61 protein-coding genes and 2 pseudogenes (2 of these 63 running past the window's edge) are annotated in these 57,671 nt (G+C 30.3%); 29 read left to right on the top strand and 34 right to left on the bottom strand.

Going from position 1 to position 57,671, the window contains the following annotated elements:
- The 6 genes from tsf to mnmG form a co-directional block, all read right to left on the bottom strand.
- On the bottom strand, nt 1-1,066 hold the 5' portion of the coding sequence (gene tsf / locus L8V82_RS02960) for a translation elongation factor Ts (RefSeq protein ID WP_039626638.1). Its footprint begins 11 nt before the window's first position; 1,066 of the gene's 1,077 nt are visible here — the first part of the coding sequence; it begins with the start codon at nt 1,064-1,066; its stop codon lies beyond the left edge, outside the window.
- Nucleotides 1,066-1,851: a 30S ribosomal protein S2 gene (rpsB, locus tag L8V82_RS02955; RefSeq protein ID WP_012661799.1), complete on the bottom strand. Its 786-nt coding sequence runs from the start codon at nt 1,849-1,851 to the stop codon at nt 1,066-1,068. The genes tsf and rpsB overlap by 1 nt, the downstream gene beginning before the upstream one ends.
- 173 nt (nt 1,852-2,024) lie before the next feature.
- Nucleotides 2,025-3,152, bottom strand: coding sequence for a c-type cytochrome (locus L8V82_RS02950; RefSeq protein WP_263723949.1), 1,128 nt, complete (start codon nt 3,150-3,152; stop codon nt 2,025-2,027).
- Nucleotides 3,153-3,154: 2 nt separating this feature from the next.
- Entirely contained in the window at nt 3,155-4,399 is a 1,245-nt protein-coding gene (locus L8V82_RS02945) for a ubiquinol cytochrome c oxidoreductase, cytochrome b subunit (protein WP_039618771.1), read from the bottom strand.
- 1 nt (nt 4,400) lies between these two features.
- Nucleotides 4,401-4,904, bottom strand: coding sequence for a ubiquinol cytochrome c oxidoreductase, 2Fe-2S subunit (locus L8V82_RS02940; RefSeq protein WP_039618773.1), 504 nt, complete (start codon nt 4,902-4,904; stop codon nt 4,401-4,403).
- A gap of 162 nt (nt 4,905-5,066) precedes the next feature.
- Nucleotides 5,067-6,917, bottom strand: a complete 1,851-nt coding sequence (gene mnmG, locus L8V82_RS02935; protein WP_263723948.1) for a tRNA uridine-5-carboxymethylaminomethyl(34) synthesis enzyme MnmG — start codon at nt 6,915-6,917, stop codon at nt 5,067-5,069.
- 122 nt (nt 6,918-7,039) lie between these two features.
- Here mnmG and ribE point away from each other — a divergent pair, with 122 nt between their 5' ends.
- Genes ribE through L8V82_RS02920 form a run of 3 tightly spaced genes read left to right on the top strand, consistent with a single transcriptional unit; the run spans nt 7,040 to nt 8,488 of the window.
- Nucleotides 7,040-7,648, top strand: a complete 609-nt coding sequence (gene ribE / locus L8V82_RS02930) for a riboflavin synthase (protein ID WP_039618779.1) — start codon at nt 7,040-7,042, stop codon at nt 7,646-7,648.
- Nucleotides 7,612-8,280, top strand: a complete 669-nt coding sequence (gene pgeF / locus L8V82_RS02925) for a peptidoglycan editing factor PgeF (protein WP_263723947.1) — start codon at nt 7,612-7,614, stop codon at nt 8,278-8,280. Before ribE ends, pgeF begins: the two co-directional genes overlap by 37 nt.
- A gap of 1 nt (nt 8,281) precedes the next feature.
- Nucleotides 8,282-8,488, top strand: a complete 207-nt coding sequence (locus tag L8V82_RS02920; RefSeq protein ID WP_149062476.1) for a hypothetical protein — start codon at nt 8,282-8,284, stop codon at nt 8,486-8,488.
- 2 nt (nt 8,489-8,490) lie between these two features.
- Here the strand turns inward: L8V82_RS02920 and L8V82_RS02915 are convergent, their stop codons facing one another.
- Nucleotides 8,491-9,744 (bottom strand): sensor histidine kinase, encoded by a 1,254-nt coding sequence (locus L8V82_RS02915; RefSeq protein ID WP_263723946.1) that lies wholly within the window; start codon nt 9,742-9,744, stop codon nt 8,491-8,493.
- Nucleotides 9,707-10,372 (bottom strand): response regulator transcription factor, encoded by a 666-nt coding sequence (locus L8V82_RS02910; RefSeq protein ID WP_047208461.1) that lies wholly within the window; start codon nt 10,370-10,372, stop codon nt 9,707-9,709. Before L8V82_RS02910 ends, L8V82_RS02915 begins: the two co-directional genes overlap by 38 nt.
- 132 nt (nt 10,373-10,504) lie before the next feature.
- On the opposite strand from L8V82_RS02910, the gene L8V82_RS02905 reads away from it, so the two are divergent.
- The 14 genes from L8V82_RS02905 (at nt 10,505) to lepA (ending at nt 25,361) form a co-directional block, all read left to right on the top strand.
- Entirely contained in the window at nt 10,505-11,092 is a 588-nt protein-coding gene (locus tag L8V82_RS02905) for a bacteriohemerythrin (RefSeq protein ID WP_263723945.1), read from the top strand.
- Between the two features lie 77 nt (nt 11,093-11,169).
- A complete protein-coding gene (locus tag L8V82_RS02900; protein WP_263723944.1) occupies nt 11,170-11,733 on the top strand; it encodes a bacteriohemerythrin in 564 nt (187 codons plus the stop codon).
- Between the two features lie 11 nt (nt 11,734-11,744).
- Nucleotides 11,745-11,966, top strand: coding sequence for a ribbon-helix-helix protein, CopG family (locus L8V82_RS02895; protein ID WP_087684945.1), 222 nt, complete (start codon nt 11,745-11,747; stop codon nt 11,964-11,966).
- Between the two features lie 249 nt (nt 11,967-12,215).
- The gene (locus L8V82_RS02890) at nt 12,216-13,508 is read left to right on the top strand and encodes a major outer membrane protein (RefSeq protein WP_263723943.1); all 1,293 of its coding nucleotides are present in this window, start codon (nt 12,216-12,218) and stop codon (nt 13,506-13,508) included.
- Nucleotides 13,509-13,795: 287 nt separating this feature from the next.
- Nucleotides 13,796-14,233, top strand: a complete 438-nt coding sequence (locus L8V82_RS02885) for a c-type cytochrome (RefSeq protein WP_263723942.1) — start codon at nt 13,796-13,798, stop codon at nt 14,231-14,233.
- A 16-nt stretch (nt 14,234-14,249) separates the two neighbouring features.
- Nucleotides 14,250-15,362 carry an ABC transporter substrate-binding protein gene (locus tag L8V82_RS02880; protein WP_263723941.1) on the top strand — a complete coding sequence of 371 codons (1,113 nt, stop codon included), beginning with the start codon at nt 14,250-14,252 and terminating at the stop codon, nt 15,360-15,362.
- Between the two features lie 11 nt (nt 15,363-15,373).
- The gene (locus tag L8V82_RS02875) at nt 15,374-16,489 is read left to right on the top strand and encodes an ABC transporter substrate-binding protein (RefSeq protein WP_263723940.1); all 1,116 of its coding nucleotides are present in this window, start codon (nt 15,374-15,376) and stop codon (nt 16,487-16,489) included.
- A gap of 21 nt (nt 16,490-16,510) precedes the next feature.
- Nucleotides 16,511-17,407: a branched-chain amino acid ABC transporter permease gene (locus L8V82_RS02870; protein ID WP_039628648.1), complete on the top strand. Its 897-nt coding sequence runs from the start codon at nt 16,511-16,513 to the stop codon at nt 17,405-17,407.
- Nucleotide 17,408: 1 nt separating this feature from the next.
- The gene (locus tag L8V82_RS02865; RefSeq protein ID WP_039619660.1) at nt 17,409-18,440 is read left to right on the top strand and encodes a branched-chain amino acid ABC transporter permease; all 1,032 of its coding nucleotides are present in this window, start codon (nt 17,409-17,411) and stop codon (nt 18,438-18,440) included.
- Nucleotides 18,437-19,207, top strand: a complete 771-nt coding sequence (locus tag L8V82_RS02860; protein WP_263683264.1) for an ABC transporter ATP-binding protein — start codon at nt 18,437-18,439, stop codon at nt 19,205-19,207. Before L8V82_RS02865 ends, L8V82_RS02860 begins: the two co-directional genes overlap by 4 nt.
- Nucleotides 19,194-19,889 carry a high-affinity branched-chain amino acid transporter, ATP-binding protein gene (locus L8V82_RS02855; RefSeq protein WP_039618807.1) on the top strand — a complete coding sequence of 232 codons (696 nt, stop codon included), beginning with the start codon at nt 19,194-19,196 and terminating at the stop codon, nt 19,887-19,889. Before L8V82_RS02860 ends, L8V82_RS02855 begins: the two co-directional genes overlap by 14 nt.
- Before the next feature lie 3 nt (nt 19,890-19,892).
- Nucleotides 19,893-23,123 (top strand): c-type cytochrome biogenesis protein CcsB, encoded by a 3,231-nt coding sequence (ccsB, locus tag L8V82_RS02850; protein ID WP_263723939.1) that lies wholly within the window; start codon nt 19,893-19,895, stop codon nt 23,121-23,123.
- 12 nt (nt 23,124-23,135) lie between these two features.
- A complete protein-coding gene (locus L8V82_RS02845; protein ID WP_263723938.1) occupies nt 23,136-23,561 on the top strand; it encodes a hypothetical protein in 426 nt (141 codons plus the stop codon).
- Between the two features lie 9 nt (nt 23,562-23,570).
- Nucleotides 23,571-25,361 (top strand): translation elongation factor 4, encoded by a 1,791-nt coding sequence (lepA, locus tag L8V82_RS02840; protein WP_039628652.1) that lies wholly within the window; start codon nt 23,571-23,573, stop codon nt 25,359-25,361.
- 29 nt (nt 25,362-25,390) lie between these two features.
- On the opposite strand, the gene L8V82_RS02835 is transcribed toward lepA, so the two are convergent.
- Nucleotides 25,391-26,011, bottom strand: a complete 621-nt coding sequence (locus L8V82_RS02835) for a hypothetical protein (protein ID WP_263723937.1) — start codon at nt 26,009-26,011, stop codon at nt 25,391-25,393.
- Nucleotides 26,012-26,286: 275 nt separating this feature from the next.
- On the opposite strand from L8V82_RS02835, the gene L8V82_RS02830 reads away from it, so the two are divergent.
- A complete protein-coding gene (locus L8V82_RS02830; protein ID WP_318529668.1) occupies nt 26,287-27,615 on the top strand; it encodes an MATE family efflux transporter in 1,329 nt (442 codons plus the stop codon).
- Here L8V82_RS02830 and L8V82_RS02825 read toward each other — a convergent pair.
- Genes L8V82_RS02825 through thiD form a run of 4 tightly spaced genes read right to left on the bottom strand, consistent with a single transcriptional unit; the run spans nt 27,596 to nt 30,444 of the window.
- A complete protein-coding gene (locus tag L8V82_RS02825; RefSeq protein ID WP_318529667.1) occupies nt 27,596-28,237 on the bottom strand; it encodes a uroporphyrinogen-III synthase in 642 nt (213 codons plus the stop codon). The genes L8V82_RS02830 and L8V82_RS02825 overlap by 20 nt on opposite strands.
- A complete protein-coding gene (gene thiE, locus L8V82_RS02820) occupies nt 28,234-28,860 on the bottom strand; it encodes a thiamine phosphate synthase (RefSeq protein WP_263723934.1) in 627 nt (208 codons plus the stop codon). The genes L8V82_RS02825 and thiE overlap by 4 nt, the downstream gene beginning before the upstream one ends.
- Complete coding sequence (gene thiM / locus L8V82_RS02815; RefSeq protein ID WP_263723933.1) at nt 28,847-29,629, bottom strand: hydroxyethylthiazole kinase; 783 nt, start codon at nt 29,627-29,629, stop codon at nt 28,847-28,849. The genes thiE and thiM overlap by 14 nt, the downstream gene beginning before the upstream one ends.
- 2 nt (nt 29,630-29,631) lie before the next feature.
- Complete coding sequence (gene thiD / locus L8V82_RS02810; protein ID WP_412175308.1) at nt 29,632-30,444, bottom strand: bifunctional hydroxymethylpyrimidine kinase/phosphomethylpyrimidine kinase; 813 nt, start codon at nt 30,442-30,444, stop codon at nt 29,632-29,634.
- A 203-nt stretch (nt 30,445-30,647) separates the two neighbouring features.
- Between thiD and L8V82_RS02805 the strand changes: the two genes are divergently transcribed.
- The 3 genes and pseudogenes from L8V82_RS02805 to L8V82_RS07775 all read left to right on the top strand — a co-directional run.
- Nucleotides 30,648-31,118 carry a low molecular weight protein-tyrosine-phosphatase gene (locus L8V82_RS02805; RefSeq protein WP_263723932.1) on the top strand — a complete coding sequence of 157 codons (471 nt, stop codon included), beginning with the start codon at nt 30,648-30,650 and terminating at the stop codon, nt 31,116-31,118.
- 76 nt (nt 31,119-31,194) lie between these two features.
- Nucleotides 31,195-31,920: pseudogene (locus tag L8V82_RS07780) on the top strand (PDC sensor domain-containing protein); the annotation flags it as partial.
- Between the two features lie 861 nt (nt 31,921-32,781).
- Nucleotides 32,782-33,174, top strand: a pseudogene (locus L8V82_RS07775) (methyl-accepting chemotaxis protein); the annotation flags it as partial.
- 29 nt (nt 33,175-33,203) lie between these two features.
- On the opposite strand, the gene L8V82_RS02795 reads toward L8V82_RS07775, so the two are convergent.
- From L8V82_RS02795 to ribA, 3 genes are read right to left on the bottom strand one after another with little or no spacing between them, the layout of a single operon-like run.
- On the bottom strand, nt 33,204-33,566 hold the full coding sequence (locus L8V82_RS02795; protein ID WP_263723930.1) for a hypothetical protein: 363 nt from the start codon (nt 33,564-33,566) through the stop codon (nt 33,204-33,206).
- Entirely contained in the window at nt 33,560-34,153 is a 594-nt protein-coding gene (rsmG, locus tag L8V82_RS02790; RefSeq protein WP_263723929.1) for a 16S rRNA (guanine(527)-N(7))-methyltransferase RsmG, read from the bottom strand. Before rsmG ends, L8V82_RS02795 begins: the two co-directional genes overlap by 7 nt.
- Nucleotides 34,150-34,710 carry a GTP cyclohydrolase II gene (gene ribA, locus L8V82_RS02785; RefSeq protein WP_263677104.1) on the bottom strand — a complete coding sequence of 187 codons (561 nt, stop codon included), beginning with the start codon at nt 34,708-34,710 and terminating at the stop codon, nt 34,150-34,152. The genes rsmG and ribA overlap by 4 nt, the downstream gene beginning before the upstream one ends.
- A 70-nt stretch (nt 34,711-34,780) precedes the next feature.
- Here ribA and hemB point away from each other — a divergent pair, with 70 nt between their 5' ends.
- Genes hemB through L8V82_RS02765 form a run of 4 tightly spaced genes read left to right on the top strand, consistent with a single transcriptional unit; the run spans nt 34,781 to nt 38,861 of the window.
- Complete coding sequence (gene hemB / locus L8V82_RS02780; RefSeq protein WP_263723928.1) at nt 34,781-35,761, top strand: porphobilinogen synthase; 981 nt, start codon at nt 34,781-34,783, stop codon at nt 35,759-35,761.
- A gap of 2 nt (nt 35,762-35,763) precedes the next feature.
- Nucleotides 35,764-36,249, top strand: coding sequence for a DUF2603 domain-containing protein (locus tag L8V82_RS02775; protein WP_263675511.1), 486 nt, complete (start codon nt 35,764-35,766; stop codon nt 36,247-36,249).
- Nucleotides 36,236-37,591, top strand: a complete 1,356-nt coding sequence (gene hemN, locus L8V82_RS02770) for an oxygen-independent coproporphyrinogen III oxidase (RefSeq protein WP_263723927.1) — start codon at nt 36,236-36,238, stop codon at nt 37,589-37,591. The genes L8V82_RS02775 and hemN overlap by 14 nt, the downstream gene beginning before the upstream one ends.
- A gap of 1 nt (nt 37,592) precedes the next feature.
- Nucleotides 37,593-38,861 (top strand): (Fe-S)-binding protein, encoded by a 1,269-nt coding sequence (locus L8V82_RS02765; protein ID WP_263723926.1) that lies wholly within the window; start codon nt 37,593-37,595, stop codon nt 38,859-38,861.
- A gap of 5 nt (nt 38,862-38,866) precedes the next feature.
- Here L8V82_RS02765 and L8V82_RS02760 read toward each other — a convergent pair whose 3' ends face one another.
- Genes L8V82_RS02760 through L8V82_RS02750 form a run of 3 tightly spaced genes read right to left on the bottom strand, consistent with a single transcriptional unit; the run spans nt 38,867 to nt 41,113 of the window.
- Nucleotides 38,867-39,076: a hypothetical protein gene (locus tag L8V82_RS02760; protein WP_263675514.1), complete on the bottom strand. Its 210-nt coding sequence runs from the start codon at nt 39,074-39,076 to the stop codon at nt 38,867-38,869.
- A 37-nt stretch (nt 39,077-39,113) separates the two neighbouring features.
- Entirely contained in the window at nt 39,114-40,121 is a 1,008-nt protein-coding gene (locus tag L8V82_RS02755) for an alanine racemase (RefSeq protein ID WP_263723925.1), read from the bottom strand.
- Complete coding sequence (locus tag L8V82_RS02750; protein WP_263723956.1) at nt 40,121-41,113, bottom strand: L,D-transpeptidase family protein; 993 nt, start codon at nt 41,111-41,113, stop codon at nt 40,121-40,123. The genes L8V82_RS02755 and L8V82_RS02750 overlap by 1 nt, the downstream gene beginning before the upstream one ends.
- 102 nt (nt 41,114-41,215) lie before the next feature.
- Here L8V82_RS02750 and L8V82_RS02745 point away from each other — a divergent pair, with 102 nt between their 5' ends.
- Genes L8V82_RS02745 through L8V82_RS02735 form a run of 3 tightly spaced genes read left to right on the top strand, consistent with a single transcriptional unit; the run spans nt 41,216 to nt 42,642 of the window.
- A complete protein-coding gene (locus tag L8V82_RS02745; RefSeq protein ID WP_263677113.1) occupies nt 41,216-41,635 on the top strand; it encodes a copper chaperone PCu(A)C in 420 nt (139 codons plus the stop codon).
- Complete coding sequence (locus L8V82_RS02740; protein ID WP_263723924.1) at nt 41,635-42,081, top strand: hypothetical protein; 447 nt, start codon at nt 41,635-41,637, stop codon at nt 42,079-42,081. The genes L8V82_RS02745 and L8V82_RS02740 overlap by 1 nt, the downstream gene beginning before the upstream one ends.
- Nucleotides 42,082-42,084: 3 nt before the next feature.
- Nucleotides 42,085-42,642 (top strand): SCO family protein, encoded by a 558-nt coding sequence (locus L8V82_RS02735; protein WP_263723923.1) that lies wholly within the window; start codon nt 42,085-42,087, stop codon nt 42,640-42,642.
- A gap of 11 nt (nt 42,643-42,653) precedes the next feature.
- Here the strand turns inward: L8V82_RS02735 and L8V82_RS02730 are convergent, their stop codons facing one another.
- The 6 genes from L8V82_RS02730 to mapA form a co-directional block, all read right to left on the bottom strand.
- Complete coding sequence (locus tag L8V82_RS02730) at nt 42,654-43,856, bottom strand: ABC transporter permease (RefSeq protein ID WP_263723922.1); 1,203 nt, start codon at nt 43,854-43,856, stop codon at nt 42,654-42,656.
- 62 nt (nt 43,857-43,918) lie between these two features.
- Nucleotides 43,919-44,365, bottom strand: coding sequence for a hypothetical protein (locus L8V82_RS02725; RefSeq protein ID WP_263723921.1), 447 nt, complete (start codon nt 44,363-44,365; stop codon nt 43,919-43,921).
- Complete coding sequence (locus tag L8V82_RS02720; protein ID WP_263675521.1) at nt 44,341-44,859, bottom strand: LPP20 family lipoprotein; 519 nt, start codon at nt 44,857-44,859, stop codon at nt 44,341-44,343. The genes L8V82_RS02725 and L8V82_RS02720 overlap by 25 nt, the downstream gene beginning before the upstream one ends.
- 61 nt (nt 44,860-44,920) lie before the next feature.
- Nucleotides 44,921-47,488, bottom strand: a complete 2,568-nt coding sequence (gene gyrA, locus L8V82_RS02715; protein ID WP_263723920.1) for a DNA gyrase subunit A — start codon at nt 47,486-47,488, stop codon at nt 44,921-44,923.
- A gap of 21 nt (nt 47,489-47,509) precedes the next feature.
- Entirely contained in the window at nt 47,510-48,091 is a 582-nt protein-coding gene (locus L8V82_RS02710) for a ComF family protein (RefSeq protein WP_263723919.1), read from the bottom strand.
- Nucleotides 48,088-48,735: an outer membrane lipoprotein MapA gene (mapA, locus tag L8V82_RS02705; protein ID WP_263675524.1), complete on the bottom strand. Its 648-nt coding sequence runs from the start codon at nt 48,733-48,735 to the stop codon at nt 48,088-48,090. Before mapA ends, L8V82_RS02710 begins: the two co-directional genes overlap by 4 nt.
- 204 nt (nt 48,736-48,939) lie before the next feature.
- On the opposite strand from mapA, the gene L8V82_RS02700 reads away from it, so the two are divergent.
- The gene (locus L8V82_RS02700; RefSeq protein WP_263723918.1) at nt 48,940-50,301 is read left to right on the top strand and encodes a DASS family sodium-coupled anion symporter; all 1,362 of its coding nucleotides are present in this window, start codon (nt 48,940-48,942) and stop codon (nt 50,299-50,301) included.
- Here the strand turns inward: L8V82_RS02700 and L8V82_RS02695 are convergent.
- The 9 genes in view from L8V82_RS02695 to L8V82_RS02655 are tightly spaced (at most 43 nt apart) and all read right to left on the bottom strand, a layout consistent with a single transcriptional unit that may run on beyond the window.
- Nucleotides 50,283-50,921, bottom strand: coding sequence for a thiamine phosphate synthase (locus L8V82_RS02695; RefSeq protein WP_263723917.1), 639 nt, complete (start codon nt 50,919-50,921; stop codon nt 50,283-50,285). The two genes, L8V82_RS02700 and L8V82_RS02695, sit on opposite strands and share 19 nt — an antisense overlap.
- On the bottom strand, nt 50,911-52,044 hold the full coding sequence (gene thiH, locus L8V82_RS02690; RefSeq protein WP_263723916.1) for a 2-iminoacetate synthase ThiH: 1,134 nt from the start codon (nt 52,042-52,044) through the stop codon (nt 50,911-50,913). Before thiH ends, L8V82_RS02695 begins: the two co-directional genes overlap by 11 nt.
- A gap of 1 nt (nt 52,045) precedes the next feature.
- Nucleotides 52,046-52,804, bottom strand: a complete 759-nt coding sequence (locus L8V82_RS02685) for a thiazole synthase (protein WP_263723915.1) — start codon at nt 52,802-52,804, stop codon at nt 52,046-52,048.
- On the bottom strand, nt 52,804-53,604 hold the full coding sequence (gene thiF / locus L8V82_RS02680; protein WP_263723914.1) for a thiamine biosynthesis protein ThiF: 801 nt from the start codon (nt 53,602-53,604) through the stop codon (nt 52,804-52,806). Before thiF ends, L8V82_RS02685 begins: the two co-directional genes overlap by 1 nt.
- The gene (gene thiS / locus L8V82_RS02675) at nt 53,601-53,792 is read right to left on the bottom strand and encodes a sulfur carrier protein ThiS (protein WP_263723913.1); all 192 of its coding nucleotides are present in this window, start codon (nt 53,790-53,792) and stop codon (nt 53,601-53,603) included. The genes thiF and thiS overlap by 4 nt, the downstream gene beginning before the upstream one ends.
- Before the next feature lie 8 nt (nt 53,793-53,800).
- A complete protein-coding gene (gene dapE, locus L8V82_RS02670; protein ID WP_263723912.1) occupies nt 53,801-54,901 on the bottom strand; it encodes a succinyl-diaminopimelate desuccinylase in 1,101 nt (366 codons plus the stop codon).
- A gap of 3 nt (nt 54,902-54,904) precedes the next feature.
- A complete protein-coding gene (locus tag L8V82_RS02665) occupies nt 54,905-55,498 on the bottom strand; it encodes a LysE family transporter (protein ID WP_039628698.1) in 594 nt (197 codons plus the stop codon).
- Nucleotides 55,492-56,190, bottom strand: coding sequence for an SIR2 family NAD-dependent protein deacylase (locus tag L8V82_RS02660; protein ID WP_263723911.1), 699 nt, complete (start codon nt 56,188-56,190; stop codon nt 55,492-55,494). The genes L8V82_RS02665 and L8V82_RS02660 overlap by 7 nt, the downstream gene beginning before the upstream one ends.
- A 43-nt stretch (nt 56,191-56,233) precedes the next feature.
- A protein-coding gene (locus L8V82_RS02655) for a restriction endonuclease subunit S (RefSeq protein WP_263723910.1) crosses the window boundary here: on the bottom strand, nt 56,234-57,671 show its end. Its footprint extends 2,429 nt past the window's final position; 1,438 of the gene's 3,867 nt are visible here — the last part of the coding sequence; the start codon falls outside the window, past its right edge; the stop codon is at nt 56,234-56,236.

Genomic DNA, 57,671 nt, shown 5'->3' with positions numbered 1-57,671 from the left:
GCGCAGCAACTTCAGCAGCAAAATCTTCGGTTTTCTTTTCTAGGCCTTCACCTACTTCAAAGCGAATAAATTCAACTATTTTAATAGTTCCACCTAGCTCTTTTTCTTTATCAGCAATTACTTGCTCGATAGTTTTTTTATCATCCATTACATAAAACTGACCCATTAAAGTAAGTCTGCTGTCAAGTTGAGAATTATCCGCAATAAAGCTATTTAACTTACCTGGGATAATATTAGGCCAAATTTTTTCTGGCTTACCTTGTGCTTGAAGCTCAGCTTTAATAGCTTCTTCAGCTGCTTGAATTACCTCTTGAGTTAATTGTTTTCTACTTGCATATTTTGGAATTTTATGCTCTGGTTTATTAGGATCTTTTAATCTTCTTCTTTCTTCGTTCTCTTTTTCTAACTCAGCAACTAAAGCTTTGTATTCATTTTCTACAAAATCCATATCAAGTTCTTCATAAGATAAATAACTTGGTTTCATTGCAGCAATATGCATACAAATATGCTTTAAAAATTCTCCACACTTGCTAGCTGTAGCTTCGCTATCGCAAGCTGCAGCAATAACCACACCCACACGACCATTAGTATGAATATAACCATTTACAATGCCATTAGCACCCGCTTTTAAAGTAGCAAATCTTCTAACAACTAAATTTTCACCAATAGTTGCAATTTGACTTTTTAAATACTCTTCAAATTTAACACCATTAATCTCGCTTGAATGTAATTCTTCAACATTTTGAAGACTTTTAGCTTGAATATGTGCTGTTGTATCTTTTGTTAAAGCGATAAATTGTTCATTTTTAGCAACAAAATCTGTTTCAGAATTTATCTCACTAACCGTTGCACATTTAAAATCATCACTTACTTTTACACTTACTAAACCTTCAGCAGCTAAACGATCAGCTTTTTTATCAGCTTTTCCAAGTCCTTTTTCTCTTAAAAGTTGCACTGCTTTTTCAAAATCACCATCTGTGTCTTTTAGAGCATTTTTACAATCCATCATACCTGCGCCAGTACTTTCGCGCAGTTCTTTTACCATTTGTGCAGTGATTTCAGCCATTATTCTTTATCTCCTTCAAAATCTTCTTCACTCATAGCTTCTTCTAAAACTTCTTTTTTTTCTTCTTCAGAGATTGGTTGTTCTTCATTTGCTTCACCATCTTGCTCTCTTAATGCTTTACCTTCATTGATTGCTTCAGCCATTTCTTGGCAGAAAAGTTGAACTGAACGAATTGCATCATCATTTCCTGGAATTGGGAAATCAACTAAGTCAGGATCGCAGTTTGTATCTAGCGGAGCAACTACAGGGATTTTTAATCTATTAGCTTCTTGTACTGCAATTTTTTCTTTAACAGTATCAATAACAAAAATCATATCAGGTTGAGTTTTCATATATCTAATACCACCAAGATATGCTAACAACTTTTCTTTTTTTCTAGTAAGCATTAATGCTTCTTTTTTAGTTAAAAGCTTAATGCTTCCATCTTCTTCCATTTTTTCTATAACTTCTAATTTTCTAATAGATTGGCGGATAGTTCCAAAGTTAGTCATCATACCACCAAGCCATCTGTGATTTACATAAGGCATACCGCATTTTTCAGCATATTCTTTAATCGCTCCACCTGCTTGTTTTTTAGTACCAACAAATAAAATTGTTTTACCTTCTGCAGCAGCATCACGAACGATATTATATGTATATCTAAAGTATCTAAGTGTTTTTTGTAAATCAATTACATAAATACCTTTTCTTTCACCAAAAATAAATTTTTTCATTTTTGGATTCCATCTTCTTGTTTGGTGTCCAAAGTGCACACCGCACTCTAATAAATCTCTCATGCTTACCATGAAATTCTCCTTGAAATAAAATAATTAGGTTTATTCCTCCGCATTCTTTAACCCATAAGCAACCTAATAAGGAAATTAATGCGTGTGAAATGAAAAAATATTATATCAAATTTTATTTTATATTTAGCTTATTATTGAAGAAAAAGAACGCCAAAAGGCGTTCTTTGAGTAAATTAGTGTAGTTTAGACCAAACTGATCTTTTCCAACCTATAGCAAAAATACTTAAGATAGCAAAGAATATCATAATATAAATTCCTGTTTGCTCTCTTTCTTCTTTTTTACTATCACCAACTTTTTCAAGATAATTAATAACTTGAGTTTGTGCTTTTTCATTTAAGCCAACTCTTGGCATAGCAGTACCGTGAATTTTCTTTTGAGGTTCGTTAATGAAAATTTCAAGATAATGCGCGCCTTTAGAACGAATCATCATAGATAGATCTGGAGGTGTCATACCAAGATAATTTTTTAAATCACTCATATTTGAGCTTGAAACAAAGCCATCATATTTTACATCATGGCATCTTCCACAAGCATTTTCAAACGTATGTTTGTTTTTAGCAAAATCAAACTCTTTTGCAATTAAAGCTGTTTTTGCCTGCTCTGAAAGCTCTTGATTTTTAGCATATTTTTCTTCTAAATCAGCTTTTAATTTTACATCAAATTCTTTTTCATATTCACTAGCTGTATTTTTAAAGAATGCAATTAAGTCTGCTAAATCTTGATTATCTTGTGCTTCATCGCCACTTAAAGGATAAGCAGGCATTAAGAATGGATTTTCATCATTAAATTTATGTGAAATTTGCAAAGCTTTAACCGGATCAATAATAAGTGCGGTTAAAAATTTCTCATCATAAATAGCACCAGCATCACTTAAATCAGGAGGTGTTACACCTAAAGAAGAATCTGTGATAGTAGCAGGAATTCCAGCAGCTTTTACACCATGACATGCAATACAATTGCCTTCAAAAAGCTCTTTTCCTTTTTGTGCATTACCTTTGCTAAAATCGATTTTTGCGATTTTTTCCCATAATTGCTTAGTAGCTTCTTCTTGGCTTTTAGCAAGCTCTAATGCTTTTTGAGCATTAGCTATAGCTTTTTCACTTCCTGAAGCATTAGCATCCATTGCTGCTTTTTCTTTTAAAGCAACTTCACCTTTGGTAAATTCTGCATCAGCTTTTGCAAAGTCAAAATTAACCGGAGTTGAAGGAGGATTCATCACTGAATGTGCATAAGGCTCAACCCCCCAATAAACTAAACCTGTGAAAAAGACAACTACAAAAAATATTTTTAATTCTCTCATTATTAGCCCCTTTTTCTTTCCATGATAGTAATAATTGGTAAGACCACTAACAATAATAGTAAAAATACCATAGAAGCATAAAATCCTATCCAAGCGTTAATTCCTGTTGGAGGGAGCTTTCCATAAACTGTTAGTACAATTAAATCTATCAATAATACCCAAAACCATACAAAAAACATTGGTCTTTCGTGTGCTGGTTTTACAACATCACTTCTATCAAGCCAAGGTAACAAGAAGAAAATAATTTGTGCTATACCAAATGCTGCAAGTCCTATATCAAAAGCCTTAATGCTTCCAACATCAAAGAAAAATCCTCTTAAAACTTCATAACTCCACAAGAAATACCATTCAGGATAAATATGAGGAGGTGTTTTTAAAGAATTTGCTGGGTCAAAGTTGATTGGGTCCATTGCAAAATTGAATTTAAAACATACCAAGTAAAAGAAGAAAATCATAAATAGCGCAATATACATAAAATCTTTAGCTAAAAATCCTGGCCAAAAAGGAATAACTTTAGAACCTTTTGTATCGCCTGCTAAATATTTTTCAGCTTCTAAATCAAAATCAATTTCTTCTGAGATTTCATTATTTACATGAGGAATTCTTAAAGAATAAAAGTGGAATGCAATAATTGCCAAAATTACAATAGGCAATAAACATACATGCAACATAAAAAATCTAGTTAAAGTTGGATCTGAAACCGCAAAATCTCCTCTTATCCAAATAACCAATGCATCACCTATAAAAGGAATTCCACCAAAAAGCTGAGTAATAACTTGAGCAGCCCAAAAGCTCATTTGTCCCCAAGGTAGCATATATCCACTAAATGCTTCTGCTGAAAATACAACAAATAAAAGCATACCACTAATCCAAATCATCTCACGACCCTTTTTATAAGAGCCATAATAAATTCCTGTTAGCATGTGAATATATATGATTAAAAATACAACCGAAGCAGCCACACCGTGCATATGACGCCAAAGCCAACCATACTCTACTTCTTGCATGATAGTTTTATTTACACTATCAAAAGCCAAAGCCACATCTGGCTTATAATACATTACTAAAAATAAACCTGAAATAAATAAAATAGCAAAAAGAGTGGTTAAAATAACACCCATTGCCCATAAGAAGTTAATTTGTTTTGGTATCCAATATTGAGCCATTAAAACATTAAAAAGCTTATTTACAGCTAGTCTTTGATCAAGCCAATCTACAATACCGTTTGCTTTTTTTATCTGTGCCATATTAAGCCTCCGCGATCATTTTTTTATATTCTGGACCTTCTTCGCCTAATACTAATTTTGTTCCATCAATTCTAAAAGGAGGAATGTCCAAAGGTCTTGGAGGAGGACCAAATACATTTTTACCACTAGTGTCAAATTCGCCACCATGGCATGCACACTTAAATAATTTTTCGCTTGGAGCGTAAGCTGGAATACAGCCTAAATGCGTACAAAGACCAATAACTACAGTATAAGCAACATCACCTACAACAACATCTCTATTGCTATCTTTTGCCATATCTGCATCTTTTTTTAAGATAAATATAGGCTTTTTACGCCATTCAATTGTTCTTAGCTCGCCCTCTTTCATACCAGAAAGATCTACAGTAGTAATACCTGCTGCTTTTACACTTGGGAGCGGATCCCATGTTTTTTTCATTGCAACTAATGAAAAAGCACCACCCACAGCAGCTACTGTTCCAAAGGCAAAGCCCATAAAGCTTCGTCTACTTTCAGATGTAGCCATTTTACTTCCTTTGTTTTGATTTGTATGTAAAGCATAGCAGTTTATCTAAAAAATGATAAATTTTTTCTTTGATATAAAAAGCCTTGTTTAAGATATAAAAGTATTTGTTTAAAAAAGATAGTATCTATTTTATTTAAGGTAATAGATACTATATAAATTAGTTTATTTTTTCATTTTGATATAAATATGCAAAATATCCAAAGCAGCAGGAGTAATACCGCTAATTTGTGAAGCAGCAAAAATAGTTGGTGGATTAAATTTTTGCAGTTTTTCTACCACTTCATTACTCAATCCACTCACACTTTTAAAGTCAAAATTTTCAGGGATTTTCAAATCATTTAAATTTTTCATTTTTTCAATTTGTGCTTTTTGCATTGCTATATAATGATAATACTTTGCTTCATTTAAAATTTCATTTAAAGAATACTCATCCATATTTTTAAACATTTCATCTAAAGCTTTTAATTTTTCTATATTAAAACTAGCTCTTGCAACAATTTTTTGCAAGCTCACTATTGAAGTGATCTTTTCTTCTTCAATACTTTGTAAAAATTCATTATTTTGCTTACTTGGTGTCCATGTAGTTTGAAGTAAAAACTCAAGTCCTTTGCTAACATTTTGTTTTATATTATCAATATATGCATAATCTTCTTGACTTAAAAGTTTAAAATTATATCCATATTCTCCAAGTCTTAAAATAGCATTTTCTTCTCTTAAGAGCAGTCTATACTCAGCTCTTGAAGTAAACATTCTATAAGGCTCTTTGGTGCCTTTCATCACTAAATCATCGATTAATACCCCTATATAAGCCTCATCACGCCTTAGCACAAAAGGTTCTTTTTCATCAATTGCTAAAACCGCATTCACTCCTGCCATAAAACCTTGTGCAGCTGCTTCTTCATAACCAGTAGTTCCATTAATTTGCCCAGCACAATATAAATTTTTAATCTTTTTAGTTTCTAAAGTATGTTTTAATTCTGTTGGATCAATGTAATCATACTCTATAGCATAACCAAAACGCGTGATTTTAGCATTTTCAAAACCTTTTATACTTCTTAGCATTGCAATTTGCACTTCATAAGGAAGCGAGGTAGAAAAGCCATTGATATAATATTCAGTCGCATCTTTAGTTTGTGGTTCTATAAATAAATGATGACTTTCTTTATCACCAAAACGATTAATCTTATCTTCTATAGAAGGACAATATCTTGGTCCTATACCTTCAATTTGTCCTGTAAAAAGCGGAGCACGGTAAAAATTACTTTTTATAATCTCATGTGTTTTTAAATTTGTTCTTGCTATATAACATGGAAGTTGATTAGGCTTGAAATTTTTCGTTTTAAAGCTAAAAGCTTTAGGATTTTCATCTCCAGGTTGAATTTCTAAAACACTAAAATCAATACTTTTAGCATCAACCCTTGGGCAAGTTCCTGTTTTTAATCTTCCTACTTTTAAACCACTTTGTTTTAAGTAATCTCCCAAATTTACAGACGCAAGCTCACCTACCCTACCTGCTTGAAGCTTGGTTTCACCTATATGGATAAGTCCATTTAAAAAAGTTCCTGTTGTAAGTATGATTTTTTTGGCAAAATATGTATTTTCTAAATTAGTTTTAACGCCCTTAACTTCATCATTTTCTATAAGCAAAGACAAAGCTTGCTCTTGAGAAATTTCTAAATTTTCAAGTTTTAAAAGCTTATTTCTAGCACAAATTCTATAAGCATCCATATCAATTTGCGCTCTACTTCCGCGCACTGCAACACCTTTACTTTCATTTAAAATTCTAAATTGAATTCCAGCCTCATCGGTAATTTGCCCCATAAGTCCACCCATAGCATCAAGCTCTTTTACCAAATGTCCTTTTGCTAAACCACCTATAGCGGGATTACAACTTGCAGCACCAATTTGCTCGATTAAAGTAGTTAAAAGTAAAGTTTTTTTACCCATTCTAGCGGCAGCAGCACTAGCCTCAACTCCAGCATGCCCGCCACCTATTACGATTATATCATACATATTTTGACCTCATTTTTATAAAAAGGCAAAAATTATATAATATTTTTTAAAATAAAATACTAAAAATACTTTTTGAAATTTAAAAGTTTTAGATAAAATCTCATAAAAATTAAAGGTATTGAATGTTTAATGGATTAATCCGCGAATTAGCCTTTGTCAAATCATATCAAAACAACACTTTAAGATTAAAAGCAAACTACAAACCAAAACTAGGCGATAGCATAGCAGTTAATGGTGCGTGTTTGAGCGTAACAAAACTTTTTGATGATGGTTTTAACCTTGAACTTTCTTATGAAACAAGAACTCACATAGCTATTGAAAATTTAAAAGACTATGTGCATATTGAACCTGCGCTAGCTTATGGCGATAGAATAGATGGGCATTTAATGCAAGGACATATTGATGGTATAGGTGAAATTACTAATATTTCTAAAAAGGAAAACGGGGTTGATTTTTATATTAAATGTCCTGATGATATACAAATTTATATGGCAAATAAAGCAAGTGTAGCCATAGATGGGGTGAGCTTAACTATCAATGAAGTTTTAAAAGATGGTATTCGTTTAACTATCATTCCTATAACCTTTAATGAAACCTTGTTTAAAAACTATACCATAGGAAGACGCGTGAATATAGAAAGTGATCTTTTAGCAAGATATATACACAGACAATTAAATTATAAAAAAGAAATTTCATGGCAACAAATAGACAAAATTACATCACTTTATTAGAAAATGATTTTGCAAAAGCTTTTGTAGCCTTTGATCAAGATTATAATATTTTTAGAGCAAAAATTTATGATAATATTTTTCCTTGGGAAAATTCTATAAAAAAGTGTGTATTTTTAAATCAAATTCATTCTAATATCATCACTCATTATAATAAAGATTTTCATTTTAACGCTGATGGGATAATTAGCAATGAAAAAAATATAGCTTTGTGTATTTTAAGTGCTGATTGCTTGCCTTTGCTTTTATATGATGATGAAAATAAAGCCGTAGCAGCTTTACATTCGGGTAGAAAAGGTTGTTTTGAAAACATCTTAAAAGAAGCTGTTTTAAAAATGCAAAAAAGCTTTAACACTCAAACCAAGAATTTGCAACTCATCATATCAGTAGGAATTTGTGCTAAAAATTATGAAATTAATGGCGAGGTTTTAAATTATAGCAAAGAAAAATTTGCACCTTTTTTACATGAAAATAAGCTTGATTTAAAAGCATTAGTTAAATTTCAAGCAAAAGAATTAGGTATTAATGATATTTTTGATATCAATCTTTGCACTTTTGATGATGAGAGATTTTTTTCTTATAGAAAAAACCAAACTCCAAAGCGCATTGCTAGCGTGATTTATTTAAAGGATTAAAATGTATGAAGTAAAAAATTTACTTGCTTTGAAAATTTTACAAAAGGCTAGAGAATTTGGTGATAATGATTTAAGCAACGAAGTTTTAATCACTCAAATGCTAAATCACACCTCACAAACTCTAAATCAAAACGATACAAAAAATTTAAATGAATTTATCACAACGCTTATAAATGCCAAAGAAAAGGCCAAAATGAGCAATAAATAATTTTAATTTTTCCAAGTTAAAATAAATTTTGTTCCTTTATTTAGCTCACTTTCTACTTTTATTTTTATATTATGCTCTTTACAAATTTTATCTACCAAAGAAAGCCCTATACCAAAACCACCTTGATTTTCATTAAATCTTGAATAACGCTCAAAAATATTAGCCAAATTTTCTTTTGCTATACCACAACCACTATCTGTTATTATAAGTTTTTGCTCTAAAAGTGTTATTTTAATATAACCATTTTTTATATTATATTTTATAGCGTTATTAACAAGATTATCAAACATTTTAAAAAACTGCTCTTTGTTAGCATAAATTTTTCCATCATTTTCCAAGCTAAGCTCTAAGTCGATATTTTTTTGCTCCAAAAATATCTTGAAATACTCCATTCTTTCTTTAATCAAATCTTTTAAAAATATCCAATCTTTTTTAGCTTCATAAGCTTGAGAAAAATTTAAAAAAGTTAAATCTGAATACAAATGACTCAAAGTCAAAGCTGCTATTTTTACACGCTTTAAAGCCTTAATTTCTTCAAAATTCTTTTTTCTTTCCAAACTCTCTACACTCATTAATATCGCACTAATTGGCGTATTAATCTCATGAGTAGTATCTTTTATAAAATTATTTAAAAATCTTATCCTCATTTCTAAAGGCTTGAGCGCAAATTTAAGGATTAAATACCCCATTATACTTACAAAAATCAAAGAAAAAACCATAGCCAAAGCTACTTTAAACCTTATAAATCCAAGCTCTTTAGAAATATCATCACCTTGCACTAAAACCCTCAAACGATTAACATCACCTAAAACTTCTAAAGCATTTTGACTTTGCGCGTTTGCAAGCAATAAATTATTTAAATTCACATCAGCTACATAAATTAGAGTGTTATTATTATAAATATTTGCATTATTGAGTTTAAAAAAAGTTGTTTGAGCAGGCAAATCTAGGTTAGAAAAATAAACTTTTGTTCTATCAAATATTGCAAATTTTATATTAGAAATTTGAGCAATTTTTCTAGCACCTTTTTCTATAGGCTCAAAACGTAATTTTTCCATTTGTAAAATTACAAAACGGTGCTCTTGTCTTAATTTTATGCTATACTCAGTTACTAATTCTTCTATTAACTTTGCATACCATACACCAAAAAGCACTATAAGAACACTTCCTATACTTACTAAATACAAAGAAAGAATCTGCCATGCAACACGCTTGGCTTCATACATAGCAATACCCTCTTCCTCTTTGATTGACAATACTATCTTTACCTAAAATTTTTCGCAAATTTTTTACATAAGCTCTTAAACTAAGCTCACTTGGCTCTTGATCATACTCCCAAATTTCTTCAAAAATACAAGCAGTATCTATAAATTTACCTTTGTTTTTTAAAAGTAAAGATAAAAGCTTTAATTCTTTTAAAGGCAGGGTTAAAGGCTTGTCATCTTGGTATAAAGTTTGCGAAACAAAAGCAAATTTAAAACCATTTCCTAAGTCCTCATAATCTTCATTTTTATGAGCAAAAGAACGCTTTAAAATAGCATTAATTCTTATTTTTAACTCCTGCAATTCAAAAGGCTTTTTAATATAATCATCACAACCGCTTTCAAATCCCTTTTGTAAATCCATAGTAGTATTTAATGAAGTCATAAAAATAGCCGGTGTGTATTTACCAGCTTCTCTTAAATTTTTAAGCACACTAAAACCATCACCTTGTGGAACTTTTACATCTAAAATCCATAAATCAAAATTTTTCTCATAAGCTTTATCTTGTGCATCTTGAGCATTATCCACTAAAGTAACTACAAAACCTTCTTCTTCTAAAAATTCACTAACAATTTCCCCTAAATTAATATCATCTTCTAACAAAAGAATTTGTGTGGCCATTTTTAACCTTTTTATTACATTTTACTTAAAACATTATATTTTTTTTGTGTAAATTAAATGTGAATTTAGCAGAGTTAAAGCCAAATATTTATAAAATATTAACCGTTTTATAATTTGCACTTAGGATTTGTTATGCTACCTGAATGGGATCAAAAATACAGTATTAATAATGCAAAAATCGATGCCCAGCACCAAAAACTCTTCGAGCTTGCTGCTAGAGTTGAAGAAATTTCTGATAGACCAATCTACCAAGTAGAACTTAAAAAACTTATCGCTGAATTTTTCAACTATATTAAAATTCATTTTCAAGATGAAGAAAACTATATGGCTGAGATTAATTATCCTTATTTAAACCAACACAAACTTATGCATAAACAAATTACAAAATCTATGATAAAACTCATACAAAGCATAAAAAGCACTAATGATTTAAAAGAAAAATTATATATAGTGGTTAATTCATGGCTTATAGAACACATCATTCAGCATGATATGATGATAGAACACTGGAGACAAAGCACACAAGCAAAGAATTCTTCAGACACCTTCGAAGAAGAAAAACCAAAACCAAAAAAATTTTTATATCAATGTCAATGCGAAGGAAAAACCCACAAAGTCCCTTATGATATTCATTTAAAAATGCAATATTCTAAAGTACAATTTAAATGCAAAGAATGCTCTGCTAATTTAATTTTATGCAAAGAAAAAACTGAAATTTAACAAAAATTAATCATAGTTTAAAATATTGTAAATTATAATGCCTGCAAAACTCTGCCAAATATAAACAAGGAGTTAATATGCTACCAAAATGGTGTGATAAATACAGTATTCACAATGATGAAATCGATAAACAGCACAAAAAACTTTTCGAACTTGCTGCTAATGTTGAGATGATTTCAGATAAACCCGTTCATAAAGGACAAATCAAATTTTTACTTGCAGATTTTTTTAACTATATGAAAGAACATTTTGCTGAAGAAGAAAAATATATGGCAAAAATAGGTTATCCTGAACTTGCTAATCATCAAAAAATTCACAAAAGCATTATTCAATCTATGATAGATTTAATTCAAAATATAAAAAGCACCAATGATTTAAAAGAAAAACTTAATATAATTGCGTCAAAATGGCTACTAGAGCATATCTTAAGAGAAGATATGAAAATAGAAAAATGGCACCAAGCGCAATTAAATAAAAAAGACAATGAAACAACTTCAGAAGATTTACAAGAATTTTATGAGTATGTTTGCTCATGTGCTGATAAAATCCATAAAGTACCTTGTGAAATTCATCAAAAAATACAAACAACCAATGCAAGCTATAAATGCAAAACTTGCCAAGAAGCAATAAGACTAAAATAAAAGGCTAAAAAATGAATAAAAGATACACCTTAACCCTTTCAGAAGAACTTTACGAACGCTTAAGTCAAACTGCAAAATTTTCTAAAAAGAAAAAAGCTGAAATTTTACGTAATGCTTTAGAAAATTATCTTGATGAAATGGAAGATTTTGCTCCAGCTATAGAAGCTTTAGAAGATCTAAAAGATGGAGATAGTAAAAAGCTAGATAGTATTATCAAAAAATTAAAATGCTAACTCTCTCAGTTTCCATACATTAACTATCAAAGAGCATAATTACATTTGTAAAAGCAAACATTCATAGATAACTCCTTAGTTTTTAAAGATCTAGTTTCAAACTAGATCTTTAAAGATATGTATCTCTACTTTATACTAATACCATATAATCTAGTATATTTTATATTGTTTTTATTTACTTTAAGAATTCTTATATAAAACTATGCTATAATTCAAGCCATAGTTTTAATTTTAATAAGGAGAATTCTCATGAAACTAGTTAAACTTAGTTTAGTAGCAGCTTTAGCTGCAGGTGCTTTTTCAGCAGCTAACGCTGTTTCACTTGAAGAAGCTATAAAAGATGTTGATGTATCAGGAATGATGAGATACAGATTCCAATCTGATAGATTAACTCAAGGCGATAGCATTGCAGATAAAGGTTACAACAGCTCAAAAAACAATGAGCATAAATTTAAAGCTCAATTAAACTTCAAAGCAGCTTTAGATGACAACTTCAAAGCTTTCGTTCAATTCCAATACAATGCAACTGATAGAGGTTTTGGTAAAACAAATTATAATGATGCTGGCGAAATTACTGGTGGTAACACAGGAACAGATACTCATACTTCATTTGCTGTAAATCAAGCTTACTTAGAATACACTAACGAAGCTTATGCTACAAGCGTAACTTTCGGTAAAATGGAAGTTGGTTCTATTTGGACTGATGACTTAGTAGGAACAGGAGCTAAAGTAGTAAATACTTCTATCGAAGGTTTAACTTTTGCTGGTTACTGGTTTGATGCTTTCAACTGGAAAGATGATGGTGATACTTCTATGAGTAACCCAACATCAACAAAAGATGCTGATGGTAATATTAAGAATGGTGCTAACGTAACTCTAGCTAAATCATCACTATACGGTGCTGCTGTATTAGGTGACTTTGATCCATTTGCATTCCAAGTATGGGCTGCTTACTCAAATAACTGGGCATTCTTATATGCAGTAGATGCTAGCTATAAATTTGCATTTAACGATATGAACTTCAAAATCCAAGCTCAATACTTAGGAAATAGCCTAGATAGCGACAAAGAAAGAGATTTTAATGCAGACAACGGTAACTTCTATGCTGCTAAATTCAGCGGACAAATCTCTGCTTTTGATTTCCAAGCAGGTGTTATCGGCTATGGTGAAAAAGACAAAAACACTGTAGTTACTTTAGAAGATACAGGTAAAGTTATCGCTCCAGGCCAACAAATTTTCTACTCTGCGGGTAGTGATTTAAGAGGTGATATGGGTGAAAACTTCTTCTATTTTGCAGGTTTAGGTTATACTTTTGCTGAAACACTAAGAGTAGGATTTGACTATATCGGCGGTAAAACTGAATATGCAGCAGGTATCTCTGATACAGATAAAAACGAATACATCGCAAGAGTATCTTACAAATATAGTCCAAAACTTACATTTAGCGGCTTCTATTCTTACTTAACCGAAGATATGAACAAAGCTAATGTAGATGATAGAGATGATCAATTCATCAGACTTGAAGCTCTATATAAATTCTAATTATAAAAGCTAAGCCTTTTGGCTTAGCTTGCTATATCTAAAATTATCTCTTCTTTTTTAATCCTTGTATTTTAATTTCTTTTATTTTAATTCATTAGGTAGGTTTTCAAACAAAGCTTCTTTACTATGTATATTTTTACTTGCTAGTATTCTTAAAATTTTACCCTATAAGTCTTTGTAAAATAACTTAAGGTTTTGGATTTTTTAAAAAAAGTGAAAGTGGAGTAAAATTGTTTATTTTTTTTAGATATAATCGAGCTTTATTTATATTTAAAAAAGGCATATTTATGTTACGCTTGTTTATTGTAAGTATTTTATTTGTCAATTCACTATTAGCTTTTAATGTAAAATCTTTATTTACTTATACTTTTAATGATAACATTAGCTATGACTTAGAAAAAGCTAAAGAAATTTATTTTAAAAACAAATGCAATACTTGCCATGGAGAAAATGGAGAAAAAAATTCTTATGGCAAAAGAGCTATTAAAGACTTAAGCCCAGAAGAGATCAAAGGTGCTTTAAAAGACTACGCTAATGGATATTTCAAAAATCAATCAAGCGATAACATCCAAATGAGCATATATGCTAAAAAATTAAGCGGGAGTGATATGGATCACATTATTGCTTATTTGAAAGGACAAAATTTTTCTATAGAGCTTAATCAAAAAGATCTTTTAGAAGAAGAGCCTGCACCAAAAACCAAGCACAATACATTTTTAAAATAACAAAAAAGGAGTTTTCATGAAAAAAAATCTACTGCTAGCTAGCTTACTTTGTGCTAGTTCAATTTACGCCGCAGAAGTAAAAATAGGTATTGTTTTACCACTTACTGGTACTTTGGCAGCTTATGGCAATGATGTATATGAGGGCATTAAACTAGCTAATGCTTTAAATCCAAATTTAAAAAATGGAGATAGTGTTAAAATCATAGCTATTGACACAAAAGGTGATAAAATAGAAGCAGCAAATGCCACTACTAGACTTATCTCTCAAGATAAAGTTTTAGGCCTTATAGGTGAGGCTGTTACACCAAATACTATGCAAGTTTTATCTATAGCTGAAGAAAGAAAAATTCCTGCTATAGCTCCGGTTGCTTCAGGTGATAAGCTTTTAGATAAAAAAAACTATGCTAGCAGAGTTTGCTTTATGGATAGTTTTCAAGGAGATAAATTTGCTAACTATGCCTATAAAGATTTAAATTTAAAAAGCGTGGTTGTAATAGTTGATCAAAGCAATGTATATTCATTAGGTTTAGCAAGAGCTTTTGAAAAAGAATTTAAACAAAATGGTGGAAAAGTACTTAAAAAATTAACCATTTCTTCAGGCGATAAGGACTTTAAAGCTATTGTTTCACAACTTAAAAGCATCAACCCTGATTTTGTTTATATGCCAATTTACCACCCAGAAGCTGCTTTAATAGCAAGACAAGCAAAAGCAGTTGGCTTTAACAAGCTTTTAAGTGCAGGCGATGGAGTAAATAATAAAACCTTTATCGAACTTGGTGGTGATGCTGTAAATGGAGTAATCTTTACCGATAGCTTTGATTATAACAATCCTCCAACAACCCTTTCTAAAAAATTTATTGAAGCTTATGAAAAAGATCATGGCACAAAAGAACTTCCAGCATTTTCTGCTATGGGAGCTGATGCGTATTATGTAATGGTAAATGCCATGAATGAATGTACGAATAGTCTTAACGCACAATGCATTAATGAAAAAATTCATTCAACAAATAATTTTGAAGGCGTAGGTGGCGTTATAAGCATAGACGCTAGTGGTAATGCAAGTCGTTCTGTAGTTATAAAAGAAATACAAGAACAAAAACAAGTTTATAAAACTATTATCAATCCTTGAAAGGTTAAACTATGAAAAAAATTAGCATAGCTATATTGTCTATCATAGCTAGTAATATCATACAAGCAAAAGAAATTAACATTGGCGTAGTTTTACCTCTAACAGGCTCTACTGCAGCTTATGGACAAAGTGCTTTAGATGGAGTGAAAATTGCAAATTCTATGAAAAACACTTTAAGCAATGGAGATAAAGTAAATTTAGTAGTAGTTGATACAAAAGGCGATAAAATAGAAAGTGCAAATGCTAGTACAAGATTAGTTTCACAAAACAAAGCTTATGCACTAATTGGAGAAATGCTAACAGCTAATACTTTGCAAGTGATAAGAATTGGCGAGGAAAAAAAGATCCCAGTGGTTGCTCCTGCAGCTACTGCTGATAAAATTTTAAATAAAAAATTATACGCTAGCAGAGTTTGTTTTATGGATAGTTTTCAAGGCTCATCTTTAGCTAATTATGTAAAAAATAAGCTAAATTATACCAAAGCTGTGATAATTAGCGATCAAAGCGCTGATTATTCTTTAGGTTTAACTAGAGCCTTTGAAAAAGAATTTAGCAAACAAGGTGGAAAAATTTTAGATAAATTTAGAATTACAGCAGGTGATAAAGACTTCAAGGCTATTCTTTCACAAATTAAAAATTTAAAACCTGATTTTGTTTATCTTCCAGTATATTATACTGAGGCTTCTTTGTTTGCACGTCAAGCAAAAGCAATGGGTATAAATATCCCTATGGGTTCAGCAGATGGAGTAGCTGATGAAACTTTTATTAATCTAGCTCAAGAAGCAGCTGAAGGATATTTATTTACCGATAGCTTTGATTATCACAATCCCCCAACGCAACTTTCGAAAGACTTTATATTAGCTTATGAAAAAGAAAAACAAAGTAAAGAAGTTCCAAATTTCACAGCTATGGGTGCAGATGCGTATTTTGTGATTTTTGAAGCTATGCAAAAATGTATTAATGATTTTAACAGTGAATGTATCAATAACAATATCCACACTACTTCAAAATTTGAAGGTGTTAGTGGAGTAATTAGCATTGATAAAACAGGCAATGCTACGCGTTCAATTGTTATAAAATCAATAGAAAATCAAAAGCAAATTTATAAAGATACGATTCTTCCGTAAATAAAAATTTTAAGAGGTTCAATGGATAGTTCTTTAATTTTACAGCAAATTATAAACGGTTTTAGCTTAGGTAGCATGTATGCACTTATTGCTATAGGCTATACAATGGTCTATGGTGTTTTAAGATTGATTAATTTTGCACATGGTGATATCATGATGGTAGGTGCATACTCGGCTTTATTTTGTGTTACAAGTATGAATGTGCCTTTTTTAGGCGCTCTTTCTTTGGCTATGTTATTTGCAGCAGCTTTAGGTATAGCTATTGATAGAGTAGCTTATAAACCTTTAAGAAAAGCACCTAGAATTTCTTTACTTATCACAGCCATAGGTATAAGCTTTTTAATACAAAATGTATTTAATGTCTTATTTGGTTCAACGCCAAAATATTTTCCTGTGCCAAGCTATCTTGAAACAGTGATTAATTTTAATAATATTAGCATTAGCATTAATAGTATCTTAGTGCCTATTTTGACATTTTTTATATTATTAGTGGTTTTATTCATACTTTATAAAAGCAAATACGGCATTGCTATTAGAGCTTTGGCTTTTGATATTCATACTGTAAATTTAATGGGAATTGACGCAAATCGTATTATTGCTATTGTGTTTGCACTAGGCTCAGCTTTAGCCGCTATTGGTGGTATTTTTTGGGCTGTTAGTTATCCTTCTGTTGAACCTAGTATGGGAACTCTTATAGGACTTAAGGCATTTGGCGCTGCTGTTTTAGGTGGTATTGGTTCGGTTGCTGGAGCGGTTTTAGGTGGCTTGATTATAGGATTTACAGAAGTTGTTGTAGTTGCTATTTTCCCTGATCTTTCTGGTTTTAAAGATGCTTTTGCGTTTATCTTTTTAGTATTGATTTTGCTTTTTAAACCAACCGGAATTTTAGGTATTAATTTTGAAAAAAGTAGGTTTTAAGATGGTTGCAAGAAAAATTACACATTTAAGTTTTTTTATCATAGCACTTGCTTTTCTTTTTATATCTCCTTATTTTTTCAATGATTATAAAATAGGAATTTTAAGCAATATTGCTATTTTTGTTATCTTAGCAGTAAGCTATAATCTTATCAACGGGGTTACAGGGCAATTTTCACTAGAACCAAATGGCTTTGTAGCTATAGGAGCCTATGTTGCAGCTTTAGTTTTACTTACAAGTGAAAGCAAAATCGACCAGTTTTCTTTAGAAGATCCAAGTAGTTTTATTTTGATGATTCATTCACCAAGTTTTATTGTAGCTTTACTTGCTGCTGGACTTTGTGCTATGCTTTTATCTTTAGTTTTAGCTTTTGCGGTATTTAGAGTTAGAGGGGATTATTTAGCTATTGTAACACTAGGTTTTGGTATTATCATCAAACTTATGGCGATTAACTTTGCTTCTGTTACAAATGGTTCTTTAGGTTTAAATGACATTCCTAAACACACTACTTTATACTGGAGTGGTGGGATAGCTATATTTTCTGTTATTATCATCTTAAATATTGTCAGTTCAAAATTTGGTAGAGCCATGAAAGCTGTAAGAGATGATGAGGATGCAGCATTAGCAATGGGTATAAATACCTTTAATATCAAAACCTTAGCCTTTAGCACTTCAGCGTTTTTAGAAGGTGTCGGTGGAGGCTTGCTTGCTTGTGCACTAGCTTCAGTTTCACCTGAACAATTTGACTTTTTATTCACTTTCCAACTTTTAATCATCATTGTTTTAGGTGGTTTAGGTTCAACTACTGGTGCTATCATCGGAGCTATTTTGGTAATAGGTGGAAGCGAATATTTAAGATTTTTAGATGAAAGTATGAATATTTTTGGCTATGAAACTCCTGCTATGCCTGGTCTTAGAATGGTTGTATTTTCTGTTATATTGATTTTAGTAATGCTTTTTGCAAGAAGAGGGATAATGGGTGATAAAGAACTAACGGATATTTTATTTAAGTTTTCTAAAAGGAAGAAAAAATGATTTTAGAACTTAAAGAAATTCATAAAAATTTTGGTGGAGTTAGCGCTATAGCAAACACTTCTTTTGCTATTAAAGAAAGTGAAATTTTTGGACTTATAGGCCCAAATGGCGCAGGAAAAACCACGCTATTTAATATTATTACAGGAAATTATAAACCAAGTAGCGGGGAAGTCTTTTTTCTAGGAAAAAAAATTGATCATTTAAAACCACACAAAATAGTTCATCTAGGTATAGCAAGAACATTTCAAAACATCAGACTTTTTTCAAGCATGAGTGTTTTAGAAAATGTATTGATTGGCTTTGATAAGAGTATTAAATATAATATTTTTGAAGCTTTTTTGCACCTTGGAAGATTTTCCAAAGCAGAAAAAAATGCAAAAAAAGCAGCTTATGAAATTTTAGAACAACTCAATATTGCTCATTTGGCTGATGAAAAAGCTACTAGTTTAAGCTATGGTCAGCAAAGAAAAGTTGAAATAGCAAGAGCTTTAGCAACAAATCCTAAGCTTTTATTGCTAGATGAGCCTGCAGCAGGTATGAATTCTACAGAAAGTGATGATTTAGCTGAGTTAATTTTTAACATAAGAGATAACAAAAAAATTAGTGTTTTACTTATCGAGCATGATATGAAATTTGTAAATAAACTTTGCGATAGGGTTATGGTGCTTGATTATGGTAAGACTATTTTTGAGGGAAAACCAAACGATGCGGTACAAAACCCTGAAGTAATTAGTGCGTATTTGGGAGATTTTAATGCTAGTAGTTAAAGATTTACATGTTTATTATGGCTTAATAGAGGCTGTTAAAGGTATTGATTTTACTATAAAAACAGGAAGTATAGTTAGCTTAATAGGCTCAAATGGCGCAGGAAAAACCTCAACACTTAATGCTATGCTAAATTGTGTTAAAAAAACCGGCGAGGTAACCTTTTTAGGCTATGATACTCAAAGACACTTACCGCACACTCTAGTTCAAAAAGGTATCGCCTTAGTACCTGAGGGAAGAAGGGTTTTTATCAATCTCACTATAGAAGAAAATTTAAAAATTGGTGCTTTTAATAATGCAGAAAATTACGAGCATTTAAAAAATCAAATGTATAGACTTTTCCCAAGATTAAAAGATAAAAAAAATGCCCTTGCAGGAACTCTAAGCGGTGGGGAAGCTCAAATGCTAGCTATCTCAAGGGCACTCATGAGTGAGCCAAAACTTTTAATGCTCGATGAGCCCTCATTAGGTCTTGCTCCAAAAATAGTTGGAGAAGTTTTTGATATTATAGTTAAATTAAAAGAAGAAGGAATTACTATTTTATTAGTAGAACAAAATGCATTTTCAGCTTTAAAAATCAGCGACTATGCTTACGTTTTAGAAAATGGCAAAATCGCTATGCATGCACCTGCAAAAGATCTTATCGGTAATGATGAGATTAGAAAAAAATACCTTGGAGCTTAATTCATGAAAAAACAACTTTTAGCTTTTGGGGATATAAAAATTTCTATTTTTTTGTTTTTAATTTTTGCCCTATTTTGCGCCCTAGCCACTTTCATAGAAAGCGCTTATAATACGCCAACGGCATGGGCGATGATCTATGGCTCTTCTTGGTTTGGTTTTATACAACTCATACTAGGAATCAATCTTTTAGCGGCTCTTTTTAAATACAAAATGTTTAATAAGAAAAAAATACCACTTTTAATCTTTCATATCTCATTTTTATTTATATTACTAGGCTCAGCTATGACTAGATATATGGGATTTGAAGGAAATTTACACATTAGAGAAAATGAAAAAAACAACATCATTGAAACTTCAAAAAGTTATATTTACATAGCAACCTTAAAAGATGATAAAGTATATAGTGCTTCAAAATCTGAATACATAGCAACCCTACCTTTTGTAAATGATTTTTCATTTGATTTAATCTTGCCTGATGAAAAAGCCCAAATTGCATATGAAAATTTAATCTTAGATGCAAAAGAAATTTATATTGATGATAACAATTCTGCTCCACTTTTATCTTTAATGCTTTCACAAAATAACGAGTCTAAAGAATTGCTTTTTCAAGCAGGAGATATTGAAAATATCAACGGTGTTAATATAGCGTTTTTAAATGACTCTGTTCCAAGTCCTTATATAAAAATCGATAAAGACTTAAAACTTAGTGCTGATTTTGATTTAAAATACATGTCAATGAGTGATGGAAAAGAAAATATTTTAAAAGCAAATCAAAAAGCACAAGCTAAAGATTTAAGATTGTATTCTTTTAATGATATTAATTTAGTGGTTAAATTTGCTTCCTTGCATGGTAAAAAAACTTTAGAAGGTATCAATCAAGCTCAAGATGAAAGCTTTTTTACTTGGTTTAAAAATAGTTGGATAGAGCTAGGACGCAATGCTTTGATTTCTTTATTTGGCGAGGCAAAATACTGGAATAATTCTTTATTAAACAATTTCAAAGATTTTGCACAAAGCACTAAATATATGCCAACTCAACTTTCAGAAAATGCTATTAATGCTTTAAAATTAAAACTAAGCTACAAAGGAGAATCCAAAGAAGTTTTCCTAGTAGAATATAACTCACCTATTCGCATTGATGTAGCAGGCCAACCTTTCTTTTTAAGATGGGGTCCTAAAGGAATAGAAATGCCATTTGAAATGTACTTAAAAGACTTTGAATTAGAGCGTTATCCTGGTTCGATGTCGCCTATGTCTTATGCAAGTTATGTAGAAATTGACAATGCTGATAAGAAACTAGAATATAAAATTTTCATGAATAATGTTTTAGATTATCAAGGTTATAGATTTTATCAAAGCTCATACGATCAAGATGAGCTTGGTACCATACTTTCAGTTAATAAAGATCCGGGTAAAATTCCTACATATATAGGATATTTTTTACTCACATTAGGAATGTTTTTAAATATTTTAAATCCTCATTCAAGATTTAGAACCTTAGCTAAATTAATCAACCAAGACACCCTAAAAAAAACAAGTGCTATTTTGGCTTTTATATTAGTTTTATTTGCAGGGCAAAATACTTACGCAAATGAACCTATCAAGGTAGATGAAGCGCATGCAAAAGAACTTGCTTCTTTAGTAGTGCAAAAACCTGATGGCAGAATGGTGCCTTTTAATACTTTAGCCATGGAAGTTTTAGAAAAAATATACAAAAACACAACCTTTCAAGGACAAAGCGCTGAAGCAACAATCATATCAATGATTTTTGATGGTAGTGCATGGTATGATAAAGATATTATATTTATGCCGACAAGTCGCTTGGTTAATGAAGAAATTTCTAAAATTTTAGGTATTAAACCTAGAGCTTATACTAGTTTTAAAGATTTTTTCACTACAGATGCTTATAAACTACAAAAATATGTAGAAAATGCTAATAGAAAAAATCCAAACCGCAGAAGTGTTTTTGATAAAGAAATCATCAAGCTTGATGAAAGGGTTAATATTGTAAATTTAATCTTCTCAGGCGATATTTTTAGATTTATTCCTTTGCAAAATAGCACCAACAATCAATGGGTAGCACCACGTGAAGCTTATATAGGTTTAAAAGGCGCAGAAGGCGCAGAAGTTAAAAGTATTTTAGAAAACTATTTTAATGCAGTTAGTAACTCTATTGCACACAATAACTGGGATGAAGCAACTAAAAACTTAAATATCATCAAAAACTATCAAGAAAAATATGGCCATGAAGTTATGCCAAGTGCTAAAAAAATTAGCACAGAAATCTTTTTCAATAAAAGTCAAATTTTTGTAAATCTTGCTCCGCTTTATTTATGTGCTGGATTTTTACTTTTGATTATAGTTTTTGTTAAGATGCTATTGCCAAAAATTCGCATTGATTTTATCTTTAAATGTGTTTATATATTTAACATTGTAGCATTTTTCATCCATACTCTAGGCTTAGCTTTGCGTTGGTATATAGCAGGTCGCGCGCCATGGAGTAATGCCTATGAGAGCATGGTTTATATAGCTTGGGCTTTATCATTATCTGGAATTTTCTTTTCTAGAAAAAGCCCTATTGCACTTTCTTTAACTTCTATTTTAGCAGGAGTTACTTTAGGTGTAGCTCATCTTAGTCAAATGGATCCACAAATTACCAACTTAGTTCCTGTGTTACAATCATACTGGCTAACTATACATGTTTCAGTTATTACTGCTAGCTATGGATTTTTAGGACTATGCGCATTATTAGGTATATTTGTACTTGTTTTATTATGTATGCTAAAAATCAATGGTAAACATAATGAAAATATTTTAAGAAATATTACAGAAGCAACAAGAATTAATGAAATGGCTATGATTTTAGGACTTTGCTTGCTTACAGTTGGAAATTTCTTAGGTGCTATATGGGCAAATGAAAGTTGGGGAAGATATTGGAGTTGGGATTCTAAGGAAACTTGGGCTTTAATTAGTATTTTAGTCTATGCAGCTATTTTACACATTAGAATGGTACCAAAATGGGCAAATCAATACACTTTTGCAGTTTGCTCTATGTTTGCATACTGGGTAATTATTATGACTTATTTTGGAGTAAATTACTTTTTAACCGGTATGCACTCTTATGCAGCAGGAGATTCAGTAAAAATTCCTGATTATGTATATTGGGGCTTTTTATTTATGGTGGTACTAAGCATAGTAAGTTATTTCAAAAGAACTTATGCAAAAAAATTATAGGAAAGTTTATAAATGAATAATTCTCTTTTTATATTTTTAATTGTAGCTTTAGTTATTGTTATCATACTTGGTATTCTTTTGGTTTTATTTTTTACCCACAAAGATAAACAACCTAACAAATCTAATGCAACCAAAGCTCCAAAAATAAGCAATATAGAAGATTTTATATCTAAAGCTAATGATGCAAAAAATTCTCAAGAAATTCAAGCTTTAATCTTGCAATTTTTAAATTCACAAAAATTTGGCTCTAATCCAAAAGATAGCGCCACTAAAAGAAAACTTGATTTCATTAGTGCTATTTCAGCTAATGCTAATGCTACTCCTAAAAATATTTCTTTTTTAAATAACGAACTAAAAAAGCGTTATAAAGCTTTAAAAAAAGAAATAGATGCTTATGAGCAAATAGGTCTAGCAAAAAGAAAAATGAGACAATCTTAAGGTTTTTTGATGAAAAATATTAGAAATTTCTCTATCATAGCTCATATTGATCATGGAAAAAGTACACTAGCTGATAGAATTATTAGTGAATGTGGTGCAATTAGTGACAGACAAATGAGCGCCCAAGTAATGGATACTATGGATATAGAAAAAGAGCGTGGTATAACTATAAAAGCTCAATCTGTGCGTTTAAATTATAAATTCAACAATGAAGAATATGTATTAAATTTGATAGACACTCCAGGCCATGTTGATTTTTCCTATGAAGTAAGTCGTTCTTTAGCAAGTTGTGAAGGAGCTTTACTTGTCGTTGATGCTTCACAAGGAGTAGAAGCTCAAACTATAGCCAATGTTTATATAGCTTTAGAAAATGATCTTGAAATCATACCAGTGATTAATAAAATCGATCTTCCTTCAGCTGATATAGAAAAGGTTAAGCACGAAATAGAACATATTATAGGAATTGATTGCTCTAATGCAATTTGTGTTAGCGCAAAAACAGGTGTAGGTATAAAAGAACTCATAGAAACCATCATCACAAAAATTCCTGCACCAAAAACCGATGATGAAGCACCTACTAAAGCTTTAATTTATGATTCTTGGTTTGATAATTATCTTGGAGCTTTAGCTTTAGTTAGAATTTATGAGGGAAATATAGCTAAAAATGATGAAGTTTTAGTTATGAGTACAGATAAAAAACATCTTGTGCAAGATCTTTTTTACCCTCACCCATTAAGCCCTATAAAAACCAAAAAATTAGAATCAGGTGAAGTAGGTGTTATCGTGCTTGGACTTAAAAATGTTGCTGATGTTCAAGTGGGCGATACTATAACGCTTACCAAAAACAAAGCAAAAGAAGCCATTGGTGGTTTTGAAAAAGCTAAAGCTTTTGTTTTTGCAGGATTATACCCTATAGAAACGGATAAATTTGAAGATTTAAGAGATGCTTTAGACAAATTAAAACTCAATGATAGTTCTATTACCTATGAACCTGAAACATCGCTAGCTTTAGGGTTTGGTTTTAGGGTTGGTTTTTTAGGTCTTTTGCATATGGAGGTTATTAAAGAAAGGCTTGAGCGTGAGTTTAACCTTGATTTGATTGCTACTGCTCCAACTGTTACTTATGAAATTTATCAAACTGATGGAGAAGTTTTAAAAATTCAAAATCCAAGCGAACTACCTCCGGTAAATAAAATCGATCACATAAAAGAGCCTTATGTAAAAGCAACCATTATAACTCCAAGTGAGTATTTAGGAAATTTAATCACTCTTTTAAATCGCAAACGCGGTATGCAAGTTAAGATGGATTATATTACCCCTGAGCGTGTTTTACTTGAGTATGATATACCTTTAAATGAAATCGTTATGGACTTTTACGATAAACTCAAATCACTCACTAAAGGCTATGCTAGTTTTGATTATGAGCCTATTGAATTTAGAGTGGGTGATCTTGTAAAACTTGATATTAAAGTAGCTGGTGAAAATGTCGATGCACTAAGCATTATAGTGCCAAATGAAAAAGCGCTAAGCAAAGGCAGGGAGCTAGTAAAAGCGATGAAAGAAATCGTCCCAAGACAGCTTTTTGAAGTCGCCATCCAAGCAAGCATTGGAAATAAAATCATTGCAAGAGAAAATGTAAAATCCATGGGTAAAAATGTAACCGCAAAATGCTATGGCGGGGATATTACTAGAAAAAGAAAGCTTCTTGAAAAACAAAAAGAAGGTAAAAAAAGAATGAAAGCTATCGGTAAAGTACATTTACCTCAAGAAGCATTTTTAAGTGTTTTAAAAATAGACTAAATCCCTAGTTTAGAACTAGGGATATAAATTTATGCATTGATATCTAAAGAATTTCCACCCATTTCATTGATTTTTTGAGTTACTGTTTCAATAGCTTTATCAATTGTTTCATAGCTGATATCAGGAAGTTTGCCACCCCACATTTTTTCCGCTTGCGCAAATCCTGCTTTTAGACCTTCTAAACCTTTTTGAAGTTTTTCCATGTCTTCACCAGCCCCATTAATAACAAAATCAGCCAATCTTTGAGATGTTTTTGCTACACCAAAATACCCATCTTCCCCAATAAGCTCTTTTGCCTCATCAGCATTTAAACTAAGTATATCTTTGCCTTCATATCCTATAGCTTTAAAATCTACATTTGATAAAATAGCTGTTAAAGAATCCTTAGACTGAGCTCCTTGAAAAATCCCAGCTTGAGTTAAACCATTAGAGGAGCTCATGCTAAATGCTTGTTGCATAAAGCTCATAGCATAAAGTTCTGTTATACCTTTTCCGCCTATGCTAGCAAGCTTACTAAGCTTATCCTCGTCAATATCTTTTGTGCTATTAGCACTTTTAGTATTGGCATCTTCAAGTTTTGTATTCAAATTAGCCTTCCTATTGCTAACTTGCGACTCCACTGCCACACGTGAATACGAATTTATTTGCATCCTTGCTCCTTTTTTTTGTGGGTTTATAAAAATCGTCTAAAAAAAATTAAAATTTACATTAAGAAATTTATAATTACACTTAGAATACAATAACAAACATTTACTATATTTTTAAAATTTAGGTGATATAAATGTTTTTTAAAGATTTTTTCATAACCATTGTTGATCCGTATTTTAAAGATATTATAGAAGGTATAGAATCTCTTTATTAAATTTATTTTATCTATATATAACCATATTAGTAAAATAATTTTTAATAAGGAAAAGCTATGTCAATACATAATTTTTACACTACATTAAATCCTACTACACTTTTTATAAAATGCGCTTTGCCAAATATGGCGAGTATGGCTTTTATTTATCTTTATGTGATTATTGATGGAATTTTTGTTGGAAGATATTTGGGTTCAGATGCGCTTGCTGCTATGAATTTAATGATGCCTTTTATCATGATAAGCTTTGCTTTAGCTGATATGATAGCCATAGGTTCATCAGTGCAAATAGCAATTAATCTAGGTAAAGGAAAAGTTGAAAAAGCAAGAGCTATTTTTTCTTTTTGTATAGTTCTTATTTTTGCAATTTCTTGTTTAATGGGAATTTTAGGATTTTTCTTAGCAAAAGCATTAAGTGCTTTTATGGGAGCTGATGAGAATATTCAAAGCTTATCTACTGAATATATGCAAATTTTTGCTATTTTTGCTCCCTTTACTATGCTAGCTTTTGCCATGGATAATTATCTTAGAATCTGTGGAAAAACTTTTTATAGTATGATGGTTAATGTAGTTACTGCTTTGAGTAATATTTTTCTTGATTGGCTTTTTATAGTGGTTTTTGATTGGGGACTTTTTTCAGCAGCTTTAGCAACTTGTATAGGGATGTTTTTAGGAAGCGTTTTAGGGATATTACCTTTTGTTTTTAAAGATTTAGTTTTAAAATTTAAAAAGCCAATAATTAAACTACAAATACTAAAAAATATACTCTATAATGGCTCATCTGAATTTTTTTCTAATATTTCTAGCTCTTTTTATACTATCTTAGCTAATGCTTTTTTACTTGAACTTTCTGGAAATACAGCTGTTGCAGCATTTTCAGTGATTTTATATCTTAGCACTTTTGTTTTTATGCTAGTTTTAGCCATGTGTGATGCTATGCAACCTGCGTTAAGTTATAATTATGGACACAAAAATATCGCAAGAATTCAAGCTATTTTTAAAAGAATGTTTTTTGCTTCTTGGGGTGTAAGCACGATGGCATTTTTATTTGTTTATTTATTTAACACTCTTATAGCAGATATTTTTAATAAAGATAATAATCAAGATTTTATCCATATAGCACAAAATGCTTTAGTATTTTTTTCTTTTTCATTTTTATTTTCTTGGTTTGGAAAACTTTGCGCTTCATTTTTCACAGCACTTGATAAGCCCTTGCTTTCTTTAGGAATTTCTATTACCCAAAGTCTTATTTTTCCATTTTTATCTTTATTTATACTAACGCAGTTTTTAGGAGTAAATGGAGTTTGGCTAGCTACTTTAGTGGGGGATATTTGTATGATTTTTATTGCTTCATTTTTATTATACAAAACTTTTAAAAATCTAAACTCTTAGCTAATTTCAAGCAAGAGTTTAGATCTTGCTCTTTACATATATGCAAATTTTTAAAATTATGAAGTTTTAAAGCCGTACTTTGACCTATAACTACAACTTTATCTTCTTTTTCTAATGTAAAAAATTTCAAAAATTGTTCTATGCTTGATGGAGCGCTAAAGATAAAAATACTTGGATGATATATTTTTAATTCATCTTTTTTAGGCTCTATGGCTATATTTTCATAAACAATTAATTGTTTTAAAAAGATATTTTCTTTTAACAAATACTCATCAAGTCCTGAGCTAATTTTCTTAGCTCTTAAATAAATACATTTTTTATTTTTAAACTCAGATAAAAATTCACTAGCTAAATTTTTACCATAAGCCTTGCTAGGATATTTTACATTTTTAAAACCAAGCTCTTTTGCAAAATCAGCACTTTTTTCTCCCACTGCATAAAGTCTAATATTAAAATCAATTTTGCTTTTACTTGACATTAATGCTTTTAATGCATTCTTAGAGCTAATGATTAAACAATCAAATTCTTTTAAATTAACTTCAAAATCAAGAAATTTAATTTCATTTAATCTTATAGTCTTAACGCCATCAAATTCTTTATCCCCTATAAAATAAATCATTATTTTCCCATAAAAGTTTTATCAAAATTTGATCTTAAATTTAAAGTTGCCATATAAGGATCATTTGCTTGCATTATCGCTCTAACCACAGCTATACCTTGTATATTGCAATCTTTAAGCAAATTTAAATTAGTTTCATCTATCCCACCTATAGCCACAATAGGTAAAGAACTCAAGCTAGTAATTTCTTTTAATCCATCTACACCAAGCACAATACAATCTTGCTTACTAGGCGTAGCAAAAACAGCCCCTACTCCAAGATAAGTAGCGCCTTGAGTATTAGCAAGCTCACTTTTATGATTGATTGTAAGTCCTATGATTTTATCTTCACCTAAAAGTTCTCTTGCTTTTTTTAAAGGCATATCCTTTTGACCTATATGCACTCCATTTGCATTAACAGCCATGGCTATATCGATTCTATCATTTATCACAAAAGGCGTATTGTATTTTTCACATAAGGCTTTAACTTTTAAAGCAAGATTATAAAATTCTAAAGCACTAAGATTTTTTTCCCTAAGTTGTAAAATATCAATCTTAGCTTTCAAAGAAGCTTCTAAAATATTTAAAAACTCGCTTTCACTTTTCTCACCCTTGCTTGCAACAAGATAAATTTTAAATGATTTCATATTTAGCTCTTTTTTTAATTTCTTCATCATTTAAATTACTTAAAGCATCGATTAAATTCACTCTAAAACTACCACTTCCACTAGAAAACTCTTGAGCGATTTCACTAGCTACACTAAAACTAAGTAAAGCATATAAACTAGCCTGAAATTTATCTTCTAATGCTCCTGCAAAAACTCCACACAAAGAAGCACACATACAACCTGCTCCAGTTATTTTAGTAGCCATGATTGAGCCATTATAAACTTTTGCAATACGCTCTTGATTTATAATATAATCAATTTTTCCAGTTATAGCTAAAACACGCTTAGTTTTATAAGAGTATTCTTTGGCTTTTTCTAAAAACTCATCACTAATCACAAAAGTACTATCAACCCCTCTTGCTTTACCATCTAAACCTATAACACTAGCCATTTCAGACGCATTTGCTTTAACAATACTAATGCCTTTTAGATTAAGCAATTCAAAATTAATCCCATCTCTTGCCTTACTCACACCCAAAGCAACAGGATCAAAAACTATAGGTTTATTTAATAAAGCATATTCTTTGGTTGCTTTTAGCATAGAATTTGCTACAAGCTGATTAATAGTGCCTGTATTTAACACTAAAGCTGAGCTTATCTTAGCAAAATCAGCTTGTTCTTCATAAAAATCAGCCATAGCAGCGCTTGCACCCATTGCTATAGTTACATTCGCACAATCATTAACTGTAACATAATTAGTAATATGATGAATCAAAGGATTTTTTTCTCTTACTGCTTTGATAATCATTTTTATTCCTTATCATATTGAAAAAAATGATTAGTCGGACCACAACCTTTTCCAAGTGCTAAAGAATTTAAAATAGCTCCATATACATAATCTTTAGCAAGCTTTATGGCTTCATGTTTTTCTTTACCTAAGGCAAGATTACTAGCTATAGCTGAACTTAATGTACAACCTGTGCCATGTGTGTTTTTTGTATTAATTTTTTCTGCTTTAAAAATACTAAATTCCTTTCCATCATAAAAAACATCATTAGTATTATCTTTACTATGCCCACCTTTAATCAAAACACTTTTTGCACCTTCTTTGAAAAGCTTTACAGCAGCTTTTTTCATATCCTCTTCATTAAGTATTTTAAAATCACACAAAAACTCAGCCTCAGGTATATTTGGCGTAAGTACATCAGCTAAAGATAAAATTTCATCTTTAAAAAACTGACAATTTTCTAAAGGCATTAATGCATAGCCATTTTTTGCAAACATCACAGGATCAATCACTACATTTTTGGCTTTAAAGCGCAATAAATTTTCTTTTACACAAGTTATAATTTCTTTTGAACCTAACATTCCAATTTTCACAGCAGCTGGCTCTATGTCTTCATAAACTGCTAACATTTGCTCATCTATTATCTTAGTGGGTATATCAAAGCAAGAAATCACTCTTGCAGTATTTTCAGCCACAACGCTTAAAACTACACTCATACCAAATAAATTATGCGCACTAAAAGTTTTTAAATCAGCTTGTATGCCAGCTCCACCACTACAATCACTCCCAGCTATAGTTAAGATAGGAATTTTAGTTTTTGTTTTTGCTTGTATCATTTTTATCCTTTTTTATAAAAAAGGAAAGTTTTTGCAAGAATTCAAAGTTCGCATTACCAAACTTCTCAAGGGTCGAAGTCTAACTTCCTCTCAGCAAAAGCTCCCCATTAATGAAAAATTATATCTTAGTTTTAATTAATCTTAAAAAATATTTTAAAATACTGCTATAATTTTGAAAAAACTACACAATTTTTGAGGAAAAAATGACTAAGATTATTTTTGTTTGCTTAGGGAATATTTGTCGTTCTCCTATGGCTGAATTTATTATGAAAGATCTTTTAATAAAAGCAAATTTAAATGATAAATTTATTGTTTCTAGTGCAGGCACTTCAGGTTATCATGATGGAGAGGATATGCATTATAAAACCAAAGCCATGCTAAATAGTAAAAATATCAATTCTAAGCCATTTTGCAGTCAAAAGTTGAGCTTAAAAATGTGCGAAGAAAATGATCTTATTATCGTTATGGATAATTCTAATTATAATGATGTAGTTAAAAATTTTCCAAATTTTAAACACAAAATTCACAAAATCACTTCTTTTGCTTTAGAATTAGGATATGATGAAGTTCCTGATCCTTGGTATAGCGGAGATTTTGATGAGACTTATACTATACTTTCAAAAGCATGCTCTAATCTTTTAAATACGCTTTATAAAAATTTATCATTTAAATAATATTTGGTTCTTTTTTAAATTTTAGTGCTATAATAAACTCACTTAAGTCTTACTATAACACAAAAGGAGTTTTTTAATGAAAAGTATCAAACTAAAAATTTCATTAATTGCAAACATTATAGCCATTGTATGTCTTATAGTACTTGGCATAATTAGCTTTATTTTCACAAAAAAAGCTTTAAATTATGAGGTGGTTAAAGCTGAAACCAATTATGTAAGAGCAGCTGAAAAATCAATGAGGGATTTTAAAAATCTTAATGTTCATTCTTTAGAAAAACTTTCTCAAGCTATCTTAAAACTTCCATATGATGCACTCAATACCCAAGATAAACTTATGCAAAATACAGGTAATTTACTTAAAGCTGTTAGAGATATGAATAGCTATTTAGCTGTTTATATAGCTCAACCAAATGGCGAATTGATAGTAAGTGATCCAGATAGCGATAGCAAAGGTTTAGATTATGGAATTTATGGAAAAGCAGATAATTACGATGCAACAACAAGAGAATTTTATATAGAAGCTAGAAAGAAAAATGGTCTATATATCACAGCTGCATATATTGACGCAACAACAGGATTGCCGTGTTTTACCTATGCTATGCCTTTAGTTAAAGATGGTAAATTTATAGGTATATTAGCCATTGATGTTTTAGTAAAAGACTTACAAACCGAATTTAGTGAATTACCAGGAAGAACTTTTGTATTTGATCATGCTTATACTGTATTTGCATCAACTGATAAAACATTAGTTAGTGGAGAGCAAAATCCAGATATTATTACAGTAGCTAAAGCTTATGAAAAAGCTGGAGATTATAATATCTTTAACTATATCACACAAAATGGTCAAGATAGATTTGGTATTTGTGTAAAAATTGATGGCTATACAACATGTGCAGGTGAAAATATAGAAGTTATTGAAGCCCCTGCTTTAAAAATTGCTTATATTCAAACCACTATAGTTATTTTTACAAGTATTGCTAGTATTATTTTACTTTACTTTATTATTTCTTATTATTTATCACCTTTACAAGCTATACAAAATGGCCTTAACTCTTTCTTTGATTTTATCAATCATAAAACCAAAGATTCAGCTATGATAAATGTTAAAACAAATGATGAGCTTGGTGCTATTGCAAAAGCCATTAATGAAAACATCACTAAAACTAAAAATGCATTAGAACAAGATGCTAAAGCAGTAGAACAATCAGTAGAAACTGTTAGAGAAGTAGAAGGTGGTAATCTAACAGCCAGAATAACAGCAATTCCTGCACACCCTCAATTACTTGAACTTAAAAATTATCTTAACGAAATGCTTAGCGTATTGGAACAAAAGGTTGGTTCTAATATGAATGAAATTAATAGAGTATTTGATAGCTATAAAGCATTAGACTTTACAACAGAAGTTAAAAATGCTAAAGGTGGAGTTGAAGTAACTACTAATGTATTAGGTCAAGAAATAGTAGCTATGTTAAGACAATCATCTGAATTTGCTTCTTTATTAGCAGATGAGAGTGGTAAATTACAAAGTGCTGTTAAGAACTTAACTGATTCTTCATCAAGCCAAGCTTCTTCTTTAGAAGAAACAGCAGCAGCATTAGAAGAGATTACTTCTTCTATGCAAAATGTATCGCATAAAACTAGTGAAGTAATTGCTCAAAGTGAAGAGATTAAAAATGTTACTTCTATAATAGGTGATATTGCAGATCAAATTAACTTGCTTGCATTAAATGCAGCTATTGAAGCAGCACGTGCAGGAGAACACGGACGTGGCTTTGCTGTTGTTGCTGATGAAGTTAGAAACTTAGCTGAAAGAACTCAAAAGTCTTTAGGTGAGATTGAAGCTAATACTAATATCTTAGTTCAATCTATTAATGAAATGGGTGAGAGTATTAAAGAACAAACTACAGGTATTACTCAAATTAATGATGCTGTAGCTCAAATTGATCATGTAACCCAAGAGAACTTAAAGATAGCAAAAGATAGTGCGGTGGTTGCAGACAATGTAAACCAAATAGCTAATGATATCTTAGAAGATGCTAGAAAGAAAAAATTCTAAAAGAAGTTAAACCCATTAAGGGTTTAACTTTATCCAATATAAGATTTTAGACAAACTCCATCAACACTTAACTCATAAGCTTTTTTTAGATTGTTTTTAAAAGTATCAAGCAAAAATAAAATTTTAGAATCAAACATATAAAACTCAGCCATTTTTGAAGCAATTTTTGCCAAATTCTCATCTTCTATTAAAATATATTTAGCACCTAATGCATTTGAAAGTAAAATTTCTTCTTCATTCTTAGCATATATAGCAAAATCTATTTTTTCCTCTTTTGCGCTTTTTATATTTTGCTCATTATAATCAAAACAATTCACATTTGCTTTAATAAAAATATTTTCATAATGACTAAATTTTTGCATATTTATCAAAGAATGTCCAAAAATTAACATATTTTTTCCTTTATCTTTAAAAGACAATAATTCCTAAAGCCTTGATTAAAAATTTTATAATCTTTCAATCCTTGTAGTTCATCATAAACCTCACTACCTTTATAAAACAAAAATGAAGTTTTTTCATCATAAAAACCATTTGAAATTTCAATCAAAGGTTTTACATCCATCAAAGCTCTTGAAGTGATTAAATCTACTTTAAAAGGTGGATAGTTTTGTAATTTTTCTTTTATAATACTTACATTTATCAAATTAAGTTCGGTTTTAACCACCCTTAAAAATGAAGCTTTTTTAGCACTAGGCTCAAAAAGAAAAAATTCACTATCTTGCAAAATACAAGCTAAAAATAATGCAGGAAAACCAGCCCCACTTCCAATATCGATAATCTTTTTTTTATCAGTCAAATCACAATAGTCTAAAATTTTTATACTATCAATAATATTATCATCTATATTTTCAAGATGAGTTAGATTATGCACGGCATTAAATTTTTCTAATAACTCTTTATAGAGCGTGATTTTTTTAAAAAAATCATCTTTATTTGCAAAATCTTTTAAAAAATTTAATTGCTCTTCATATTTTTTCAATTTAAATGTCCCATTTGCGTGTATTTGATTTCTAAGTAATCTTTGTTAAAACGATTTGCCTTTATCAAAATAGGCACTCTTAAATTAATTTTTTCTTTTAATGAATTTAGTTTTTCAGGATTATTAGTTAAAAGATTAATCTTAGAAATCTTATAATGTTTAAGTATAAAATCTACTATTTCATAACTACGCTCATCTGCTTTAAAACCTAATTGATGATTTGCCTCTATAGTATTAAAACCCTTATCTTGCAAAGCATAAGCGTTAATTTTATTAAAAAGTCCTATACCTCTTCCTTCTTGTCTTAGATAAATTACCATACCACCATGCTCTTGGATATATTTTAAAGAAAAGTCAAGTTGCTCTCCACAATCACACTTTAAACTTCCCAAAACATCACCCGTTAAACATTCTGAATGGATTCTAATATTAACTTCTTTATCTAATTTTCCTTTAAAAATGCAAAGGTGCTCTTTATCATTTTCTTTAAAACTTTGTATATTAAATTCTCCAAAACGAGTGGGAAGTTTTGCTATTTCAGAAATTTGAATAGTCATTATTTTACTTTACCTTTTTATAAAAAATATGCTAGAATTTAAGCAATTTTAACAAACAAAAAGGAAATTTATGTTTAAACGCTTTAGAAGATTAAGACTTAATGAAAATATTAGAAGCCTAGTAAAAGAAAATACCTTAAATTTAGATGATTTAATCTATCCACTTTTTGTTGTCAATGGCACTAATATTAAAAATGAAATTACATCTATGCCAGGTGTGTTTCAAATGAGCTTGGATGAAATTTTAAAAGAATGCGAAGAGTTAGTTAATCTTGGTATTAAAGCGATTATTTTATTTGGAGTGTTGGAAAGTTCTAAAAAAGATAGCTGTGGCAGCGATGCATTGAGCGATGATGGTTTGATTGCTACAAGTCTAAGAGCTATTAAGGCAAAATTTCCTAATTTAGTAGTGATTACTGATCTTTGTTTTTGTGAGTATACTGATCATGGGCATTGTGGCATTATTGATCCAAAAAGCAAAAGCGTGGATAATGATTTAACTTTAGAAATTTCAGCTAAACAAGCTCTAATTCATGCCAAAAATGGCGCTGACATGATAGCACCAAGCGGTATGATGGATGGTATTATTGAAACTTTAAGAAAAACCTTAGATGAAAATGGTTTTGAAAATTTACCTATTATGGCTTATTCTACTAAATTTGCTTCAGCTTATTATGGGCCTTTTAGAGATGTGGCTGATTCTGCACCAAGTTATGGAGATAGAAAAACTTATCAAATGGATTTTGCTAATGGTAAAGAAGCCTTATGTGAAAGCTTAGAAGATGAAAAACAAGGTGCTGATATTTTGATGGTTAAACCAGCACTTGCGTATTTAGATGTAGTTAAAGATATAGCAAATCACTCTAAGCTTCCACTTTGTGTATATAATGTAAGTGGGGAATATGCTTTATTAAAAGCAGGTCAAAAAGCAGGTGTAATTGACTATGAAAAAATAGTGCTTGAAACTATGCTTGCATTTAAAAGAGCAGGAGCTAAGCTTATTATAACTTATCATGCAAAAGAAATTGCAAAATTATTAAACAAGGAGTAAGATTGAATAGTCTAAGTAAAAAAAGTTCCCAAGATATTATCAACGAATTATCAAGCCATTTAGGCATAGAAAAACATAATCAAACCATATTTCATCTCACCCATATTAATGAAAAAGAAAAAAAATTAAGTCTAAAAAATGGTCATGAGTTAGCACCTGAACCATGGTTTATAGTAGATGAAAATGATGATGTTAAGACTATGTTTTCTGTAAAAACCTTAATCGAGTTTTTGCAAAATGCTAAGGAAATGCAAAAAGATAATTTTGAGCTTAAATTAGAAAAGGCTATTTATCAACAAATTCCTATTGACTTTAATGATGTTTGGACAGTTGCTATGGATGAAATTAAACATCAAGTTGCTAAAGGTATAAAAGAAGTAAATATTGATTTAGATCAATTAATCAGCAATATTCATATAAAACATCCTAATTTATTTATTGATATGAAAGAAATGATGCAAAAGGTAAAGCCAAATGAAAGACTATAAAAGCTTTGTTAAATACTCTAAAGCAGGCCCAAGATATACTTCCTATCCTACCGCAGTGGAGTTTAACACTCAGTTTAAATATGAAGATTATATACAAATTTTAAAAGAACAAAAAGCACAATTATCTTTGTATTTTCACTTGCCTTTTTGTAGAAGTGCTTGCTATTTTTGTGGTTGTAATGTAATATATACTGCTAAAGAAGAAAGCAAAGAAAGATATTTAAACTATCTTTTTAAAGAGCTTGATCTTTTAGCAAATATCATTAATACTCAAAGAGAAGTAGCTCAAATGCATTTTGGTGGTGGCACCCCTACTTTCTTTTGCGCTAAACAATTGCAAAGTTTGATTTTAAAAATTAAAAGCATTTTTCCAAATTTTACTCAAGATAGTGAAGTAAGCTGTGAGATTGATCCTAGATTTTTAAATGAAGAACAAGCTGATGTTTTAATCCAAAATGGTTTTAATCGTATTAGTTTTGGTGTGCAAGATTTTGATGAAAAGGTTCAAAAGGAAATTCATAGAATTCAACCTTTTGAATTAACCAAAAACGCAGTAGATATGGTAAGAAAAAAGGGAATTAACTCAGTAAATATGGACTTAATCTATGGTCTTCCTTATCAAAGCCTAGAAAGTTTTAAGCAGACTTTAGAAAAAGCATTGCTAATCAATCCTGATCGTTTTGCTATTTTTAATTATGCGCATGTGCCTTGGCTTAAAAAAAATATGAGAAAATTTGATGAAAGCACATTGCCAAGTCCTGATGTAAAACTTCAAATTTTAGAATACTGTGAAAAATTTTTAACTCAAAATGGCTATAAAATGATAGGAATGGATCATTTTGCAAAACCACAAGATGAACTTTTTAAAGCTTTGGAAAATGGTAGCTTACATAGAAATTTCCAAGGTTACACTACAAAAGGTGGAACTGATTTAATTGGCATTGGCTTAACAAGTATAGGTGAAGGACAAAGACATTATATGCAAAATTTCAAAGACATGCCAAGTTATGAAAAAGCTATTGATGAGGGTAGATTACCTTGTGAAAAAGGTATTATGCTTGATGATGATGATGAACTAAGAAAAGCTGTTATTATGGAACTTATGAGTAATTTTGCCCTTAATATAAAAAATATAGAAAATAAATTTAAGATTGATTTTTTTGAATATTTTCAACAAGATTTAAAAGAACTTGAGGGGCTTAGCGAATTTGTCACTATAGATAAAGACCATATCAAGGTTAATGAAACAGGGGTGCTTTTAATACGTAATATTGCTATGTGTTTTGATAAATATTTAAAACGCATTAGCGAAGATAAAAAAGTATTTTCTAAAACGGTTTAATATGCTAAATGTTAATGAAATTTCTAATGCTTGCGTAAAATGTGGCAAATGCATACCAGTTTGTACTATACATGAAATAAACCGCGATGAGAGTACTTCTCCTCGTGGTTTTTTGGATTTAATTAGTGCTTATAGAAACCAAGAACTAGAACTTGATAAAAATCTTAAAAAAACTTTTGAATCATGTTTTTTATGTACAAATTGCGTTGAAGTTTGTCCAAGTCATTTAAGAGTAGATAGTGCTATTGAAAAAGTACGCTTTGATATAGCTCAAAAATTTGGCATAGCATGGTATAAAAAACTTGCTTTCTTTTTTTTAAGACACAGAAAGATTTTAGATATTTTAGCAAGATTAGGCTATGTTTTTCAAAGTTGTGCCTTTAGCTTGCAAGATAAAAATTTAGGAATGAAAGCTAAATTTAGCCTACCTTTAATCAAAAAAGATCGCTTGCTTCCTTCTTTAGCTAAGAAAAGTTTTTTAGCCTCTAATCCTGATTTTATAAACAATCAAGGTGAAAAAAACATAGGACTTTTTATAGGGTGTTTGTCTAATTATTCTTACACTAATACAGGTTTTGCTTTGCTTGAAATTTGCAAGCATCTTAAAATCAATGTGGATTTATTAAAAGATCAATCTTGCTGTGGCGCTCCTCATTATTTTACCGGAGATTTTAGCAGTGTAGAAAAATTAGCTAAAAAAAATATCATTTATTTTGAGGAAAAATTAAAAACACTAGATTATATCATTATCCCAGAAGCGACCTGCTCTGCGATGATTAATATAGACTATGAACATTTTTTCCATATGCAAAAAGATGAAGAATGGGCAATAAGAGCTAAAAATATTTCTAGTAAAATACTACTTGCAACAAAATATTTTTACGAATACACTAATTTAGAAGAACTTTTAAAAACAAAGAAAAAAATAAATACAAAAATTGCATATCATGATCCTTGCCATGCAAGAAAAATGCAAGGGGTTTTTAAAGAACCAAGAGCTTTACTAAAACAAAATTATGCTTTTAAAGAACTTATCAAGTCAAATGAGTGCTGTGGCTTTGGTGGAGTAAGTATGCAAACAGATCATTATGAAAAAGCTTTGCAAGTTGGCACAAAAAAAGCTCAAAACATACAAAAAAGTGATGTAGAAATCATTAGTGCAGAATGCTCAGCTTGTAGAATGCAAATTTCAAATGCATTAGAGCATGAAAAAATCTCCACGCAGTTCTTACATCCTTTAGAATTAATAGCAAAATCACTTCAAGATTAAAAAAACTAATCTTGATTTTTTATACTTTCGATATTCGATCTATTTTTTTCTATTAAAATTCTATTTTGTTCTATGTTTTCACTATTTTTTTTACACTCATTTTTTAAGATTTCTATATTTTTATATAAAATCTTTATTTTCCTTTCATAGCGATTAATTAGTAAAAACACTATAAATAAAAATAAAATTAAAATAGCCCAGTTCAAAAACGCCATAATTTATCTCTCCTTAGATATATTAGTATTTTTTATCTTAAATTACAATTCTTTTTAAATTAGGGGAAAGTTTGACTAAAATTTCATAATTAATAGTATTGAAAAAATTAGCCATAACATTTGCATCATTCATAACACAAATCACCTCACTATCATCCTCACAAGAAAAGCTATCCATAGACATTTTTCCAAGTATTTTTTTGCCATTAGGAAGAAAAAATTCTTTTTTTCCATCATAGCGCAAAAGCCCATCAGCATAACCCAAATCATAAGTTGCTATTTCAATATCTTCTTTTGCACTATACATTCCACCATAACCAACACTTTGACCTTTTTTTAATACTCTTTGGCTTAATTTTTCAGCCCACAAACTCAAAACCTTACGCAAGTCTTTATTAAAATGCGCATAACCAAATTGTACAAGCCCTACTCTACAATACTCATCATCTTCTAAAGTATTTACTCTAAATAAAGCTTCAGAATTATGAGAGTGAAATACTAAGTTTTTAGCATCTTCTTGTAATAAATCATAAATTAACTTTTTAGCATGTTGGAATTTTTGTTTTTGCACAAAATAACTTGCATCTATCTCATCGCTTCCTGCAAAATGCATCATCACTCCATGAAGTTGCAAACTATGATTTTTAAACTCATACAAAGTTTCTTGAATTTCTTCAGGCAAAATTCCATTCCTATGCATATTTGTATCTATAACTAAATGAATTTTGGTATTTTTTTTGAGTTTTTTTATATCATTTTTATCATTTAAAGCATAAATAAATTTTTCACTTTCATTACCATGTGGATGATGAGATAAAATTAAGATATTATCAAAAATATTTTCAAGCTCTTTTGCTTCAGCTTCGTTTTTTACTGCTATAAAATTTATACCTTTTGCTCTAGCTATAGGAGCTAAAAGCTTAGCTCCATGTCCATAAGCATTATCTTTAAAAACACAAATTACTTTTTCATAACCTCTAGCCTTAGAGGCTATTAAATCAAGATTATACTCATAAGCTAAGCGATTAATTTTTATATAAGCCATTATTGTTCAGCTAAAATTTGCATTTTGTCTTCAACCAGCTTAACATAAAGAACTTTTTCTCCTTTAAATTTATAATTAGTACTGCGATAATCTTCATAAAATCCTATTCTAAAAATCTTTTCATTTTTTTCATTTGGATAAGGACTTATGCTAAGATCTGAAAATTTAATAGTTTTTTCTTCTTTTTTAGCAAAAATTCTTTCTTTATTTTTTGCAAACTGCTCATATGAAAATTTATTTTTATGTTTAAATATATTTTTATCATAAAAAGATAAATATTTATTAATATCGCTTTTTTGCCAACTATCCTTCCAAGCAAATAAATTTGCTAATAAAACAGCTATTTCTTCATGATTTGCTCTTACCTTATTTTTCTCCTCTGTCATTGCATAAGCTTTTCTATCGGCTACTAATTTATTAAAATCTTCTAATAAATCATTTTGTACAGCAATACAACCTCTAGTTTTATAAGTGTCTAAACGCGTTCCATCTAAAGGATAACCATGAATCCAAATTCCACCACCTGTTTTACCTAAAGTTTTATCTAAAACATTTGGATAAGTTGTTGCAAAAGCAAATGGTCCATAATATGGATCACCGGGATAAAATTTCTTTCCAAGCTCATAAAAACCTATAGGGGTTTTTAAATCTCCTTCCACTTCTTTATCTCCAGCCAAACCAGTTAAAACATCTTTTTGAATAAATTTCTTTTCTACTTTGCCATTATTATAATGATAAACCCTAATGATTTTATCACTTTTATTAGTTAAAACGATTGCTACATTTTCTTCATAGTAACCAAGGCTAACATTTTTATCTTTTATCTCATCAAGCCAAAAATCTTTCTTGCTTAATTCTTGTTCTAATACCTTTTCAACTGCATTAATACCTTGATTTAAATAAATTTTTGCAAGTTCACTTGCATTTGCAAATACAGCTAAACTAAACAATGCTAATATAATTTTAAACAATTTATACCTTTCTACTAAAATTTAAAACAACAAAGAGCTAATTATAATATTTTTACAATAAATATATTTTTAATTTTTTCCGTGTATAATGTTTATAATTGACTAAAAATATAAAGGAAAATAATGAAAAAAATACTCAGCTTAGCTCTTTTAAGCACTTTTACCTTAGCTAACAACATCACTGTAAATGATCCCTATGTAAGACAAACTCCACCAAATTCTAAAACCACAGCCTTTTTTTTAGAACTTAAAAATAATTCCAATCAAGACATAAAACTCATCAAAGCCCAAAGCTCATTAAGTGATACAACTGAAATTCACGATCATATCATGGAAAATGGTAAAAAAATGATGGTACAAATCCCTCAAATTACTATAAAAGCTAATTCAAGCGCTGAACTTAAACCAGGTGGCATGCATATTATGGTTTTAAATCTTAAAGAAAATATCACACCTCAAACCAAAGCTAATTTAACACTTTATTTTGATGATAATAGCACAATCAAACTAAAAGATATCAAGTCAAGAAGCATTAAAAAATAATGAAAAATCTACTTGTCTTTGCCCTAGCTATAGTCTTTGCTATATGCGGGGCTTATTTTTATACTAATTCATCAAATACCGGAAAAAAAAGAGAGTTAATCACCACTCTAACGCCTTTAGCATGCGATCTAAATACCCAAGAGTGTGAGTATAATTTTAAAGATAAAAAGGTATTAGTAAATTTAAATCCAAAGCCTATAGCCGCATTAAACGAGCTTGATTTAAATATCACTAATTTAGGTGAGTTTAAAAAACTAAATGCTAGGGTTTATGGGCTTAATATGTATATGGGAGATATTGTTCCACAATTTAAAAAAATCAACAACACTTATCATGCTAAATTAGTTTTAAGTTCTTGCACACTAGATGTGATGCGTTTTAGAATAGAACTTTTTGATGATGAAACTCCGCTAGATTTTTATTTTGACTTTGATGTAAAAAGGTAAAATATGAAAAAAATAAATATTTTTTTATTAATTGTGGTAATTTTTGGGGTGTTTTTTATATCTGTGCAGTATTTTGAAAATAACAAATACAATTTTCACTTAAATTCCGAAAAAGGCATGCTTAGTTTAAAAGATTTTATCGGTAAAAAATTAATTGTATATTTTGGCTATACATATTGTCCTGATGTTTGCCCTAGTGAGCTTGCATTGATTGCTAATGTTTTAGAAAAAATGCCAAATAAAGAAAAAGCTCATGTGGTATTTATCTCACTAGATCCAGCAAGAGATAACAATCTAACTCAAACTAGTCAATGGGTAAAATATTTTTATCCAAATTCTACTGCTTTAGTTGCTAAAGATGAAAAAGAATTAGAAAAAGTTACTAAAAATTATGGCGTGGTATATGAAAAAATCAATCTTAAAGATTCTGCTATGGGATATTCTATAGCACATAGTGGCGAATTTTATCTGATTGATGAAAATGGAAAATTTATTAAAACCATCAAAGATATTAGCTATGAAAGCTTTTTTAATAAAATTCAAAAATTCTTAAACGAATAAATTTTTACAATTTATTCGTTTCTTAAAGTATCTAAAATATCTACTTGAGTTGCTTTTTTGGCAGGATAATAAGAAGATAAACTTACAATCACAATAGCTCCAAAAAGTGTAGTGCAAAAATCAACAAAAGAAAGTTCTAAAGGCAATTTACTCATACCATAAACATCACTTGGCAAAGAGATAATGTCAAAATTTCCAAGCACCCACAAAGCTATAGCTGCAAGAATCACACCTGCTATAATGCCACTTCCACCTATTAAAAAACCTAAAGAAAAAAAGGTTTTTTTAATCTCTAATTTACTAGCGCCCAAAGAAAGCAATAAAGCTATTTCACTGCGCCTATTCATCACTATCATTAATAAAGAACTTACTATATTTAAACTTGCAACTAAAATAATCAACATCAACACAATAAACAAAGCTCTTTTTTCTAAAGCTAATGCTGCAAAGAAATTCCCATTTTGTTCCCACCAACCTATGCTAGCATACCTTGCACCCAAAAAAGCTTCAATTTGTTTAATATCTTCAAAGGGTTTATTTGAATACACATGTACTCCATCATAACTTCCTTGAGGATATGATAAAATTTTAGCCAAGGCTTTAGCATCTGTATACATATAAGCTTTATCATAGGCTAATAATCCTGAAGAAAAATCAGCCTTAACATCAAATCTTTTAACCTGCGGGATAAGCGAAAGCCCACTTGCATTTAGATTTGAAAAAATTAGAGTTATTTTTTCATTATAATCAAGTCCAAAATCATCCTTTAAACCCTTGCCGATTAAAATATCAAAATTATCTAATTTTTTATTTTCTAAAGCTTGTGCTATGACTTCGTTAATTTTTTTTTCATCTTCAAAATTAACCCCAAAAAGCATACCGCCTTCTAATTTTAAATCATTTCTTGCTATGACTTGAGTAGCAATATAAGGACTAAATAATAAATTTGGAAATTTAACTCTTAATTCTTGCAATAATTTCTCATCCACACTCGCTCCAAAACGCGGTAATATAGTGATAGGATAATTCATCGTAAAAAGTTTTCTCTCAAATTCTTTATCAAAACCATTCATAATTGCCATTGCAACTAAAAGCACGCAAAGCCCTATGCTTACACCTAAAAAGGCTAAAATTTTTGAAAGCATGATAAAGGGTTGATCTTTATCAAAACGCAAATATTTAAATAATAAATAACGAGGGATACTTTTTTGCATTTTATACTCTTAATATTTTTTTAAGTATTTTAACTTGATTTTTATAAAAGCTAGCTTTGTATTCATTTAAGATAATATACAAAAGCGCTATTATCGTGAAATTCAACTATAAATCTTAAAGGCAAAATTCTCACATAAGTTTCACTTTGTGCGCTTGCTTGTTCACTTTTTACAAAATCTTTTACATCTATTTTTGAATTAAAAAAGCAATCAATTAAATCATTTTTATGAGCATTTAAAAAGTTAAATTTATCTAACTTTGTCATTTGCTCTTCATCTACCATACCAAAATCATTGCGTATTAAAGATTTCAAATCACTTGGTGTATATACTAACTCACAAGCATATTCTAAATTCTTTTTTTTGCTTTTAGTCATAGCTATAGAAATAGTTTCATTTTGATGATAAAGGATAAAATTTTTATTAGAGAGTTCTGCCCAAAATATAAATTCATCTTGGGCAGTGGCATTAAAAATTATAAGGATTAATAAGCAAACAATTCTTTCCACTTGTCAGCATCGATTTTAAGTTCTACATTTACTCTATAAAGACCATCTTTAAAATCTTGATCAACCACACTTGCATTTTTAATCAAACCATTTACCTGCGCTGTGATAGTTGAACTTTTAAGCATTGCATCTTTTACTGTATCTTTACCATTAACTCTTACACCATATAACTTACTAGCTAATTGTCTATAAGCATCAGTGATTGCTGCTCTTTTAGCCAAAGCTAAAGCTTGACCAACAGAAACTGTATTTAAAGGAGCAATACCCTCACCCACTGCTGTAAAAGTTAGATCATTGTCTGTACTTGTATCATTTGCAAGCATTTTTTCTTCTCTAATGATATTACGCACATCATCTTTATCTACTTTTTGAACCACAACATCAGAACTTGCAGCTTGAGCAGCTTGAGTTTGATTTGGATTCACACCTCTTTGATCTAGCGCACATGCACTAAAACCCAAAGCCAAACAAAACATAAAAACAACTTTTTTCATTTTTTACACCTTCAATTTATTTGATTTTATTAAAACAGCAAAAAGCATTCCAAAAATTTTACTATTCTAAATTTAAATCCATATTAGTTTCAGCATCTAATTCCTCATCTTCTTCTTTAGGACATTTAGCAATGCTTACAACCTCATCATTTTCAACATTAACAACAATTACACCACTTGTATTTCTACCTGCTTTTCTAATACTTTGCATATCAACACGTATCATCTTACCACTGCTTGTTAATGCCATCAAATCCATACTTTCATCAACTATAACTATGCCGATTAAGTCTTTTGTTTTAGCAGTAAGTTTCATACATATTACACCCTTACCACCTCTACTTTGAAGTCTATATTCTCCAGCATCAGTACGCTTACCTATACCTTTTGCACTTACGCTTAAGATTTCTTGAGCGTCATTTTCTATAACAACAGCACCCACAACCTCATCATCTTTTTCTTTAAATTTAATCGCAGTTACCCCTCTACTTACACGGCCAATCTCTCTAACTTTAGCAAGCGGAAATTTAATACACATACCTTTTTTAGTAACTGCAAAAAGCATTTTACCGCTAACATTTTCAAGCTCTTCATTAGGTTCAAGCATTTCATTTTCTAAATTTTCTTCATAATTTTGCTCTTGTGTTTCGCTTTCATCTCTTGCTACGATAATTGCAGTAACAAGCTCATCATTTTCATCTAGATTAATCGCTTTTACACCCACGCTTCTAATGTTTTGATATTCGCTTAAATTTGTGCGTTTTACGATACCATTTTTAGTAAAGAAACACAATGATTTGCTTTCATCAAAATCAGTGGTTGGGATAATTGCCATGATTTTTTCATCTGCTTGTAGATTAATGAGATTAACCACAGCTTTACCTTTAGCAGTTCTACTTCCTTCAGGAATTTTATAAACTTTAAGCCAGTAAAGTTGCCCACGATCAGTAACAAACATCAAGGTATCATGTGTGTTTGCTGTAAAGAAGCTTTCAATAAAATCATCATCATAAGTTGTAACTGCAACCTTACCTTTACCACCACGTTTTTGTTTTTCATATTGCTTGCTTGGGACACGTTTGATATAACCACGATGAGTAATGGTAACTACCATATTTTCATTTGGTATTAAATCTTCTATATCAATATCATCATAATCATCTTCAATTTGAGTGATTCTTGGTACATCAAATTTGCTTCTAATTTCTTTTAATTCATCTTTGATTAAATTTTCAAGCAAAGTTTCGCTTTTTAAAATTTGATCAAGTCTTTCAATTTCTGCTAATAATTCTCTTAATTCATTGTCAATCTTTTCTCTCTCAAGCCCTGTTAAACGGCCTAACTTCATATCTAAAATAGCATTAGATTGAAGCTCGCTTAGGCCAAATTTTTGCATTAATAAATTTTTAGCCGTTGGGTTATCAGGAGAGTTTTTAATCAAAGCTATCACTTCATCAATATTATCTAGAGCAATTTTTAAACCTTCTAAAATATGCGCTCTAGCTCTAGCTTTTTGCAACTCATAAATAGTTCTTCTAATAATTACAGTTTTTCTATGATTTAAGAATAAATTTAAAAGTTCAATTAAAGAAAAAACTTTTGGTTCTTTATTGTGTATAGCAAGCATAATCACACCAAAAGTGCTTTCCATAGTGGTAGATTTAAAAAGATTATTTAACACAATCTCACTCATAGCATCGCGCTTTAGCTCAATCACCACGCGAATTCCTTCTCTATCACTCTCATCTCTAACTTCAGCAATACCTTCGATTTGTTTTTCTTTAGCAAGTTCAGCAATTTGCTCTATCAATCTTGCTTTATTAGTTTGATAAGGAAGTTCATCTATTACAATAATATCTTTATTAGCTCTTTTTTCAATATGGGTTTTTGCTCTTACTTTTACCCTACCACGACCTGTGCGGTAAGCTTCTATAATACCCTTTTTACCAAAGATAATACCACCGGTTGGAAAATCAGGGCCTTTGATAAATTGCATTATTTCTTCTAAGCTTGCATTTTTATTATCAATTAAATAAAGCAAACCATCAATAAGCTCATTTAAACTATGCGGAGGAATATTAGTAGCCATACCTACTGCAATACCACTTGAACCATTAAGTAATAAATTTGGTACCCTAGCAGGTAAAACATCAGGTTCACTCATAGAATCATCATAATTTGGTATAAAATCAACCGTATCTTTTTCTATATCACGCAAAAGTTCTTCAGCTAAAATCGTCATCCTAGCTTCAGTATAACGCATTGCAGCAGCGCCATCACCATCAATAGAACCAAAGTTTCCTTGTCCATCTACGCTTGGATAACGCATAGAAAAATCTTGCGCCATTCTTACTAAAGCATCATATACAGCTGTATCACCATGTGGATGGTATTTACCGATTACATCACCCACTATACGTGCTGATTTTTTATACGCACTACGACTTCCAACACCTAAATCATTCATAGCATATAAAATTCTTCTATGAACAGGTTTAAGCCCATCTCTAGCATCAGGTAAGGCACGACCTATAATAACACTCATAGAATAATCTAAATAACTACTTTTTATAGAACTTTCTATATCTATATTTTCAATATCTGAATCTTTAGTAAAAATATTTTCCATAAAAATCCTTAAAATTAATGCCTATATTGTATCAAATTTTGCATTAGCTAAAACTAAAGCAAAAAGTACTTCGATATTATTTTTTTCTAAAAACTCTTTTGCTTCAAGCAAACTTAAACCCGTAGTTACCACATCATCTACTAAAATCACAGGGTATTTTGGACGCTTTAAAAGCTTATAAGATCTTTTATTATCTTTACGAAATTGCAAACTTTTTCCACTATATTTAAATTCTGAATTAGCTTGTAAGGTGCAATACATAGGTTTTATAAATTGAGTTTTTAAATGTTTGGTTAAAATAGCAGTATGAGAGTAGTTTTTATATGTTTTATCATCTAAGGCTATGGCGTTAATTTCACAAGAGGGTTGAAAAAAATCTTTAAATTTGGCAAAGCTTAATTTTGCAAGCGCATTTAAAACAAAATATCCTTGAAATTTGTGTTTAAAATAAATTAGATGTTTAATTTGTTCATATTGATAAAAATAATAAACTTTAAAATTTCCCTCAAGTTCTCTTATACCCAAAGAATATTCTAAAAGCTCTTCCTTGCAAGCTGGACAAAAGCTCGCAAAGGAAAATCCATGGCAGTTAAAACACCTCACAAAGAGCTAATGATATCTGCGGATTTATTAGCCACTTGCTTTATAAGAAGCTGAGTGAAGAAAGGTAAATCTTTTATATTATAAAAACCTTTAACTTCTTGTTTAGTTTTAATATTAATAGTTTTATTAGTATTAATATCTTTTAATGTTAGCTGACTAGCAATAATTGAAAATAAAGAATTAGAATCAAATTTAGAATAAAAATCATTAAAACTTAAATCCACTTTTAAAACATAAGGAGAATCTTGTGTATTTTCAACCACCACTATACCTCTATTTTCTAACTCTTCTTTTAAAAACACATAAAAATAGTAGTTAAAATTCTCATTAATATAATAATTATTTCCATTAGAAGAGGAATATTTTAAGTTCTCATTTAAATCATACACTCTATGAATATAAACTTTTTTCAAAGAAACACTTTTATCAAGCGTTCTTTTGTTTGCACAATACTTAAGCCCTACATCACTAATATATACAAGGCCTTTAATTTTTGCTTCATAGGCTTTAGGGCTAGAAGGATTATAACATTGTGCTTGAATTTTTATAACTTCATTAACCTTAGCTACACCTTGATTTTTAGAATTTATGGCACAAGCACTAAAAAATAAAGCTAGAGTCAATATAAATATTTTTTTAAACATGTTCTTTCCTTAGAATCATCTTTATTTATAGATGATTTTTAATTAGCAAAAATTATACCAAAAACAAATAAATTTTACTAAAACTTACTTTTTTTCACACAAGAAAAGTTTTATATAAAAAAATTTATATAAAAATTGACATTTAAAAGAAAATTCATTTAGAATATGTTACAAAACTACAATATTTCAAAGGAGTTATTAAAAATGAGTTCAAATACAAAAACACTCATAGTCATTGCTGATTTGGTGTTATTTATCGCTTTGCTTTATTTCTCCCCTTTTGGCGAAACTAAAGTAAATCAAGGTTTATCATTGTTAGTTTTTATTGCTATTTTATGGCTTAGCGAAGCTTTACATGTTACTATTACAGCTATTTTAGTGCCTGTTTTAGCAGCCATCTTAGGATTATTACCTACTGCTAAAGCTTTAACCGGCTTTGCTGATTCAAATATCTTTTTATTTTTTGGTGGTTTTGCTTTAGCTGCAGCTATGCATCATCAAAAACTAGATAAGCTAATTGCACATAAAATTTTAACCCTAGCAAAAGGACATTTGGGTTTATCAAGTTTGTATATTTTTATTACCACTGCGTTTTTATCTATGTGGATGAGTAATACTGCAACAGCTGCCATGATGCTTCCGCTTGCTATAGGTATGTTAGCTTCACTTGACCCAGAAAAAGATAGAAACACTTATGTTTTTATCCTTTTAGGTATAGCTTTTAGTGCGAGTATAGGTGGTATAGGCACTATAGTAGGAACTCCACCAAATGCTATCGTTGCTACTCAATTACACATTAGCTTTGCACAGTGGTTAAAATATGGTATTCCTATTGTTTTAATCTTCTTACCTGCAATGATTTTAATTTTGTATTTTATGTTTAAACCTAAATTTAATCTACAAGTTGATTTACACACTGAAAATATAGAACTTACAAGACCTAGAATCATCACTTTAATAATCTTTTTAGTGGTTGCTCTATCTTGGATTTTTAGTGGCAATATAGGTCCTATCATCACGAGTGTTTTTGGACATAAAATAGCAAATCTTGATGCAATTATTGCTTTATTAGCTGCTGTTTTAGTATGTGCTTTTAAAGTGATTGATTGGAAAAATATACAAAAAAATACTGATTGGGGTGTATTAATGCTCTTTGGTGGAGGTATTACTCTAAGTGTGGTGCTAAAAGATTCAGGTGCTAGCAAGGTTATGGCTGATACTATTATTTCATTTATAGAAAATGGGCATTTATTTGTTATAGGTTTAATCGTGGCCTTTTTTATAGTATTTTTAACAGAATTTACCTCAAACACTGCTTCAGCAGCCTTACTTGTGCCTTTATTTATCTCTATTGCAGATACTTTGGGTGTTCCTGCTTTAGGACTTGCTTTAATTATTGCTATTGGTGCTTCTTGTGCTTTCATGCTACCAGTTGCTACACCACCAAATGCTATAGTTTTTGGTACCGGTCATATCAAACAACAAGAAATGGTAAGAGTAGGAATTATACTAAATATATTCTGCTCAATTAGTCTTGCAATAATTGCTTATTTCTTCTGGTTATAATCTTTTAGTCTTTTTTGGACTAAAAGATCTTTACATTTTGAAATATATTTTTTTACATTTTCGCTTTTATACAAAGCTTCTCTTATACACACACCTGCTAAATTTAAATCTTTTAAGTGGTTTATAGTTTGAGTATTTATACCACCTATAGCATAAATGGGTATTTTTGAAACTTTTAACAAATCATTTAAATTTTTTATACCTTTTGGAGTCAAATCAGCCTTACAAGAACTTTCAAATACATGCCCAAAAAAAGCATGACTTACTTTAAGCTTATAAGCTAAATCTAATTCTTCTTTAGAATGGATGGAAGTACCCAAAAACTCAATTTTTTTATAGCTTTGTGGGTAATTTTGTAAAACAAATAAAGGAGCATGAAAAAATTGATGATTTAATTTTAAACAAGTTTCATAATAATAATGCAAAAAGCAAATCTTTTGAGTTTTATTAAAAATTTTTAATACTTCTTTGGCTAATTTAGTATATTCTAACTCATCTAAATGTTTTTCTCTAAGCACCAAAGCATTGATACTACTTTGACTTAGTTTTTCAATAAAATTTAAAAAATCTCCTTGAGTATTTTGACTATCACTAATAGCAATGATTTTTTTATCCCACATAAATACTATCGCTCATTATAGCTTGCAAATTTGCATTTTTTAACATAGCTAAAACCTCATCAACACTACGCATATCGCTAATTTGAAACTGATCATCGCCTTTTTTATCACCTTGATGCTCACCTACCCCCACACTCACGCCTGCACTCATTTTAGTAGCTCCAAGTTTAATAACCCCATCTCTAAATCCTGCTCTTTCACGCGTAGAAATAGTAATACTTGCAAAAGGCAAAAACAATCTATAAGCACATAAAACTTGCAAAAGCCTTGTTTCGCTCACATCTTTTGGATGAATTTTTTTATTATTAATAATAGGTCTTAGTCTAGGGATAGATAAAGCTATTTCAGCATGAGGGTATTTTTGCTGTAAAAAATACGCATGTAAAGCCGTAGCAAAAGCATCTTTTCTAAAATCATCCACACCAAGTAAAGCTCCAAAAGCAACCCCTCTCATACCCGCTTTTAACGCTCGCTCTTGCGCATGAAAGCGATACTCAAATACACTTTTTTCACCTTCAATATGAATTTTAGAATAAGTTTTTTGATTATAAGTTTCTTGATAAACACTTACATATTCACAACCCTTTTCATGAAGCAACGCATATTCATCTACATTCATAGGATAAACTTCAATCCCAACGACTTTAAAATACTCTTTTGCTATCTCACAAGCTTTGGCAAGATATTCTACGCTAGCATACTCCCTGCCCTCACCTGTTAAGAGTAAAATTTCTTCCAAGCCACTTTTTTTAATCTCTTGTATTTCTTTGTGAATTTCAGCCTCATTTAGCTTAGCTCTTTTAATATTATTTCCTTTTTGAAACCCACAATAAGTACATTTGCTATTGCAAAAATTAGAAAGATATAAAGGTGTAAAAAGTGAAATGGAATTTCCAAAATATTTTTGAGTAATCTTACTTGATTTTTGTGCTAAATCTTCTATAAAATCTTCTGCTGTACTTGAAAGCAAGGCTTTTAAATCTTCTAAGTTAAGATAATCTTTAACTAAAGCTTGTTTTACATCAAAAGCGCTAAATTTACTTTCATCAAAATTTTCAACTTCTTTTAAAACCTTAGTTAAAATCTCACTTTCAATACTTTGCATATGAGGATATTTTTGCATTTTAATCTCTTAAAAAACCACTCAAAGGCGAGCTTGCACTTGGCATGCTTTCATTTGCTATGCCTGCTAAATACGCATTATGTCCTGCCTCTATAGCTAAAGCAAAAGCCTTTGCCATTTTTGCTACATCTTTAGCTTGAGCTATGGCAGTATTTGCCATCACTGCACTTACTCCCATTTGCATGGCTTCGCAAGCTTGTGCGGGATTTCCTATGCCTGCATCAACTATAATAGGCAAGCTAATTTCATTAAGTAAAATTTGTATAAATTCTTTAGTTTTTAAGCCTTTATTACTTCCTATAGGAGCTCCAAGAGGCATTATAGCAGCAGCTCCCACACTAGCCATAGCACGTGCTGCATATAAATCAGGATACATATAAACTAAAGGTGTAAAACCCTCATTTGCTAAAAGTTCCACTGCTTTTATACTTTCATAATTATCCGGTAATAAATATTTACTATCGCTAATTACTTCAACCTTAATCATATCTCCACAGCCAAGCTCTCTTGCAAGTCTTGCTATACGCAATGCCTCATTGGCATTTCTTGCACCTGAAGTATTTGGTAAAAGCTTAATGTGCTTTGGGATAAAATCAAGTATATTCTCTATGCCTTTATCATTTACCCTACGCAAAGCTAAGGTGATAATCTCAACTTTTGCTTCTTCAATGGCTGATTTTATAAGCTCAAAAGAAAATTTCCCAGAACCTAAAATAAACCTGGAATTAAACTCATATTTTCCTATTTTTAATTTTTCCATTACTCACTCGCTAAAAGTTCTAAAACTAAATTTGCTTGATGTCCTGCGCAAATATTTACACGCGGTGCCATAAGTCCATTGCCTACTTTTGCCTCATTTTTTAAATCACCACAAACATAAAAGTTTTTTGCAATTTTTCTTGTTTGTATGCTGTTGCTATCACCATATCCTGCTAAACCAGAAGCACAAATTAATGTTTTTTGAGGATAGTGTTGGTGAAAATTTTGTGCTAAAAGGGCTTTGTATTTTGCACTATCAAAGGCTTCACAAACTATATCATCATTTGTAAAAAGCTCAGCTATATTTTCTTTTTCTATTTTTAAAACTTGTGCAAATACTTCTATAAAAGGATTAATTTTAGCGATTTGATCTTTTAAAGCTTCAGCCTTAAATTTACCTAAATCTTCCACCATATAAGCTTGGCGGTTAAGATTGCTTGGCTCCACCACATCAAAATCAATCAAATGAAGCCTACCAACCCCACTTCTTGCTAAATTTATAGCTATATGCGAGCCAAGCCCACCAAGCCCACACACTGCTACACTTGCCTTTTTAAGTTTATCATGAAGCTTTGGAGTATGTCTTGCCCTCATCATCGCATCAAGAGCTTCATATGGGGGTAAAGTATTTTTTTCTATACAAAAAAGCTCATCATTTTCTTTTAGTTCCAAACTTTCTTTTGTCGCAAAACCATTGACTATCCATACATCATTTTCATTTTTACTCACATTTTGAAAAAATTCCAAAGTGTTTTTAAAATGCGTGTTTATCATACTACCATTAAATTTAATTTTCATCAACCACCACCTACAAAAGTAACAATCTCTACTTTATCATTTTCTTTTAAAATTAAATTTTCAAATTTATCCCTTGGGATAATTTCTCCGTTTAATTCTAAGGCGATAAATTCTATTTTTAATTGCTTTTCTTTAACATAATCCATAAATCTAAGCTCTTTTAACTTAAGCTTTTGCCCATTGATAATCATGCTTTATCCTAGTTAAAATTCTCTAATAAATCTTTAAAAACTAAATACAATTTTTCAAGCTCTTCTATACTCACTCTCTCATCAATGGCATGAATTCTATCATTGCACACGCCAAATTCTACTACTTTCACACCAAACTCAGCAAAATATCTTGCATCGCTTGTACCACCTTTGGTGTTAAGTTCTGGCACTACTTGAGTGATTTTTTGTACACTCTCATTTAGCTTTTGTACGATTTTAGAATCACTTTGTGTTAAAAAAGGCTTTGAACTTTGATTTATGCTCAACTCATAATCAAGCCCTTCACAAGTCTTTTCTACATAAGCTTTTACATCTTCTAAGCTAGTTTGTGGAGAATTTCTTACATTAAACATCAATTTTAAATCATTTGGGGTTACATTGCACATTTCCATACCACCGCGTATATCAGTAATAACGATTTTAGATGGTGCAAATACCTCATCACCTGGATCAAGATCAAATCCTGCTAAAAATTTCAAAGCCGAAGCAAAATTATGCACAGGATTAATGCATTTTTGCGGGTATGCTACATGGCCTTGCTTACCTTTGATGAGTAATTTTGCATTGATAGAGCCACGACGCCCTATTTTAATACTATCTCCAAATTTTTTATCACAAGTTGGCTCAGCAACCACAGCAAAATCAGGTAACATATCTTTTTCTTGCATAAATTTAAGCACTTCAAGCGTGCCAAATTTAGCCTCGCCTTCTTCATCACTTGTTAAAATTAATGAAATTCTTCCTTTAAAATTTTCTACTTCCTTAACCGCACACATAAAAGCAGCCACACCACTTTTCATATCTTGCGCGCCTCTTACATAGATAAACCCATCTTTTTCTAAAGGCTCAAAAGGATCACTGCTCCAACCCTCTCCCGCAGGTACTACATCTACATGCCCACCAAAAGCTAAATGTTCCCCATCATCACTAAATTTTTTAGTCAGCAAAAGATTTTTCACACCTTCTTTTTCTATAAAAAAAGCTTCAAAATCACTTAACTCCACTGCAATATAATTTAATGCCCCATCATCATCTGGGGTGATGGATTTAAATTTACTTAATTCTTTAAAAATTTCAACTACTTGCATGTTCTATCCTATAAAAGCTTTATACAGCATAGAAAGAGCAAAATACTCTAAAATAAATGCTGAAAAAAGATTAATGTAAAATATATGTTTGTTTTTTACAAGGGCTTTAAATTTAGACACAAAAAACGATAAAGTAAAAATCCAAAACACAATAAAACCCACCAAACCAAAAAGCAAGGCAAAAGAGTTTTTACTCTGCATGCTAAGCCCTGCTACACTCACCCAAAAGCCTATAACATAAGGATTTGTAACATTTAAGAAAAATCCTTTACTAAAACCTTTTAAAGGATGTGTTTTATTTACCTTGTTAAGATCGACTTTTCTCGTTTTTCTTAGCATTAAAAATACCATAAAACTCAAAAAGAAAAAGCCAAAAACAGCTAGTATTTTATAAAAAAATTCATTATTTGCAAAGCTTAAAAGCCCAAGATTAATCAAAATCAAAAAAAGTATATCAGCACTTAAAGCACCAAGCCCAACACAAAAAGCATTTTTAAAAGAAGATAAAGCAGTATTTAAGATTAAAATATTCACAGGCCCAAAAGGCACAGACACACCCATACCTAAAACTATACCTTGTAAGATTACTTCTAGCATTTTGCTTCCAAGAAATTTTCTATATCAGTTTTGATTTTATCGATGGCTGTGCAAACATCTTCTATATAAACTTTAGTAAAATTACTTTCTAAATATTTATCCTCATCAAGATTATTTAATATACTTTGCTTACATACTCTTGCATACTCTCCCACAGGTAAAACCTGCCCACTTGTGCCTATACATACAAATAAATCGCAATTTTGTAATTTTTCATATAAAATCTTATAATTTGGTGCCATTTCTTCAAACATCACGATATTGTGCCTTATACTTTTGCTTTGACATTTAGGACAAATTTTATCATCACTATTTTCATAGCCTATGTTAAAAATATTTTCACACTCTAAACACCTAAGTTCAGGTAAAAAACCATGCAAATGCACCACTTCTTCACAACCTGCTCGCTCTAACAAATCATCTACATTTTGCGTTAAAATGCTAATTTGTTTTGGAAATTTTTGTTTTAATAAAGCGATGATTTTATGTGCGTGATTTGGCTTAACACTAGCTAGTTCTTTTCTTCTTTTATTATAAAATTCCAAAACTTTTTTAGGATTTTTTCTAAAGCCAGTTGCTGAGCAAACTTCCATCACATCATGCTCTTCCCAAAGTCCACCACTAGCTCTAAAAGTTTTTATACCACTTGGAGCGGATAAACCTGCTCCGCTTAAAATCATCACTTGTTTCATTCAATAAACCTCATAAAATTTATAAAGTTTAGCGAAAAATGCTTTAAGAAAATAAATATTTTTGTAAGATTTTTTCTTTTTCTTTTTCCAATCTGTCAAGTTCTATTTTATATTCATTGATTTTTTTCTCAATCTTGTCAGTTATATCTACTATTTGATCTTGAAATTCTAAAGAAGGAAGTTTAATCCTCAATGCTTTTATTCTATCTATTGAAGCTCTAAGTTTTCTTGAAAACCCTTGTTTTTTACCAGCTTCGTTTAAAACAAAACTTATGTATTTAGCATTTATTTTTGTATCATCAACCCTTAACACCCCGCAATGATCAGTTGGATAAAACTTTTTATTTTTTGGCATAAATTCCACCATCCAATCTCCATCTATACCCCATAAAACAGAATCATTATCATAATTTTGTAAAATTTCTTTATTAACAAATCCAAATACTTCTAATACATTTGCACTATAAACAGGAATTTGTCCATTTTCAAGCAGCTCATTATTTAAAACTCTTTTTCCAATACTTAGTTTAAAAATTGGATTTGATAAAGTGTATTCTTTAATTGTTTTATTAAATAATGATAAAGATTTATTATCTAAATTTATTTTACACAAATTATTAATTTTACCTAAAATAGAATTTAGCTCATCCCCCCCCCCATTATCATCTATAATACCACATTTTTGAAGTATTGCTTTGATTAGGTTTTGATACTCATCTATACTCATTCTTATGGTGCTATACTGCTCTTCTACTTTTTCACACTCTGCAACGATTTGTTTTTGAACTTCAAGCGGTGGGAGAGGAATAAAAATTTCTTTTAAAATTTTACTATTTAAACTTTTACCAAAAGCATTATTTCCTCTTATAGAATTTAAATTTAGTATCTTACTTTGAAAAAAATACAACAAATATTTATCAATAATTTGTTCCCTATTCTTTGGAATAAGTCCAGCTATCGCTTCGTTAGTATATAAATCTTTACCGGCAAGTGCAGTTTTACCTATACTCAATTTAAAACTTAATAAAGTTGTTCCTTTGGGTATAAGTTTAACATTAGAATTTTTAATTGCCTCATTTGTAATTTTCTCTTTTGTATCTAAGATTACTTGTCCATTCATCTCTGCAATAGAAACCCAAAGATTATTACCTTGAAAATAACTAGTATTAGCTCTTGACGGGGTTCCGCCTATTAACACCTCACACACCTCCCCCAATTTCACCAACTCATATTTAGAATTTGCAAAAGGATTAGAGCTTTCATTTTGTGTTGAATTACTAGGATTTAAACTTATAGCTTTATTAAATTCCACTTTTTCAAAGTCCATCATATCAACAAGCCTTGCTTTACTAGCATAGCCTTGCAAATCTTTTGGTATATCGCCAAGAGTTTTTAAAAATGCTTTACAAATTAAAGAATTAAGCTTAGTCTCATTTTGCGGATTACCTCTTTCAAAAAGTGGGCTAAAATAAGGCTCGTGC

It is taken from the genome of Campylobacter sp. IFREMER_LSEM_CL2151, from assembly GCF_025771725.1.
Lineage (GTDB): Bacteria > Campylobacterota > Campylobacteria > Campylobacterales > Campylobacteraceae > Campylobacter_D > Campylobacter_D lari_C.
The sequence above is the reverse complement of the archived record's forward strand: the minus strand, read 5'-3'. Positions and strand labels throughout refer to the sequence as shown.

What these genes read in the sequence shown, in the direction of transcription:
- L8V82_RS02745 (WP_263677113.1), top strand. Translation starts at nt 41,216, where the DNA reads ATGAAAAAAATACTCAGCTTAGCTCTTTTAAGCACTTTTACCTTAGCT.
- L8V82_RS02805 (WP_263723932.1), top strand. Translation starts at nt 30,648, where the DNA reads ATGACTAAGATTATTTTTGTTTGCTTAGGGAATATTTGTCGTTCTCCT.
- L8V82_RS02940 (WP_039618773.1), bottom strand. Translation starts at nt 4,904, where the DNA reads ATGGCTACATCTGAAAGTAGACGAAGCTTTATGGGCTTTGCCTTTGGA.
- L8V82_RS02900 (WP_263723944.1), top strand. Translation starts at nt 11,170, where the DNA reads ATGCTACCAAAATGGTGTGATAAATACAGTATTCACAATGATGAAATC.
- L8V82_RS02885 (WP_263723942.1), top strand. Translation starts at nt 13,796, where the DNA reads ATGTTACGCTTGTTTATTGTAAGTATTTTATTTGTCAATTCACTATTA.
- L8V82_RS02905 (WP_263723945.1), top strand. Translation starts at nt 10,505, where the DNA reads ATGCTACCTGAATGGGATCAAAAATACAGTATTAATAATGCAAAAATC.
- L8V82_RS02735 (WP_263723923.1), top strand. Translation starts at nt 42,085, where the DNA reads ATGAAAAAAATAAATATTTTTTTATTAATTGTGGTAATTTTTGGGGTG.
- L8V82_RS02875 (WP_263723940.1), top strand. Translation starts at nt 15,374, where the DNA reads ATGAAAAAAATTAGCATAGCTATATTGTCTATCATAGCTAGTAATATC.
- L8V82_RS02765 (WP_263723926.1), top strand. Translation starts at nt 37,593, where the DNA reads ATGCTAAATGTTAATGAAATTTCTAATGCTTGCGTAAAATGTGGCAAA.
- L8V82_RS02950 (WP_263723949.1), bottom strand. Translation starts at nt 3,152, where the DNA reads ATGAGAGAATTAAAAATATTTTTTGTAGTTGTCTTTTTCACAGGTTTA.
- L8V82_RS02860 (WP_263683264.1), top strand. Translation starts at nt 18,437, where the DNA reads ATGATTTTAGAACTTAAAGAAATTCATAAAAATTTTGGTGGAGTTAGC.
- mnmG (WP_263723948.1), bottom strand. Translation starts at nt 6,917, where the DNA reads ATGTATGATATAATCGTAATAGGTGGCGGGCATGCTGGAGTTGAGGCT.
- gyrA (WP_263723920.1), bottom strand. Translation starts at nt 47,488, where the DNA reads ATGGAAAATATTTTTACTAAAGATTCAGATATTGAAAATATAGATATA.
- L8V82_RS02835 (WP_263723937.1), bottom strand. Translation starts at nt 26,011, where the DNA reads ATGCAAATAAATTCGTATTCACGTGTGGCAGTGGAGTCGCAAGTTAGC.
- L8V82_RS02880 (WP_263723941.1), top strand. Translation starts at nt 14,250, where the DNA reads ATGAAAAAAAATCTACTGCTAGCTAGCTTACTTTGTGCTAGTTCAATT.
- L8V82_RS02865 (WP_039619660.1), top strand. Translation starts at nt 17,409, where the DNA reads ATGGTTGCAAGAAAAATTACACATTTAAGTTTTTTTATCATAGCACTT.
- hemB (WP_263723928.1), top strand. Translation starts at nt 34,781, where the DNA reads ATGTTTAAACGCTTTAGAAGATTAAGACTTAATGAAAATATTAGAAGC.
- mapA (WP_263675524.1), bottom strand. Translation starts at nt 48,735, where the DNA reads ATGTTTAAAAAAATATTTATATTGACTCTAGCTTTATTTTTTAGTGCT.
- L8V82_RS02700 (WP_263723918.1), top strand. Translation starts at nt 48,940, where the DNA reads ATGAGTTCAAATACAAAAACACTCATAGTCATTGCTGATTTGGTGTTA.
- thiE (WP_263723934.1), bottom strand. Translation starts at nt 28,860, where the DNA reads ATGAAATCATTTAAAATTTATCTTGTTGCAAGCAAGGGTGAGAAAAGT.
- ccsB (WP_263723939.1), top strand. Translation starts at nt 19,893, where the DNA reads ATGAAAAAACAACTTTTAGCTTTTGGGGATATAAAAATTTCTATTTTT.
- thiH (WP_263723916.1), bottom strand. Translation starts at nt 52,044, where the DNA reads ATGCAAAAATATCCTCATATGCAAAGTATTGAAAGTGAGATTTTAACT.
- thiM (WP_263723933.1), bottom strand. Translation starts at nt 29,629, where the DNA reads ATGATTATCAAAGCAGTAAGAGAAAAAAATCCTTTGATTCATCATATT.
- L8V82_RS02795 (WP_263723930.1), bottom strand. Translation starts at nt 33,566, where the DNA reads ATGTTAATTTTTGGACATTCTTTGATAAATATGCAAAAATTTAGTCAT.
- L8V82_RS02870 (WP_039628648.1), top strand. Translation starts at nt 16,511, where the DNA reads ATGGATAGTTCTTTAATTTTACAGCAAATTATAAACGGTTTTAGCTTA.
- L8V82_RS02685 (WP_263723915.1), bottom strand. Translation starts at nt 52,804, where the DNA reads ATGGAAAAATTAAAAATAGGAAAATATGAGTTTAATTCCAGGTTTATT.
- L8V82_RS02920 (WP_149062476.1), top strand. Translation starts at nt 8,282, where the DNA reads ATGTATGAAGTAAAAAATTTACTTGCTTTGAAAATTTTACAAAAGGCT.
- pgeF (WP_263723947.1), top strand. Translation starts at nt 7,612, where the DNA reads ATGGCAACAAATAGACAAAATTACATCACTTTATTAGAAAATGATTTT.
- rpsB (WP_012661799.1), bottom strand. Translation starts at nt 1,851, where the DNA reads ATGGTAAGCATGAGAGATTTATTAGAGTGCGGTGTGCACTTTGGACAC.
- L8V82_RS02740 (WP_263723924.1), top strand. Translation starts at nt 41,635, where the DNA reads ATGAAAAATCTACTTGTCTTTGCCCTAGCTATAGTCTTTGCTATATGC.
- L8V82_RS02945 (WP_039618771.1), bottom strand. Translation starts at nt 4,399, where the DNA reads ATGGCACAGATAAAAAAAGCAAACGGTATTGTAGATTGGCTTGATCAA.
- ribA (WP_263677104.1), bottom strand. Translation starts at nt 34,710, where the DNA reads ATGACTATTCAAATTTCTGAAATAGCAAAACTTCCCACTCGTTTTGGA.
- lepA (WP_039628652.1), top strand. Translation starts at nt 23,571, where the DNA reads ATGAAAAATATTAGAAATTTCTCTATCATAGCTCATATTGATCATGGA.
- hemN (WP_263723927.1), top strand. Translation starts at nt 36,236, where the DNA reads ATGAAAGACTATAAAAGCTTTGTTAAATACTCTAAAGCAGGCCCAAGA.
- L8V82_RS02910 (WP_047208461.1), bottom strand. Translation starts at nt 10,372, where the DNA reads ATGGCCACACAAATTCTTTTGTTAGAAGATGATATTAATTTAGGGGAA.
- thiS (WP_263723913.1), bottom strand. Translation starts at nt 53,792, where the DNA reads ATGATTATCAATGGGCAAAAGCTTAAGTTAAAAGAGCTTAGATTTATG.
- thiD (WP_412175308.1), bottom strand. Translation starts at nt 30,444, where the DNA reads ATGATACAAGCAAAAACAAAAACTAAAATTCCTATCTTAACTATAGCT.
- L8V82_RS02845 (WP_263723938.1), top strand. Translation starts at nt 23,136, where the DNA reads ATGAATAATTCTCTTTTTATATTTTTAATTGTAGCTTTAGTTATTGTT.
- L8V82_RS02720 (WP_263675521.1), bottom strand. Translation starts at nt 44,859, where the DNA reads ATGAAAAAAGTTGTTTTTATGTTTTGTTTGGCTTTGGGTTTTAGTGCA.
- L8V82_RS02895 (WP_087684945.1), top strand. Translation starts at nt 11,745, where the DNA reads ATGAATAAAAGATACACCTTAACCCTTTCAGAAGAACTTTACGAACGC.
- dapE (WP_263723912.1), bottom strand. Translation starts at nt 54,901, where the DNA reads ATGCAAGTAGTTGAAATTTTTAAAGAATTAAGTAAATTTAAATCCATC.
- L8V82_RS02855 (WP_039618807.1), top strand. Translation starts at nt 19,194, where the DNA reads ATGCTAGTAGTTAAAGATTTACATGTTTATTATGGCTTAATAGAGGCT.
- L8V82_RS02665 (WP_039628698.1), bottom strand. Translation starts at nt 55,498, where the DNA reads ATGCTAGAAGTAATCTTACAAGGTATAGTTTTAGGTATGGGTGTGTCT.
- L8V82_RS02755 (WP_263723925.1), bottom strand. Translation starts at nt 40,121, where the DNA reads ATGGCTTATATAAAAATTAATCGCTTAGCTTATGAGTATAATCTTGAT.
- L8V82_RS02660 (WP_263723911.1), bottom strand. Translation starts at nt 56,190, where the DNA reads ATGAAACAAGTGATGATTTTAAGCGGAGCAGGTTTATCCGCTCCAAGT.
- L8V82_RS02890 (WP_263723943.1), top strand. Translation starts at nt 12,216, where the DNA reads ATGAAACTAGTTAAACTTAGTTTAGTAGCAGCTTTAGCTGCAGGTGCT.
- L8V82_RS02760 (WP_263675514.1), bottom strand. Translation starts at nt 39,076, where the DNA reads ATGGCGTTTTTGAACTGGGCTATTTTAATTTTATTTTTATTTATAGTG.
- ribE (WP_039618779.1), top strand. Translation starts at nt 7,040, where the DNA reads ATGTTTAATGGATTAATCCGCGAATTAGCCTTTGTCAAATCATATCAA.
- L8V82_RS02695 (WP_263723917.1), bottom strand. Translation starts at nt 50,921, where the DNA reads ATGTGGGATAAAAAAATCATTGCTATTAGTGATAGTCAAAATACTCAA.
- L8V82_RS02730 (WP_263723922.1), bottom strand. Translation starts at nt 43,856, where the DNA reads ATGCAAAAAAGTATCCCTCGTTATTTATTATTTAAATATTTGCGTTTT.